General features: G+C 48.9%; 45 protein-coding genes and 1 tRNA gene (1 of these 46 running past the window's edge). 25 read left to right on the forward strand and 21 right to left on the reverse strand.

The genetic code is table 11. From position 1 onward, the window contains the following. Positions 1–573: 573 nt before the first annotated feature. The 4 genes from H7F15_RS09145 (at position 574) to H7F15_RS09160 (ending at position 6478) form a co-directional block, all read left to right on the forward strand. Positions 574–1806, forward strand: coding sequence for a pitrilysin family protein (locus H7F15_RS09145; protein ID WP_185196678.1), 1233 nt, complete (start codon positions 574–576; stop codon positions 1804–1806). 88 nt (positions 1807–1894) lie between these two features. Further along, positions 1895–2539, forward strand: a complete 645-nt coding sequence (locus tag H7F15_RS09150; RefSeq protein ID WP_185196679.1) for an O-methyltransferase — start codon at positions 1895–1897, stop codon at positions 2537–2539. A gap of 30 nt (positions 2540–2569) precedes the next feature. Continuing rightward, a complete protein-coding gene (locus tag H7F15_RS09155; protein WP_185196680.1) occupies positions 2570–3847 on the forward strand; it encodes a hypothetical protein in 1278 nt (425 codons plus the stop codon). Positions 3848–4108: 261 nt separating this feature from the next. After that, on the forward strand, positions 4109–6478 hold the full coding sequence (locus H7F15_RS09160) for a LysM peptidoglycan-binding domain-containing protein (RefSeq protein WP_185196681.1): 2370 nt from the start codon (positions 4109–4111) through the stop codon (positions 6476–6478). 107 nt (positions 6479–6585) lie between these two features. Here H7F15_RS09160 and H7F15_RS09165 read toward each other — a convergent pair whose 3' ends face one another. Then, a complete protein-coding gene (locus H7F15_RS09165) occupies positions 6586–7986 on the reverse strand; it encodes an MFS transporter (RefSeq protein ID WP_370523551.1) in 1401 nt (466 codons plus the stop codon). A 124-nt stretch (positions 7987–8110) separates the two neighbouring features. Between H7F15_RS09165 and H7F15_RS09170 the strand changes: the two genes are divergently transcribed. The 3 genes from H7F15_RS09170 to trxA all read left to right on the forward strand — a co-directional run bounded on the left by H7F15_RS09170 (position 8111) and on the right by trxA (position 13882). Next, entirely contained in the window at positions 8111–9193 is a 1083-nt protein-coding gene (locus H7F15_RS09170) for a mechanosensitive ion channel family protein (protein ID WP_185196682.1), read from the forward strand. Between the two features lie 325 nt (positions 9194–9518). After that, a complete protein-coding gene (gene dnaE, locus H7F15_RS09175; RefSeq protein ID WP_185196683.1) occupies positions 9519–13142 on the forward strand; it encodes a DNA polymerase III subunit alpha in 3624 nt (1207 codons plus the stop codon). A gap of 377 nt (positions 13143–13519) precedes the next feature. Then, positions 13520–13882, forward strand: coding sequence for a thioredoxin (gene trxA, locus H7F15_RS09180; RefSeq protein ID WP_350410446.1), 363 nt, complete (start codon positions 13520–13522; stop codon positions 13880–13882). A 61-nt stretch (positions 13883–13943) separates the two neighbouring features. Here the strand turns inward: trxA and H7F15_RS09185 are convergent, their stop codons facing one another. Together H7F15_RS09185 and H7F15_RS09190 are read right to left on the reverse strand one after the other, a co-directional pair. Continuing rightward, on the reverse strand, positions 13944–14465 hold the full coding sequence (locus H7F15_RS09185) for a DUF421 domain-containing protein (RefSeq protein ID WP_255481162.1): 522 nt from the start codon (positions 14463–14465) through the stop codon (positions 13944–13946). A 19-nt stretch (positions 14466–14484) separates the two neighbouring features. Then, positions 14485–16410 carry a hypothetical protein gene (locus tag H7F15_RS09190; RefSeq protein ID WP_185196684.1) on the reverse strand — a complete coding sequence of 642 codons (1926 nt, stop codon included), beginning with the start codon at positions 16408–16410 and terminating at the stop codon, positions 14485–14487. A gap of 163 nt (positions 16411–16573) precedes the next feature. Between H7F15_RS09190 and H7F15_RS09195 the strand changes: the two genes are divergently transcribed. Both H7F15_RS09195 and H7F15_RS09200 read left to right on the forward strand, forming a co-directional pair. Further along, positions 16574–16972 (forward strand): DUF5329 family protein, encoded by a 399-nt coding sequence (locus H7F15_RS09195; RefSeq protein ID WP_185196685.1) that lies wholly within the window; start codon positions 16574–16576, stop codon positions 16970–16972. An 86-nt stretch (positions 16973–17058) separates the two neighbouring features. Further along, positions 17059–17424 carry an STAS/SEC14 domain-containing protein gene (locus H7F15_RS09200; RefSeq protein WP_185196686.1) on the forward strand — a complete coding sequence of 122 codons (366 nt, stop codon included), beginning with the start codon at positions 17059–17061 and terminating at the stop codon, positions 17422–17424. A gap of 95 nt (positions 17425–17519) precedes the next feature. Here the strand turns inward: H7F15_RS09200 and mscL are convergent, their stop codons facing one another. Then, the gene (mscL, locus tag H7F15_RS09205; RefSeq protein WP_304608255.1) at positions 17520–17957 is read right to left on the reverse strand and encodes a large conductance mechanosensitive channel protein MscL; all 438 of its coding nucleotides are present in this window, start codon (positions 17955–17957) and stop codon (positions 17520–17522) included. 184 nt (positions 17958–18141) lie between these two features. Then, positions 18142–19182, reverse strand: coding sequence for an isoaspartyl peptidase/L-asparaginase (locus H7F15_RS09210; RefSeq protein WP_185196688.1), 1041 nt, complete (start codon positions 19180–19182; stop codon positions 18142–18144). Positions 19183–19505: 323 nt separating this feature from the next. On the opposite strand from H7F15_RS09210, the gene H7F15_RS09215 reads away from it, so the two are divergent. Continuing rightward, complete coding sequence (locus tag H7F15_RS09215; protein WP_185196689.1) at positions 19506–20228, forward strand: OmpA family protein; 723 nt, start codon at positions 19506–19508, stop codon at positions 20226–20228. Positions 20229–21087: 859 nt separating this feature from the next. Here H7F15_RS09215 and H7F15_RS09220 read toward each other — a convergent pair. Further along, on the reverse strand, positions 21088–22227 hold the full coding sequence (locus H7F15_RS09220; RefSeq protein WP_185196690.1) for a cystathionine gamma-synthase: 1140 nt from the start codon (positions 22225–22227) through the stop codon (positions 21088–21090). A gap of 214 nt (positions 22228–22441) precedes the next feature. Here H7F15_RS09220 and H7F15_RS09225 point away from each other — a divergent pair, with 214 nt between their 5' ends. Next, complete coding sequence (locus tag H7F15_RS09225; RefSeq protein WP_185196691.1) at positions 22442–23161, forward strand: TVP38/TMEM64 family protein; 720 nt, start codon at positions 22442–22444, stop codon at positions 23159–23161. A gap of 70 nt (positions 23162–23231) precedes the next feature. Then, positions 23232–23308: transfer RNA gene (locus H7F15_RS09230), tRNA-Arg, on the forward strand. Positions 23309–24350: 1042 nt separating this feature from the next. Here H7F15_RS09230 and H7F15_RS09235 read toward each other — a convergent pair. The 3 genes from H7F15_RS09235 to H7F15_RS09245 all read right to left on the reverse strand — a co-directional run bounded on the left by H7F15_RS09235 (position 24351) and on the right by H7F15_RS09245 (position 27694). Beyond that, complete coding sequence (locus tag H7F15_RS09235) at positions 24351–24695, reverse strand: hypothetical protein (protein WP_185196692.1); 345 nt, start codon at positions 24693–24695, stop codon at positions 24351–24353. A 940-nt stretch (positions 24696–25635) separates the two neighbouring features. Further along, entirely contained in the window at positions 25636–26712 is a 1077-nt protein-coding gene (locus H7F15_RS09240) for a mannose-1-phosphate guanylyltransferase (protein WP_185196693.1), read from the reverse strand. A gap of 10 nt (positions 26713–26722) precedes the next feature. Further along, positions 26723–27694 (reverse strand): SIS domain-containing protein, encoded by a 972-nt coding sequence (locus H7F15_RS09245; protein ID WP_185196694.1) that lies wholly within the window; start codon positions 27692–27694, stop codon positions 26723–26725. Positions 27695–27762: 68 nt separating this feature from the next. Here H7F15_RS09245 and recQ point away from each other — a divergent pair, with 68 nt between their 5' ends. Both recQ and purD read left to right on the forward strand, forming a co-directional pair. After that, the gene (gene recQ, locus H7F15_RS09250; protein WP_185196695.1) at positions 27763–29940 is read left to right on the forward strand and encodes a DNA helicase RecQ; all 2178 of its coding nucleotides are present in this window, start codon (positions 27763–27765) and stop codon (positions 29938–29940) included. A 199-nt stretch (positions 29941–30139) separates the two neighbouring features. Next, the gene (gene purD / locus H7F15_RS09255) at positions 30140–31429 is read left to right on the forward strand and encodes a phosphoribosylamine--glycine ligase (protein WP_185196696.1); all 1290 of its coding nucleotides are present in this window, start codon (positions 30140–30142) and stop codon (positions 31427–31429) included. Between the two features lie 80 nt (positions 31430–31509). Here purD and H7F15_RS09260 read toward each other — a convergent pair whose 3' ends face one another. The 5 genes from H7F15_RS09260 to H7F15_RS09280 form a co-directional block, all read right to left on the reverse strand. Next, complete coding sequence (locus H7F15_RS09260; protein WP_304608256.1) at positions 31510–31926, reverse strand: BrxA/BrxB family bacilliredoxin; 417 nt, start codon at positions 31924–31926, stop codon at positions 31510–31512. A gap of 273 nt (positions 31927–32199) precedes the next feature. Then, a complete protein-coding gene (rlmB, locus tag H7F15_RS09265) occupies positions 32200–33015 on the reverse strand; it encodes a 23S rRNA (guanosine(2251)-2'-O)-methyltransferase RlmB (protein ID WP_185196698.1) in 816 nt (271 codons plus the stop codon). After that, on the reverse strand, positions 32988–34247 hold the full coding sequence (locus H7F15_RS09270; RefSeq protein WP_255481164.1) for a GWxTD domain-containing protein: 1260 nt from the start codon (positions 34245–34247) through the stop codon (positions 32988–32990). Before H7F15_RS09270 ends, rlmB begins: the two co-directional genes overlap by 28 nt. Before the next feature lie 84 nt (positions 34248–34331). Next, on the reverse strand, positions 34332–37304 hold the full coding sequence (locus tag H7F15_RS09275) for a DUF2723 domain-containing protein (protein WP_185196699.1): 2973 nt from the start codon (positions 37302–37304) through the stop codon (positions 34332–34334). 270 nt (positions 37305–37574) lie between these two features. Further along, on the reverse strand, positions 37575–38192 hold the full coding sequence (locus tag H7F15_RS09280; protein WP_185196700.1) for a T9SS type A sorting domain-containing protein: 618 nt from the start codon (positions 38190–38192) through the stop codon (positions 37575–37577). Between the two features lie 491 nt (positions 38193–38683). On the opposite strand from H7F15_RS09280, the gene H7F15_RS09285 reads away from it, so the two are divergent. Continuing rightward, entirely contained in the window at positions 38684–40180 is a 1497-nt protein-coding gene (locus H7F15_RS09285; RefSeq protein ID WP_185196701.1) for a T9SS type A sorting domain-containing protein, read from the forward strand. A gap of 76 nt (positions 40181–40256) precedes the next feature. On the opposite strand, the gene H7F15_RS09290 is transcribed toward H7F15_RS09285, so the two are convergent. Next, positions 40257–41006, reverse strand: coding sequence for a biotin--[acetyl-CoA-carboxylase] ligase (locus H7F15_RS09290; RefSeq protein ID WP_185196702.1), 750 nt, complete (start codon positions 41004–41006; stop codon positions 40257–40259). A 49-nt stretch (positions 41007–41055) separates the two neighbouring features. On the opposite strand from H7F15_RS09290, the gene rsfS reads away from it, so the two are divergent. The 5 genes from rsfS (at position 41056) to H7F15_RS09315 (ending at position 45834) form a co-directional block, all read left to right on the forward strand. Further along, positions 41056–41433, forward strand: coding sequence for a ribosome silencing factor (rsfS, locus tag H7F15_RS09295; protein WP_185196703.1), 378 nt, complete (start codon positions 41056–41058; stop codon positions 41431–41433). A 61-nt stretch (positions 41434–41494) separates the two neighbouring features. Then, on the forward strand, positions 41495–43609 hold the full coding sequence (gene ftsH / locus H7F15_RS09300) for an ATP-dependent zinc metalloprotease FtsH (protein ID WP_185196704.1): 2115 nt from the start codon (positions 41495–41497) through the stop codon (positions 43607–43609). A gap of 12 nt (positions 43610–43621) precedes the next feature. Further along, the gene (locus H7F15_RS09305) at positions 43622–44272 is read left to right on the forward strand and encodes an LUD domain-containing protein (RefSeq protein ID WP_185196705.1); all 651 of its coding nucleotides are present in this window, start codon (positions 43622–43624) and stop codon (positions 44270–44272) included. Beyond that, entirely contained in the window at positions 44256–45026 is a 771-nt protein-coding gene (locus H7F15_RS09310) for a UDP-2,3-diacylglucosamine diphosphatase (protein ID WP_185196706.1), read from the forward strand. The genes H7F15_RS09305 and H7F15_RS09310 overlap by 17 nt, the downstream gene beginning before the upstream one ends. Continuing rightward, positions 45016–45834 (forward strand): hypothetical protein, encoded by an 819-nt coding sequence (locus H7F15_RS09315; protein ID WP_221627033.1) that lies wholly within the window; start codon positions 45016–45018, stop codon positions 45832–45834. The genes H7F15_RS09310 and H7F15_RS09315 overlap by 11 nt, the downstream gene beginning before the upstream one ends. Here H7F15_RS09315 and H7F15_RS09320 read toward each other — a convergent pair whose 3' ends face one another. From H7F15_RS09320 to H7F15_RS09330, 3 genes are all read right to left on the reverse strand, one after another. Further along, positions 45835–46161, reverse strand: a complete 327-nt coding sequence (locus H7F15_RS09320; protein ID WP_185196707.1) for a multidrug efflux SMR transporter — start codon at positions 46159–46161, stop codon at positions 45835–45837. A gap of 728 nt (positions 46162–46889) precedes the next feature. Further along, on the reverse strand, positions 46890–47765 hold the full coding sequence (locus tag H7F15_RS09325; RefSeq protein WP_185196708.1) for a GNAT family N-acetyltransferase: 876 nt from the start codon (positions 47763–47765) through the stop codon (positions 46890–46892). Between the two features lie 25 nt (positions 47766–47790). Then, positions 47791–49209 (reverse strand): lipopolysaccharide biosynthesis protein, encoded by a 1419-nt coding sequence (locus tag H7F15_RS09330; RefSeq protein WP_185196709.1) that lies wholly within the window; start codon positions 49207–49209, stop codon positions 47791–47793. A 326-nt stretch (positions 49210–49535) separates the two neighbouring features. Here H7F15_RS09330 and ricT point away from each other — a divergent pair, with 326 nt between their 5' ends. The 3 genes from ricT to H7F15_RS09345 all read left to right on the forward strand — a co-directional run bounded on the left by ricT (position 49536) and on the right by H7F15_RS09345 (position 52690). Further along, positions 49536–50981 carry a regulatory iron-sulfur-containing complex subunit RicT gene (ricT, locus tag H7F15_RS09335; protein ID WP_185196710.1) on the forward strand — a complete coding sequence of 482 codons (1446 nt, stop codon included), beginning with the start codon at positions 49536–49538 and terminating at the stop codon, positions 50979–50981. Then, complete coding sequence (locus H7F15_RS09340) at positions 50974–51444, forward strand: gliding motility lipoprotein GldH (protein ID WP_185196711.1); 471 nt, start codon at positions 50974–50976, stop codon at positions 51442–51444. Before ricT ends, H7F15_RS09340 begins: the two co-directional genes overlap by 8 nt. Before the next feature lie 169 nt (positions 51445–51613). After that, positions 51614–52690, forward strand: a complete 1077-nt coding sequence (locus H7F15_RS09345; protein WP_185196712.1) for an endonuclease/exonuclease/phosphatase family protein — start codon at positions 51614–51616, stop codon at positions 52688–52690. 84 nt (positions 52691–52774) lie between these two features. Here the strand turns inward: H7F15_RS09345 and H7F15_RS09350 are convergent, their stop codons facing one another. Further along, complete coding sequence (locus tag H7F15_RS09350) at positions 52775–52966, reverse strand: cold-shock protein (RefSeq protein ID WP_185196713.1); 192 nt, start codon at positions 52964–52966, stop codon at positions 52775–52777. A 355-nt stretch (positions 52967–53321) separates the two neighbouring features. Here H7F15_RS09350 and H7F15_RS09355 point away from each other — a divergent pair, with 355 nt between their 5' ends. Further along, complete coding sequence (locus H7F15_RS09355) at positions 53322–55202, forward strand: hypothetical protein (RefSeq protein ID WP_255481165.1); 1881 nt, start codon at positions 53322–53324, stop codon at positions 55200–55202. A 74-nt stretch (positions 55203–55276) separates the two neighbouring features. On the opposite strand, the gene H7F15_RS09360 is transcribed toward H7F15_RS09355, so the two are convergent. Both H7F15_RS09360 and H7F15_RS09365 read right to left on the reverse strand, forming a co-directional pair. Further along, positions 55277–56149, reverse strand: a complete 873-nt coding sequence (locus tag H7F15_RS09360) for an SDR family oxidoreductase (RefSeq protein WP_185196714.1) — start codon at positions 56147–56149, stop codon at positions 55277–55279. Positions 56150–56218: 69 nt separating this feature from the next. Further along, on the reverse strand, positions 56219–57094 hold the full coding sequence (locus H7F15_RS09365) for a hypothetical protein (RefSeq protein ID WP_185196715.1): 876 nt from the start codon (positions 57092–57094) through the stop codon (positions 56219–56221). 123 nt (positions 57095–57217) lie between these two features. Between H7F15_RS09365 and H7F15_RS09370 the strand changes: the two genes are divergently transcribed. Continuing rightward, positions 57218–57671, forward strand: partial view of a toxin-antitoxin system YwqK family antitoxin gene (locus H7F15_RS09370; RefSeq protein WP_185196716.1) — the start only. It continues 665 nt past the right edge of the window; only the first 454 of its 1119 coding nucleotides appear in the window; its start codon is at positions 57218–57220; its stop codon lies off the right edge, out of view.

Here is a 57671-nt window from a genome sequence, read left to right on the forward strand (position 1 = left end):
TACAGCCCACGAACAGGACAGGTTTACCTGTCCCTACTGAACTATAGCCACGAGAAAGTAATCGGTCTGCTATAGCAAAGAGCAAGCACAACAACTATAGCTAAGGCAGAAGCTATCGAATTGTTATCAGTCTTTGGGTTGAGCGCCTTTGACTTGTTGCGGTGCCGTTAGGCAATCCGACGCAGGAGGATAGCAAGAAGGCAGCAGCGCGATGCCCGAAGACGGGGCCTCCCGGCCCGGGAGGGAGCCAAAGAAACTATAAAACTATGGGCTCTTAGAGCTCCCAGGGCTAGAAGCAACTATAGAACAATGGCTTGTTTCAAGTAGTAGGCCAAGCAAACTATAGAAGGATAGCCTTCGAGCCTCAACTATAGTCTGAGATAGATTTCTCACTTTGTTCGAAATGACAATAGAACTCATAAGATGTCTCGGCTGCGCTCGATATGACAATGGATCAACATAACAAGACAACCTAAACACCAGTAACTATAAGCCTGATTAGTAGAGCAATAGAAATTGTCATTTTCAAGTCACCTCTCTTTCCCGTACCTTTGCAGGCTAATTCAGAACTGAATGCTTGATTACCAAATTCATACATTACCGAACGGCATCCGTGTCATCCATAAGCAGGTAAACCATACCAAAATAGCCCACAGCGGCTTTATTATGGATATTGGCAGCCGCGACGAACTCCCGCTGGAACAGGGGCTGGCGCACTTCTGGGAGCACATGGCCTTTAAGGGCACAGCCAAACGTAAATCCTTCCACATTATTAACAGCCTGGAGTCGGTGGGCGGCGAGCTGAATGCCTATACTACCAAGGAAAAGATCTGTTTCTATAGTTCGGTGCTGGACAAACACTTCGAGCGCTCCTTTGAGCTGCTGACAGACATTACGTTCCGCTCGGTTTTCCCGGAGAAGGAAATAGAAAAAGAGCGCGGCGTGATCCTGGAAGAAATGTCAATGTACCTCGATACGCCCGAAGAAGCTATAGTTGACGAATTTGACAACGTCGTGTTCAGTGGCCATCCGCTGGGCAACAACATTCTGGGCTCTAAAGAAAGCGTTTCCGGTTTTATGAAGCAGGACTTCCTGAGCTTTATCGACCGCAACCTGAGCACCGATACCATGGCGTTCTGTTCGGTAAGTAACTGGCCTTTCGAAAAGGTGGTGAAACTGGCCGAAAAGTACCTAGCGGGCATACCAACTATAAGCCGCAAACGCGAGCGCGTGCCTTTCCTGCATTACGAGCCAAAGGCCATAACTATAGAAAAATCTATTTCGCAGGCACACTGCGTAATTGGCTGCCCGGCCTATGCCCTGGCCGACGAGCGGCGTATCCCGTTCTTTATGCTGGTTAACATTTTGGGTGGCCCCGGCATGAACTCGCGCCTGAACCTGGCCGTGCGCGAAAAACATGGCCTGGTGTATACAATTGATGCCAACTACGCCACCTACATCGACACCGGTTTATTTTCGATCTATTTCGGCACAGAGAAAAAACAGCTGAAACGCACTACTTCGCTGGTGATGAAGGAGCTGAAAAAACTACGCGAAAAACCATTGGGCTCTATGCAGTTACACACGGCCAAAGAGCAGCTGATGGGGCAACTGGCCATGGCCGAGGAAAGCAACATGGGCCTGATGATGATGTTAGGCAAAAGCATACTGGACCAGAACAAAGTAGAGCCGCTGAACGAGATCTTCGCCAAAATAAAAAGCGTAACCGCCAACGACCTGGTAGCCATCGCCAACGACGCCCTGCGCGAAGACCAGCTCAGCTTCCTGAATTATGTACCTGCGTAGCGTAGCTACAATTATGAATTAGAAATTATAAATTATGAATGTGGGAAATCTTCAAATCTCCACATCTCCAAATTTTCAAATCTAAACTATGGAATTCATTGACGAGGAACTACAGCAGTATGCCGAGGAACATACATCGCCGGAGAGCGAGCTGCTGCGCAAAGTAAACCGCCAGACACACCTGAACGTGATGAAACCGCGCATGCTGTCGGGGCATTTGCAGGGGCGTTTGCTGGCTATGTTCTCGCAGATGATACAACCTAAACAGATACTGGAAATAGGCACCTATACCGGCTACTCTGCCCTTTGCCTGGCCGAAGGGCTGCAACCGGGCGGCACCCTGCATACCATCGACATAAACGAAGAGCTGGAAGACCGTGTGCGTGGCTATTTTGAAGAGGCCGGCCTTACTGAAAGCATAAAATACTACATCGGCAATGCCCTGCAGATCATCCCAACGATTGATGCTACTTTGGACCTGGTGTTTATAGATGCCGACAAGATAAACAATGCCGCTTATTACGACCTGGTAATCGATAAAGTGCGCCCCGGCGGTTACATCATTGCCGACAATGTGCTCTGGAGCGGTAAAGTACTGGAGAAGTACCGCAAGAAGCTCGATGAAGATACGGCTGCCCTGCTGGCCTTTAACAAAAAAGTGCACGACGACGAACGCGTAGAAAACATTTTACTGCCCGTGCGCGATGGCCTGCTGATTGCCCGGAAGAAGTAAGCCATAGCCTTTAAAGCCACCACCGCCTCTATGAAAACACTTACTTTTAGCCACATTCAACAAATACAGGATTTCCAGTTTATTACAGACTCGTCAGGAGTATTGCTGGATGATAAGGGCCAACTGTATAAGTTTAAAGGAGGAGAAACAGAACTAATCAAAACTCCTGAAAATTTCCACATTTCTCATTTCCATTTTATAAATGAAAACCAAGGGGCTATAGTTGGAAGCAGTGTTGTGCCGGAACATACACCGAAGGAAGGAACTTTGGGATCTTATAGTCTACTTTTATTGCCAATACTCCTGTTACTGTGGCTGGGTACTAAAGCCCTGCGTACCGGGAAAACAACTATAGCATCGGCTGTCTTGCTTTTCATAGTTTCAGGCCTGGTTATTTCGTGTAGCGGCAACTGGCAGTCCTACAAATCTCCGGACCCAGGTTCTCGTTTCTCAACTATAATAACAAGCAACCAATTACGACGTGCAACCTTTCATGCTTACCCTGTTAATAAAGAAAATAAATCGTTTATATCCATTACCCACAACCAGGGGCAAAACTGGACAACGCATCAGCTTCCTACTCACTTCTACCCTACTGCTATAGCTGCTGTTGGTAATAACTTTATTGTAGGCACTTACGCAAATCAAACTGAAGGTAATATTCCATTGCATGCAGATGGGGACCTATACTTTTACGGCAACGACTCTACCTATAACAAACGCTTTGCCTCTAACAACACCACTAACCCTTATACCATTGCAGTTAACAGGGGCGTTAACGGTATCAGGTACTTTGAAGAAGATTCTGTCTTATTTGTGTTCGGGAGCGAAAGAATGCCCACATTTCCAAAAAATGAGGTAAGCTCAACCAACGGGAATATCTATCAGATACACACGAGTCTGCTGCCAGACTACAAAATAATTGATGTTCCTGACACAGTATTTGTGACATCGCTCTCAATATCAAAGAACGGGTTATGGGTGACACTCGATAATAAAACAACAAGCATAACAGATGGCAAGCAGGTTTATATCAAACTGGATTCAAAGAAGTTACTGCATTTTCGTAATGGCACCTGGGCCGATATTTCAATTAAAAATCTTACCAGTTTCAGGCAGGTTGAATTTATTAGAGGCACCGCCAGAGGCTATGTTTTATCTGAGGATGGTGAAGTTTTTGAAACGCTGAATAACGGAACCGATTGGCAAACAACCGGCATAAGCGGCATAAGCTACATGCGACTTTATAAAAATACCATGGTGTTGTGCAAGGGTGGCAACCAACTTGTATTTTTACAGAATTCTTAAAAGGGTAACTCACAACTATAGCTCCTTCAATTCCTGATTTACCAAAGTACCTTAGCTTATATCCAAAAAACATTATATTACACCCGGCAATTATTTTATAGTAAAAACTTAGCAAAGGGCTTTATAATGCGGGGCTTTTTGCTTTATTTTTGCAAATGGGTTTTTCTATATAGAACAAACTATAACTTAGCCCCTTACTCCCGGTTGCCTCAACAGCAACTATAGCCTGATTACCATTAGCCAAAGTATAATTACCTTTTTATGAGACAACTCTCTACCCTTCTTATTTTACTGTTCCTGCCCCTACTGGTGTGGGCGCAACAGACCGTAACGGTTCCTAAAAACGTGTATTTCGCTGATATACACCTGACCATTTCGGATGGCGCGCAACAGGTGATCCAGAAAAAAGTGGACGCCCTGCACAAGCACCCGGCATATTTTAAGGCAAAAGTGGAGCTGGCCGACGCCTATTTCCCGCTGATCGACCAGATTTTCAGAGAAGAAGGTGTACCGGCTGACCTTAAATTCCTGTCGTTACAGGAAAGCGGGCTGATCGGTGATGCTGTTTCAACGTCTAATGCGGTGGGTTACTGGCAGTTTAAGCGCGAGGCCGCCTCAGACTTTAACCTGCGCGTGGATAACGTGATAGACGAGCGCAAGCATATTCTGGAAGCCAGCCGTGGTGCTGCCATGTACTTTAAGCGCAGCAACAACTATTACAACAACTGGTTCAATTCCATCCTGTCGTATTACTTGGGCTACAGCGGCGCCAAAGCCGAGACCAAACAGTCGGATATCGGAGCCAAGAAAATGGAAGTAACCGAGAAGACGCACGAATACCTGCTCACCTTCCTGGCACACAAAATTGCATACGAGAACTTTGTAGGTAAAACCACCAAGCCAACTATAGCATTGCAGCCACTGCGCGCTACGCCTGGCAAGAGCCTTGCCGAGATTGCCCTGGACCACGAAGCTGATTTTGCTGAGCTGGAGAAATACAACAAATGGCTGCTGGGTAGCACCATCCCATCAGATAAGGATTATTACGTAATGCTGCCTGTGCGCGGCACAGAGCGCGTGGTGCTGGCATCAACCGAAAATACTTCCAAGCTACCGGCATCCGGCAACAAGCAAAGCACAAGCGCCGCAGCAGCTGCCATGGTTACCCGCAACGGACTTAACGCCCTGGTAGCCCGTCCCGGCGACACCAAAGACAAACTGGCGTTGCAGGCAGGCATCTCTACACGCAAATTCCTGAAGTACAACGACCTGCGCAGCTTCGACAAGATTGAGGCCGGAACGGCTTATTATATAGAGCCAAAAGGTAGCAGCGCTACATCGGCAGAGTTCCACGTGGTGCAGCCCGGCGAAACCATGCAGATGATAGCCCAGCACTATAGCATGCAGCTGAAGCACCTGGTATTTAAAAACCGTATGAAGCGCAATGAAGTACCTGTTCCGGGCCGTGTATTATGGCTACAGAACCGCAGACCGTTTAACAAGCCTGCCGAAGTACGTGAACTGAACAAGCAGACTGCCGCCCGCCAGGAAATGGCTGCCAGCGAAGTAAAACCGGTTACTAAACCAGCCACTACTGCTGCCAGACCAGACAACGGCAAGAAAGAGAATGTATTTACCCGCTTTATCAACAGCTTTAAGAAAAACAAAAAACAGGCTGCACCTGCTAAAACAGAGAAAGCGGTAGCAAAAGAAGAGACGGTGATAGTGGAAGACCTGGCTCAGGAAGAAGTTGCAGTGGAGGAAGTTTCTGTAGAAGAAGCCCCGTTAGTAGAAGAGAAGCCGGCACAGCCTGTTGCCCGCGAAGCCATTTACCCGGGCCAAAGAACCAGCAAGCCTGTTGCTACCAAACCGGCTGCCACAACTCCTGCCAAACCGGAAGCAGCGCCAGCTAAAACAGCCCCGGCTACTACAACCGCAAAACAGGAACCGGCTAAAACTACGCCGGCTGCTACGCCAAAAGCAACGCCAGCCAAAGCTACCGAACCAGCCAAAGCAACCGAGCCTGTAAAAGCTACTGAACCAGCAGAAGCAGTGCCGGCAACCAAAGCGGCCAGCCACGTAGTAAAACAGGGTGAAACGCTGTATGGCATCTCTAAGCAGTATAACGTAACCGTAGCCGACCTTACCAAGTGGAACAACCTGAGCGATGGCCCGCTGAAGCTTGGCCAGGAACTGATTATTGCCGAGCCGCTTACTCCAAACCAGCTGAATGAACCGGCAGAAGAGGCAGAGGTTCAGGAGATGAAAGCCGTTGGTGGCAAGCACATCGTAGTTGCCGGCGAAACGCTTTACCAGATCTCGAAGAAATATAACGTAACGCTGGATGAGCTGAAGCAGTGGAACAACCTGGCTGACAACGCTATTAAATTAGGTCAGGAACTATGGGTAGTTACGCCACCGGCGGGCACCCCGGCAAAAACAGAAACCACTACCGAAGAGACACCTGTACAAACTATAGTTGCCGACACCTACCACACCGTAGAAGCCGGCGAAAGCATGTATAAGATCTCGCGCCAGTATGGTGTAACTATAAAAGACATCATGGAGTGGAACAAGAAAGAAGACTTTAACGTGAAGCCAGGCGAAAAACTGCTGATCAAAAAGAAATAGTTACTGGTTGTTCGTTAATAGAGACCACGAGCAACTATAGCTAAGTAAAAGCCGGCCTGACAGCCGGCTTTTACTTTTACCAGCTACCAATAACCAACAACTATAGCCTATCTTTCTTCGGGTGGGGCGGTCAGGGTGGAGGCGTTTTGCAGGCCGGTGGCAATTTCAGGCAGTATGCCGAGGCGCATGTAAATGGGTTGTACCATTTGCCGCAGGCGCGGTAACCTCAGCGCAAACGGAATTACGCTTATGGCACACAAAAACCCGCAGCCGGCCAATGTATAAGTAACACCTATCGTTTCAGCTACCGAGCTCGCCAGCATACTCCCGATCGGCGCCATTCCCATAAAAGCAGTGGCGTACATGCTCATCACCCGGCCACGTTTATCGTCATCCACTAAGGTTTGCAGCAAGGTGTTGCACGATGCCATCGTCACGATCATGCCAAAACCGGTAAAGAGCATCAGCAGCAACGACAGCACCAGCAGTTTGGAGAAAGAAAAGGCGATCAGGGCCATCCCGAACAGCGACATGGTGAAAATAATGACCCTGCCCAGCCCCACCACCGATTTGCGCTGCGCCAGAAACAAAGCCCCGCTAAGAGCACCAACGCCCGAAGCACCCATCAAAAAGCCAAGCGTGTTGGCCCCGCCATGCAGAATATCGCGGGCAAATACCGGGAGGAATACACTGAACGGCATTCCAAACAAACTGATCAGGCCAACAATGATTATCAGCGTGCGGATAGGTGGAAAACTGAAGGCATACTTAAACCCTTCCTGCAACGATTGCCACACCTTGTGTTCTGTTTTTACGCGCTCAAAAGGCTCCAGGCGCATAAGCAGCAACGAGGATATCACGGCAATATAGCTCAGCGCGTTTATCAGTATGCACATGCCCTCTCCTACGGCCGCTATCAGCAAACCAGCTATAGAGGGGCCAACCAGCCGCGCCATATTGAACATAGAGGAGTTGAGCGCAATGGCATTGCTCAGATCTTCGCGCTGGTCTACCATCTGCACCACAAAAGCCTGGCGGGTGGCCATGTCAAACGCATTTATAGTTCCGAGCAGCACGCTCAGGCTTAATACCTGCCATATTTCTATAGTTTCGGTCAGCACCAGTGCCGCCAGCGTAGAGGCCTGCACCATTGATAGTGCCTGCGTAGTGACCAACACCTTCCGACGGTTGAATTTATCTGCAATTACACCGGCAAACGGCCCCAGTAAAAACGAAGGGATCTGGCTCGAAAACGTAACAGCCCCCAGCAGGAAAACAGAATCGGTAAGGCGGTAAACCAGCCAGCTCAGCGCGATCTGCTGCATCCAGGTCCCGATCAGCGAGATGCCCTGCCCTATAAAAAAGAGCCTGTAGTTGCGGTACCGCAAGGCCCTGAACATTCCTCCTATTTTGCTTTCCTGCACTACTTCTGACATATAAAACAAGCTTACCCTGTGGCTGAACTTACTGCTTACGAACGATAGCCTATCCAGAGTTTTAAGTTTCACAACTATAGGCTATAGTTACTATTAATGGCAGAACTCCGTACTAAAATACCCGGTAATCATAATAACATGCCGCGTCGCTACAGGTTATAAACTATAGCAACTTACCATAAAAGAAACTATATACATGCAGGACTTCCTAAACAGAGTATATTTACACAACACCATACAGGATTATCTTATCGCAGCCGGCATCATCCTGATCGGCTCCTTACTTATTACCATTTTCAGAAAATCGGTGCTTAGCCGCCTCCGCGCCTGGACAGAGAACACCCATACCCGGTTCGACAATTTTGTGGTCAGCAGTTTTTCGCGGTTCGGTATTCCGGCACTGCACATCATTGTTATCTACATCGGCCTTAACTACCTGAAATTTACAGCCCTGGCCAACCGCATCCTGATCATCGCCACCACGGTGGCCATCACGTTCCTGGTTATCCGGTTCATCACGTCTTCGCTGGTCCTTCTTATCCGCTCCTATTTCAGGCGCCGGTACCCGGACACCAACTATACCAACGAGGTAAGTGCCATCAGCCTGATCATTAATATTATTGTATGGATGATAGGCCTTGGTTTTCTGTTTGATAACATGGGCTACGACCTTACCGCTATTATTGCAGGTCTGGGGATAGGTGGTATTGCGGTGGCGCTGGCTGCCCAAAACATTTTAGGTGACCTTTTTAACTACTTCGTTATTTTCCTGGACAGGCCTTTTGAGGTTGGCGATTCTATTGCCGTTGGTGATAAGAACGGGACCATCGAGCATATAGGTGTAAAAACTACGCGCCTCCGGAGCCTTACCGGCGAGCAACTCATCATTGCCAACAGCGACCTGACCAGTTCCCGCATCCACAACTATAAGCGCCAGGAGCGCCGCAGGGTAGATTTCACGCTTGGCGTAGCTTACGAAACATCCACCGAGAACCTGAAGGCCATACCTGGCTTGCTGAGAGACATTATTTCGGAACACGAGCTGGTAGCGTTCGACCGAGCCCATTTTGCCTCCTATGGCGAGTCGGCACTTAACTTTACAGTGGTGTACAATGTGCTGACATCGGATTTTAACCAGCACATGGACCTGAAGCAAACTATAAACCTGCGCATTTTTGAAGCTTTTGCAGCACGCGGAATTGAATTTGCTTACCCTACACGCAAACTATACGTGGTAAGCGAGCAGCAACAGGAAAACCAACCCCAGCGCTACAATTAACCGATAAATAAATTCAGGAAAGAATAAAGGAGCAGCGGATACTTTTTCGCTGCTTTTTTGTTAGTAAGTCTGTTAGTAAATGAGCCGCCTATAGTTTGGGCAGCAGCCCGTTTTTCCGTAATTTTAACATCCTGAAAATGGCTTGTGCCAAGCCGAATTAAAAATTAGAAATTAAAAATTATGGATGTAGAGCAAAGCCGTTATTGCGTTGTTTACAATCATAATTTGCTTCTGAAAATAGTTCGGTTTGAGTATAAATATAGCTTATAATGTAGCTTTAAAGTCATTTCTAATTCATAATTTTTAATTTCTAATTTCCACAGTCTTGCCTGTTTTTTCGCATTTACATACCCACACCCAGTATTCGCTGCTCGACGGCCAGGCCAGCATTGGCGCGCTCATGAAAAAGGCGCAGGCCGATGGCATGCCAGCCGTAGCCATGACCGACCACGGCAACATGTTCGGTGCTTTTAACTTTGTGGCCGAAGCAAACAAGTACAATGTAAAGCCTATAGTTGGTTGTGAGTTTTACCTGACCTTAGACCGCCACCAGAAAAACTTCAGCAAAGAGCAGAAAGATGTGCGCCACCACCAACTGCTGCTGGCCAAAGACCAGGAAGGCTACAAAAACCTCTCGAAGCTTTGCTCGCTGTCTTACATAGAAGGCGTGTACAGCAAATGGCCGCGTATTGATAAAGAACTGCTGGTGAAATACCACAAAGGCCTGATTGCGACCAGCTGCTGTATTGGTGCCGAAGTGCCACAGGCTATCCTTTGGAAATCCGAAGAAGAAGCAGAAGAGATATTTAAGTGGTGGCTCGACCTGTTTGGCGAAGACTACTACATTGAGATACAGCGCCACGGTCTTCAGAACATCGATGGCACCGGTAAAAGCCAGGAAGACATAAATCAGGTGCTGCTTAAATGGGCGAAGAAGTATAATGTAAAAGTTATTTGCACCAACGACTCGCACTATGTGGAGCAGGACGACTGGAATGCCCACGACATTTTGCTGTGCGTGAACACCGGCGAAGACCAGAGCACCCCAGTGGGTGATTTCCAGACGCGCTACTATAGATTTTTGTCGGATGACCAGAAGGTGATCTATGACACGGTAGATAACGTGCGCAATAAGTATGGCAACCAGGCTGGTATCCGCCAGATGCTTCAGCGCATTGAAGAAGCCGGGCCAAGAACACGTTTCGGTTTCCCGAACGACCAGTTCTACTTTAAGTCTCAGGCCGAAATGAACGAGCTGTTCAAGGATGTACCGGAGGCTGTGGACAATACCAACGAGATTGTAGACAAGATAACGCCGCCAGTTCTAAAGCGAGACATCCTGCTACCTAACTTTCCGCTGCCACCGCAATTCGCCAACGCCGACGAATACCTGCGCCACTTAACCTATGAAGGTGCCGCTAAACGTTATTCCGAAATCACGCCGGAAGTAGAAGAGCGCTTAGATTACGAACTGCGCATCATCCAGACGATGGGTTTTGCCGGTTACTTCCTGATTGTGCAGGACTTTATAAACCGTGGCCGCGACATGGGCGTGTTTGTGGGGCCGGGCCGTGGTTCTGCGGCTGGTTCTGCAGTGGCGTACTGCGTGGGTATCACCAACATCGACCCCATAAAATATAGTCTGCTGTTCGAGCGATTCCTGAACCCGGAGCGTGTATCCATGCCCGATATTGATATTGACTTCGACGACGTGAACCGCCAGCGCGTGATCGATTATGTGGTAGATAAGTACGGTAAAAACCAGGTAGCCCAGATCATTACGTTTGGTACCATGGCTGCTAAATCGTCTATCAAAGATGTGGCCCGCTCTACCAGTTTACCACTTGCCGAAGCCAACGAACTGGCCAAGATGGTACCGGATGCCCCGGGCACTACGCTGGCAAAAGCCTTTATCGAGAACCTGGAACTGGCCGCCATCCGCGAAGGAAATGACGCCCGCGCTGCCGTACTGAAACTGGCTGAAAAGCTGGAAGGCTCGGTGCGTAACACCGGTATCCACGCGGCTGGCGTGATCATTGCCCCAGACGATTTAACAGACTATATCCCAGTTTCCACATCCAAAGACTCCGACCTGCTCATTACTCAGTTTGATGGCAAGGTAGTAGAGAGCGCCGGTATGTTGAAGATGGACTTTCTGGGTCTGAAGACGCTGACCATCATCAAAGATGCTATGGAGCTTATTAAGAAGAACCATGGCGTGGAGATCGATATTGATAACATACCGCTGGATGATGAGAAGACCTATGCCCTTTACCAGCGCGGCGATACGATAGGCACGTTCCAGTTCGAGTCGGAGGGTATGCGCATGTACTTGAAAGACCTGCAGCCTACCAACATTGAAGACCTTATTGCCATGAACGCCCTATACCGTCCGGGTCCGATGCAGTTCATCCCGAACTTCATTAACCGGAAGCATGGCCGCGAAGAAGTGGAATACCCGCACGAGCTGCTGGAGCCGATCCTGAACTACTCTTATGGTATCATGGTGTACCAGGAGCAGATCATGCAGACGGCCCAGATACTTGCCGGTTACTCGCTTGGTGGTGCCGACCTGCTGCGCCGCGCCATGGGTAAGAAGGACATGAAAAAGATGGCCGAAGAGCGCGAGAAGTTCATTAAAGGGGCTGGCGAATTACACAAGATACCTGCTAAAAAGGCTTCGGAAGTGTTCGACGTGATGGAGAAGTTTGCCCAGTACGGCTTTAACCGCTCCCACTCTGCTGCTTATTCGGTTGTGGCTTACCAAACCGGCTACCTGAAGGCCCACTACCCTGCCGAGTACATGGCGGCTGTGCTGACCAACAACATGAACGACATCAAAAAGGTGACGTTCTTTATTGAAGAAGCCCGCAAACAAGGTGTACCGGTTCTAGGTCCGGACGTAAACGAATCGTTGCTGAAGTTTAACGTAAACGAGCAAGGTCACATTCGTTTTGGTTTAGGTGCGATTAAAGGGACTGGCGAAGCAGCCGTAGAGGCTATTATTACCGAGCGTGAACAGAACGGACACTACCAGGATATTTTCGATTTCTCGAAGCGCGTGAATCTGCGTGCAGTAAACAAAAAGACCTTTGAAAGTATGGCCATGGCCGGTGCTTTCGATTCGTTTGGCCTGTACCACAGAGCGCAATTGCTGGAAGTACCCGAAGGCGAGAACATCAGCTTGCTGGAGAAGGCTGTGCGTTACGGCAACAACTACCAGGCCGAGCAACAGGCAGCACAGCAGTCGTTGTTTGGGGGCAGCGCTGCCGTAGCATCGCCGTTGCCTAAAATACCGGAAGTAACACCATGGAGCCAGGCTGAAATGCTCCGCCGCGAAAAAGACGTAGTAGGTTTCTATATTTCAGGTCACCCGCTCGATCAGTTTAAGCTGGAAATTGACTCGTATTGTACCTGCGGTTTAGATAAAATTGAAGAGTATAAAAACCGCGACATTAACGTGGCCGGCATGGTAACCGAAGTAGTGATTCGCACCGGTCGCAACGGCAATCCGTTTGCACTGTTTACGATCGAAGACTACGACACCAGCATGCAGATGGCCTTGTTCGGGGAAGATTACGTGAAGTTCTCCCCTTACTTGAAAAGCGGCCTGTACCTGTTCATCCGGGGTAAAGTGCAGCTGCGCTACAAAACCGAAGACCAGTGGGAGCTCAAACCAATCAACATTCAGCTGTTGGGCGATGTGATGGATAAAATGGCGCAAGGCGTACAGGTAAACATCAACCTGCAACTTTTCACACCAAATATTGCCGATGCCCTGGAAGAAGCTATAGTTGCCAGCGCCGGACAGAAACGCCTGGAGATAAACCTGCAGGTACCAGACGAAAAACTAGCTCTCCCAACTTATTCGCGTAAATACAGAGTCGACCCGAAGGTATTTTTAGAGTCGATCAAAGAACTGGGGCTGGGTGAGTGTAAGTTAATATAGTTGATTTGCAAATTTGGAGATGAGCAGATTTGAAAATGAATCTGCTCATGCTACAAACTATAGAAGGTGCGCTGCTTTGAGTAGCGCACTTTTTTTGTTTTATAACTCTATACTTTAGATTGCTCATCCAGACATTATTATGCTCTTTTGGACTTCCTAGTCCGAAAGAGCACAAGATATCAACTTACAGTTATCTACCTTGAGCCCACCTTAACACAAATCTATTCCCCGAAAACAAATCCACTACACCACCTGTTATAGTTTACAATTTATACTTTCGGGCAATTCGGCCGTACTACTATAGATAAACCAGCCACCTTGTCAGGTAGCTATAGTTTGGGCTTATATTTGTCGAAGCTATATTTGTTACTATATTTATAACACAGAATTTAACCAACAAAAACGCTAAAGTTATGGCTAACAAAGCAATAGAAATCACAGACGCGAACTTTAATGAGATAATCAATTCAGATAAGCCGGTGCTGGTAGACTTTTGGGCAGAGTGGTGCGGACCGTGCCGCATGGTAGGCCCGATCGTGGAAGAACTGGCTGGCGACTACGAAGGCAAGGCTGTTATCGGTAAAGTAGACGTGGATGCAAACCCACAAACTTCTGCTAAATTCGGTATCCGCAGCATTCCTACGCTGCTTGTTTTCAAGAACGGCGAAGTAGTAGATAAGCAGGTGGGTGCAGTGCCTAAAAATGTACTGGCTCAGAAGCTGGATGCACAGATGGCGTAAGCTGTACAAACATTAAACTATAAAAATCCCCTTTTGCAAAATAGCAGAAGGGGATTTTTTGTTATTGTACCTTTTTACGAATGACGCTGATGTCGCCATCGCGCTCGAGGTAAGCCGTTTCGATAGTGGAAATATCGGTAGTGCCGCCCATGGTCCGAGCTGCTTCCTGCAGGTCGTTTTCGGTAACGCTGAATTTTTGCAGGGCTTCGTGTTGCAGTTGCCCGTCTTTTACCAGTTGCACAGACTTGCCCTTCAGGAAATCGCCAAACCTGCCGGATACATGATAAGCTATGGTGGCCAGCCCCCGATGCAGCAGTACCAACACCAATGCGGCTGCCAGTGTAGGCCAGAACGGTGAGTTGCCGGTTATGGCCCGGCTCAGGATAGAGCCGAAAACTACGCCCAGAATAATATCGAAGGCTGTGTTTTTACCGAACACGCGCTGATTGCCTACCCTAACTATAAGCAGGGCCGCAATAAATACCCCGATAGCCCGCAGCGACATTTGCCACCAGGTCAGGGTATCTTCTCCTATCCCGAATAAATAATTAAAATCGAAGGCCATGTGCTCCTGCCAACGCAAAGAGCAACTATAAAGTTATTTACGCAGGGCACTCGCACAGCTTTTTATCGATGCTGCAGAGCGTGTTATAGTTCTGTTCGGTTTCCTGCAACAGGCGCTGTAGTTGTTTGGTGTAATCCAGCACTTTCTGGAGCTGCACAATTTCGGGTTCCTGTTTTACGTGGGCGTCCAGCGTTTTTACAGAGGCAGCAAAAGCCTCGCTCTTTTCACTGATGCGCGCATAGTAGGCATCCATGCCAACCTCTGATGTAGCCACGGCTATAGTTTGCAGGTTATTGCTGAAGCACAGTTGCCAGCGCAGGTACGTAAACACCTGCTGCTCGGCCTGCTGGCGTAGCTTTGTCATTTCGTGCACGGCTTCGCGCAGGCGGTAGCTGTCGTAGCGTTTGTTGTAGGCTGTTACGGCATCGCGTACCTTATCGCGGCAGCTTATACAGTTGCTGGCATTGGCTTTATCCTGCAGGGCGTTGCGCACAACTATAGTTTCATCCGATGCCGGGGTATCCGCCAGTTTCTTAATATCCTTTTCAAATACGGCATTGTATTGCAGCTCTTCCAACTTGGATTTTAAACGAACAATGGCTTCGCCTTCCACAGAGGCTGATAGCAGATCCGGGCGCGGCAATTCTACGGCGTATAGTTTAGCCAGGGCTTTCTCGCGTTTTTCGGGGGTGCTGTAGCTGGCCGGGTCGTTTTCGAGCTCGCGCAGTGTGTTTACCAGCAGCTTCCCGCTTTTCAGGTTATGGTCGGCATCCAGGTAAAGGTCAGCGTTGCCAAGTATCGATTCGTACTCCGGCTTAAAGATGTTCTTATACGTGCTGTTGGTCTTAAACTCTGTTTCACGGGCATCCATAGTTGCTTTCAGGCGCTTGTATTCCTGTATAATGGCAAACAGGTTGCGGGCATTTATCTCAGGGCTGTTGTTGCGGTAATTCAGGCGGTAAATGTTCAGCTGCTGCTTCATCTCAGCAAACACGCGCAGGTACTCCACAAACAGTTTTTCCTGGCGGTAGGTCTCGTCGTTTACCAGTTGCTGCTCGTAGGCGCTCTGTATCTTTTGTTTTCGCTTTTCTATCAAATCCAGCGTTACCTCGTCGCCGGTCAGCACATCCATTTTGTACAACGACTTATAGTTGGCCACCACCATGTAAGGGTAATCCTTGTAGTTGGTCATCTCTTCCAGCATGCGGCGCTCCAGCTTGTTCGGGTTTTTGCTCAGGTAGTCGGCCAGGCGGGCTGGTTTTATAGTTACCGTTTTCACATCGCCGGGCACAAACACATACACTTTTACCGAGTGCAGGCGCGTGTCAAAATCCTGGCCTTCGTATAGTCTTATAGTTGAACTGAAGCGGTATTCGCGCTTGTGGGTGCGGGTGCTGAGCAAATTACCAAACTCCCCTACCAACGACAGCACCGCCCCTGTTGGCGTAGTCAGTTTGGAAAGGTTTACCAGTTGGTTTGCCACCAGGTTAAATACCTGATCGCCCTGGTCGTTGGTGATGGCTTTGGCGTTTATAGTAGCGTCGATGTTGTTCTGGGTGGATGACAGCGGCATTTTATCGATGATGCGCACCACTTCGAGGTTATCGCTTACCTGTGTTTTATAGTCGTCCTTGTCCTGATCAACATAAAAGTTATAGAGCGGGTACACGATCTCGTCGTTGCCGAAGAGTTTCATGTTTTTGAGCTGCGCTGTAATAAACAGGTACTCCAGTTGGTTGCGGTAACGTTTTTTAGGTCGTTTTACGCCGCGCTCCAGTTCGTTGAGCACGCGGGTAAACTTGCTTCCGTTAAAAAGGTAGATATCGGTGCTCAGGTATTGCCACTCATCCGAGAACTCGAATGGGTCGGTGTAACTATAGCCAAGACGGGTTTCGATGTTCTTCTGGGCGAATAATTGCTGGCTGATCAGCAGAAAAAATAAAGAAAGTATAATTTTTCTCATGTATCTGTACTTGTCGGCAGCGCGGCATCTGCGTATAGGTAACTATAAGCGCATAGCATAAATCCTATCTGCCTAACGCCGATGCCTGTGCTATAGTGCTTTAAAGTTGCTAATAAATTTTTAAGCATCACAGTTCCAACTTATAAACAAATTATAAGAACCTATGAAAACGATCGCATCAATTGCCTTATTTATACTTTACCTTGTAGCAGTGCAATCGGCAGCTGCACAGCATGGTAACGGCAACGCTACAGCCGAAGCTACTACCACCAAAAGTTTATCCGAAGCAGAGAAGATAACCCAGCTGATAGCGCAGATCAGAAACATGAAAGGGGCCACTTTTGTGCGGAACGGCAGCGAGCATAGTTGCCAGGAAGCAGCCGACCACCTGCAGGCCAAATGGGAGAAGCATGGCAGCAAAATAAAATCGGCAGAGGACTTTATCACGTACCTGGCTACCAAATCATCGGCAAGCGGCGAGGTGTACCTGATACGCTTTACCGATGGCCGGGAGGCCCCGACCGCCGACGTACTGCACGAAGCCCTGAGGCAATTAAAGTAGCCATATAGCGTTCATCTATATAGTTAGCTTTTATTGAACGAGCGTCCTGCGGACTGCGTAAACCCATTACAACAATGTCAACATCCATGCTACAGCTGTTAGAAGAATCAAAAGGCGACCTGGTGGCTTTCCGCATTTCGGGCCACGTAGACAAAAATGATTACGACGTAATGCTTCCGGTGCTGAAGGAAAAAATAAAGCAGTATGGAAAAATAAATGTGTATGCCGAGATGCAGGAAGTAGAGGATTTTACCCTGAAAGCGCTTTGGGAAGACCTTAAATTCGATTTCAGGCATGCCGGTGATTTTAAGAAAGCCGCCCTGGTTGGCGAACAGAAATGGCTCGACTGGCTTACAATAGCCGCATCGCCGTTTACATCGGCCAAAGTAAAGCACTTTACCTTAGACCAGCGCCAGCAAGCCCTCGATTGGGTACAGTCCCCCGAACTATAGCAATACCTGCGCCGCATAAAAAAGCCGTGGCTATACGCATAAAAGTATGGCCACGGCTTTTTTGTTATGGTTCTGCTGTAACTGTAAACGCCTTTTTACGGACGGGACGCGATCTGGCGCAGGGCATCGCGCATTTCGGTCAGCAGTACTTCCTCTTTGGTAGGGGCTGGCGGTACTTCCGGGGCAGCAGCTTTTTTACGCATCAGGCGGTTCATGGCTTTTACCAGCATAAAAATGATGAAGGCCAGGATGATAAAATTAATCAGCACGGTAATAAAGTTACCCCATGCAAATACGGCCCCCAGTTTACGAGCTTCCTCCAGGGCAAGGCCGGTGGGCACATCCTCCGAGAGCGGCAGGTACAGGTTCGAAAAATCGATATCGCCGACCACTTTGCCTACCAGCGGCATGATCAGGTCATTCACAACAGAGTCTACAATGCGGCTGAACGCGGCGCCGATGATAACACCTATCGCCAGATCCATTACGTTGCCACGCATGGCAAACTCCTTAAATTCTTTCATCATTCCCATAGAGGTGCAGCTTATAGTTTAGATTGCAGTATGATAATATTGGGATACGTTAATATTTATAGTTTGTTTTTTCTTATTTATCGGATTTAGAACAGCACCAACTATAGCTGCTGCCTGTTAAAAGAAAGTGCCATACACTACCGGCGCAATGCATGGCACACATCCTGTAATAAAACTATAGTTGCTATTCTTTGTAAATAGCTACTTCTGCTTTTCCTTTTTTAATATAGCCACGGTACATACCCGCCGAGTTGAAAGGCATGGCTACGTTTCCGTTCTTATCAATGGCAATTACACCGCCTTCGCCGCCGCGTTTTACCAGTTTGTTCATTACTACTTCGTCGGCTGCTTTCTTTAAACTATAGCCTTTGTACTCCATCAGGGCGGCAATATCGTGGGCTACTACCGAGCGTATAAAGTACTCGCCGTGGCCTGTGGCTGATACCGCGCATGTGTTGTTATCGGCATAGGTTCCGGCTCCTATAATCGGCACATCGCCTACGCGGCCGTAGCGTTTGTTGGTCATGCCGCCTGTGGAGGTAGCTGCTGCCAGGTTTCCGTACGCATCCAGGGCTACAGCGCCAACCGTTCCGAACTTCTCTCCTTCCACAAAAATATTCTCGTTGCTGCTGGTTCCGGTGCTGTCGTGGTCAAGCTTCGTTTTGTCGCCTTCTTTTTCTTTCAGTTTCTGCAGCTGCTGGTAACGAGTTTCGGTACGGAAGTACGACGGATCTACTATTTCAAGTCCTTTTTCTTTGGCAAACTGCTCAGCCCCCTTCCCTATCAGCATCACATGCTCCGATTTCTCCATCACGGCGCGCGCAGCACTTATCGGGTTTTTAACGGTTGTAAGGCTGGCTACCGCACCGGCTTTGCCTGTTTTGCCATCCATAATGGCCGCATCCAGTTCGTTTTTGCCTTCGTTGGTAAATACAGCGCCTTTGCCGGCATTAAACAGCGGCGAGTCTTCCATTACGCGCACGGTAGCTTCCACAGCATCCAGGCTGGTGCCGCCTTTTTCCAGTATGGCGTAGCCTGTCTTCAGGGCTTGGTTCAGCACTTCTTTATAAGCTTTCTCTTTTTCAGGGGTCATGTTGGCTTTGGTGATGGTGCCGGCGCCACCATGTATCACTAAGGTAATTTTGCTATAGTCTGGTTTGGTTTGCGCCACGCTCACAACGGCCATCAGCAGGAACAGGCACAGAAAGTATAGTTGTCTTTTCATGATTGAGTTAAGGTGAAAGTATAGTTGCTAATTTATTCTTTTTTTACGGAACACGAAACGCTGCCCCCTGCCCGACCCAAGCTCTGCACTATAAAAATCCGGCAACTATAGCCAGAGCTTTACTTTATCTATTTTAGTTTGTTTTAAACTTAAAAATCAGATGATTACATTAAATATTCAATTCTCACAATATTTATTGGGCATTATAGTTTAAATATAGTGTTTTGGCCATCTGCTTTGGTTTGGCACCTGTTTTTTTACATCTTTGCAGGTATACAGTTTTATTTTTTTACGATCTATAAACCATAATTAAAGTAAAACCCATGAAATTTAATTTTGTAAAAGCATCCCTTTCTGTACTGGTTTGCACTACTATGCTGGCTTCCTGCGTGTCTTCAAAAAAATACGAAGACCTGAAAGCAAGCAAAGAAGCTCTGGAAGCAGAGCAGGCTGCATCTAAGCAAAAAGTTGATGAGCTGACCGCTTCTTTGAAAGAGCGTGAGCAATCGCTGGCTGACATGGAGCGCAAGATGAACGAGCAGCAACAAGCTTTAAATACGCTTAAAAACGACGTAAACACGGCACTGCAGGGCTTTAACCAGGGCGACCTGAGCGTTGAAGTACGTGACGGCAAAGTATATGTATCGCTGTCTGATAAGCTGTTGTTTAACACTGGTAGCACCAAAGTAAACCCAGGCGGCCAGAAGGCGCTGGACCAGCTGGTAGGCGTACTGAAGCAGAACCAGGAAGTTGATGTGATGGTAGAAGGCCACACTGACGATGTGGAAGTACTGCCAGGCACTAAGAAAATTGCTGACAACTGGGACCTGAGCGTGCTGCGTGCTACTGAGATCACGCGTATGCTGACAAACAAAGGCCTGTCTCCGGACAGAATTACGCCAGCCGGTCGTGCTTACTTCCAGCCAGCTGATACTGGTCGTACGGCTGCTGCCAAAGCAAAGAACCGTCGTACGGAGATCGTTCTGATCCCGGACCTGACTGAAGTTTACAAAGTATTGGGCGTTGACGCTCAGGCTAAAAAATAGTTATCAGACAAAAGACTTTTGTTCTGAAACAGAAAGGCCGCCAGCTGCTATAGTTGGCGGCCTTTTTATTTTCATGGGTAAGCAGGTTTGATAAGAGTTGTTCCGGTTAATGTGTTGCCTAACCTGATTGCTTCCTCAACCCCTACCAGTAATTGTTTATAGTTGTCGTCCTTGAGCGTTAGCCACGGGTCTCATTATTGTCATTTCGAACACAGTGAGAAATCTATCTCAGACTATAGTTTAAAAGACCTAGCAGCGTGCGCAGCTCCTGATAGCGTCTGCTGCTATAGTTTGCTTTATCTACTAACCGAAACAAGCCGTTGTTCCATAGCTTCTTTTATTCTTGGGAGCTCTAAGAGCCTACTGTTCTATAGTTTATTTGGCTCCCTCCCGGGCCGGGAGGCCCCGTCTTCGGGCATCGCGCGGTGTACATTCCCTTTGCTCGTGCCTCGCAATGCCTTGCAGGCACCGGAAATCTACAAGGCGCTCAACCCAAAGACTGATAACACATTCGATAGGTTATGATCTGGCTATAGTTTCTTTATTTGCTCTTGGTTGAAGCAGATCGGTTTTTCTCGTGGTTGTATTTCTTTGGGGCAGTCTGCGCCTGCCTGTTCGTGGACTGTAACTATAGAACTATAATTTCCAACTATAACTATAGCAGAAATTCCCCTCTTGGGAGGGGTAGGGGTGGGTATTTCTCAACTACCGAACTATAGGGCCAACTATAGCCCAATCCTGAAAATTCTCTAATCCTGTAAATCCTGATTCAGACAAAATAAAAAAACCGCCAACTATAAAAGCTGGCGGCTCTTCAAACTATAAACAGGTCTAGCGTCTAAAATCTAATATCTAACGTCTACCCTATCGCCTGCTCTAAGTCTGCGATCAGGTCTTCGGCATCTTCTACGCCAACACTCAGCCTGATCAGCGAATCGCTTAGGCCAGCTTTTAAACGCTCTTCGCGTGGTATGCTGGCGTGCGTCATGGTGGCCGGGTGTCCGCAAAGCGACTCTACACCTCCTAAAGATTCTGCCAGCGCAAAGAATTTCAGTTTCTCCAGTACGCGGGTAGCATCTTCCACTCTGTCGCCTTTCAGCACAAACGAGATCATACCGCCAAAATCACGCATCTGCTCTTTGGCTACGTTGTGGTTGTTATGGTCTTCAAAGCCTGGCCAGAATACCTTCTCTACCTTGGCGTGGTTACGCAGGTATTCCGCAATTTTGCGGCCGTTCTGGCAATGGCGCTCCATGCGCAGGTGCAGCGTTTTTAAGCCGCGCAGCAACAGGAAGCAGTCCTGTGGGCCCGGCGTACCGCCGCACGCATTTTGTATAAACGCTAAACGCTCGTGCAGGTCATCGTTGTTAACTATAAGCGCACCCATTACCACATCCGAGTGGCCACCCATGTATTTTGTCAGCGAGTGCATCACAATGTCAGCACCTAAATCCAGTGGTGTTTGCAGGTATGGCGTGGCAAACGTGTTATCAGCTACCAGTAGCAGATTATGCTTTTTAGCGATAGCAGCGCAGCCTTTAATATCGATGATGTTAAGTAATGGGTTGGTTGGCGTTTCTACCCAGATCATTTTGGTATTCTCGTTTACCAGCGCTTCCACCTTGCTCAGGTCAGCCATGTTGGTAAAATGGAACTTGATGCCATAGTTCTGGAAGATCTTGGTAAAAATGCGGTAGCTGCCACCGTACAAGTCATTTGTGGAGATTACCTCGTCACCTGGAGCCAGCATTTTTATAACCGCATCAATCGCAGCCATACCTGAGGCAAAGCAAAGACCGTGTTTACCGTTCTCCAGCGCTGCCAGTGCGTTCTGTAGCTGCGTGCGGGTTGGGTTGTGTGTACGCGAGTACTCGTAGCCCTTATGGTCGCCCGGCGAGCGCTGCACGTAAGTTGATGTCTGGTAAATCGGCGTCATGATGGCGCCTGTAGTTGGGTCTGGTTCCACACCAGCATGTATAGCTTTTGTTCCGAATTTCATATCTATAGTTTAATTATAAACGATACTCCGCAAGTTAATAAAAATAAGAAGGATTGGTAAAGGCAGTCCCTCACTATAACTATAGCAGTGGCTTTATTATTCATCATGTCGAAAAACTAAATACGAAACACCATACACTTCCCTTTGTTGTCAGCTAAAATCTTTTCTCCTTTGTCCTTCGTCTAATGCTAACATTACCAAACTCCGTAAGCTGATGAAGCTGATACCACTGCTGAGAAACCTTGTACGCGAAAATGCATCTACGTTTGTATCGATGCTGTTGTTGGTAGTGGTACCGGTTACAGTAAGCTCTACGCTGGCGGTTTACCTGTACCAGTACCAGGATCTTTTCCGGGATCTTACCATCTGGCAGCTGCTTTTATACTTCCTGGTGATATCTGTAACCATGGCGCTGGCGCTTACGCCTACTACCTTTGTGGCGCTGGTAAGCGGCTTTTACTTAGGCTGGACTGCTTTTCCGGGCGTGGTGGTGGCGTATGGCGTAGCAGCGCTGGTAGGTTATAGTTTGGGTAAACTAATAGATCATGGCAAAATGATGAGCTTCCTGAACCGTTTCGAGAATGCCCGCAACCTGATGCAGGAACTGCGCGCTGAAAGCTGGCCGCTTATCTTTTTAACCCGCATTTCGCCGGTGCTGCCTTTTGCCCTGATGAATTTTGTGCTGTCGTTGTTGCAGATAAACCGTAAGAAATTTTTCCTGGCAAGTATAGTAGGTATGCTGCCGCGCACTCTTTTCTTTTACTGGATAGGCACGCAGGCAAAAGATATTATTTCGTTGTTGCAGGACCCGGACAGCGGCACTACCGGAAAACTGCTAATGATCGCGCTGATTATCATTTCGATAGGCGGTTTGTACGTTGTTTTTGACCGCGCCCTGAAGAAAGCCTTAAAGAAAGCGAGTGCTAAAAATTAAAAATTTGTGTGTTTAGGGCTTGCATCGAAAGAAAAAATGCCGTTACTTTGCATCACCAAAACGGAAAAATGGTCACGTAGCTCAACTGGATAGAGCATCTGACTACGAATCAGAAGGTTAGGGGTTCGACTCCCTTCGCGACCACCAAAAAAGCCTGTTTACGAAAGTAGACAGGCTTTTTTGTTTTATATCTTTAACTGCCCTGAGATAAGTTGACTTATATGGAAGAAATGAACAAGAAGGGGCTTTTGCGAAAGAGTCAAAAGGGCTACAGTTTGGTCTTCAAACTGCAGGTCATAGACCTGGTAGAAAAAGGGCTCTTAACCTACAAGCAGGCTCAGATCAGATACGGCATCTAAGGGTGTGACGGTTTTGGTGTAGCTGCGTAAACACGGTAGGTTAGACTGGAAAAGCAGCCTATGAAAGATAGACGAGCTAGAAGCCAGGATCAAACGCTTAGAGCAAGAGAAGATAATATTGAACCGAGCCATTGACATTGCTGATGCGCAGTTTGGCACTAACATCCGAGAAAAGTATTTGCCACTCTCGCAACTAGCTTTCAAGCCAAAGGGGCAACAAGAACCACTCGAAAGCAAGTAGCCCAGAGCCTGGTTACAGCCGCCAATACCTCTACAAGTTGCATAAACAACAAGCCAAGGCGACTCTGTTGAAGCAGCAGGTCAGGCAACTGATAAATAAGCAGCATAAGCTGTTGTCCCGACTAGGTACGCGCAAGCTCTACTATAAGATGCAGCCCGCCTTCTGGCGCCTAGGCATCAAGCTGGGCAGAGAGACAAGCTCTTTGCCTACATCAGGGAGTTTGATCTACTTATAAAACCAAAGAAGCGTTATGTGCAGACCACTCTGGCGTGCTTTTACCTGCGCAAATATCCAAATCTGGTCAAAGGATTGCTACTCACAGTTCCTGAGCAGGTTTAGGCCAGTGACATCACCTATGTCAAACCCGGCAAGGCACCTGCTATGCGAACCTGCTCACCGACGCCTACAGCCGCAAAATCGTGGGCTATGCGGTGGCAGCCAACATGGAAGCTGCCAACATGGGGAAGGCCCTGGAGATGGCCCTAAAAGGACACCATAGCAGGTACATCAAAAAAATCCCGGCCTGCCTAAACAAACCGGGATCTTATTAAATCTGTCAACCTGTTTCAGGACGATTCATACTCTGTAATCAGGCTACCGCGTACTGTTCTTCCAGCGGCTTACCAGTTCTGCAGTCCAGCAGCAATTCCATCACAGCGGGGTTTACTTTGTATTTCTGATGATCTGATGCCAGCTCTGCCCACGAATTGAAGATGCGCCACACTGGTTTGTCGCCAAAGCGCCTGGTTTCGGCTCCGGTTATACTTCTCTGGAAAAAAGCGTGCAATTCCACATCTTCTTCAGGTACCGGAATATAGATAACATCGGAGGTGCAATTCAGGACCGCTATTACTTCGGCGGGCTTACCGTTTTGGGAGGGCAGGTAGAAGTAATGCACCTGTGGGAGGCTGGTATAAGGGTGATGTGACAACATAACAAAGAAGTATAAATGGCACATGTATTAGGGAGGCAAGTGACAGGTAATTCTTATACTTCCAAGCAAAAAACTATAACCTGGGCACAGGCTTTATTCCCATGCTACCATATACTTACATCATTGAAAAGAGTTTTAAGCAGCTTAGCAATTCAACAAACAATGCAATTTTTTATAGTTCACACAATAAAGTTGTCATTTCGAGGGTAGCAAGAAATATACTTCAACCTATTGTTCCTCTTTTGTCATCCTGAGCATTCTTGAGACGCGAGTCGAAAAGAGTCAGCGTAGCTGCGAGGGATCTTATTTGTCCTATAGTTCATTTTAACTATTGTCATTTAATTTATCTCAGACCATGGCTGCTTTTTTGTCATCCCGAGCGAAGTCGAGAGATCTTATACAGCCTATCTATAGTTACTGTAGTCGCAACTTGAAACAAGCCTTCTGTTTTATAGCTACTCTTCATCCTGGGAACTCTATGAACCTATCGTTCTATAGTTGGCTTTGGTGCGCTCACGGCCGCGGGGCCCCGTCTTCGGGCATCGCGCTGCTGCCTTCTTGCTACCCTCGCTGCGCTCGTGTTGCCTAACGGCACCGCAACAAGTCAAAGGCGCTCAACCCAAAGACTGATAGCAATTCGATAGCTGCTGCTCTAACTATAGTTGCTGTACTTGCTCTTGGTTAATGCAGATTTGCTTTCCTTGTGGTTGTAATTCCTTAGGGACAGGTAAACCTGTCCTGTTCTCAGGTTGTAACTAGAACTATAGTTGAAACTATAAAAAAGGCGCAGACTGTCCCCTTGAGGGGACTATAGGGGTGTTAAAACATTAACTATAAAACTATACCCAAAGCCCAAATCCTGCAAATCCTGATTCAGACAAAAACAAAAGAGCTGAAACGGTGATCGGTTCAGCTCTTTTACAGGATGGTAAACTATCGTTTAAATATAGTTCTGCCCTTTTTTAGACTTCGCATCTGCTGTAAAGTCTTTTACTTTCTGTTCTTCTTCTAATTTGCAGATCATCAGCACATTATCGTGTTCTGCGATAATGTACCCTTCCAGGCCCTGTAATACTACCAGTCGGTCTTTAGGTGTTTTGATGATGCAGTTTTTCGTGTCGTACAGCATGGCCATGCCGTCAACTACGTTGGCGTTCTCGTCTTTGTCGCTGATAGTATAGAGCGAGTTCCAGGTGCCAAGGTCGGACCAGCCGATATCGCTTAACACCACATACACATTGTCCACCTTCTCCATAATGCCATAGTCAATAGAGATGTTGCGGCAGTGCGAGTAGGCTTTCACGATAAAATTTGCCTCTTCAGAGGTATTGTAAGCAGCGCTGCCCTCCTCAAATATCTCCGAAACTTCGGGCAGGAACTGGCGGAACGCGCGCAGGATGCTTTGCACATTCCAGATAAAGATACCGGAGTTCCACACAAAGTCGCCACTGTTCAGGAACATCTGTGCAAGCTCCAGGTTAGGCTTTTCGGTAAAGGTCTTTACTTTTTTAATAGGCTGGTCGCCATCGGCAATAAACTGAATGTAGCCATAACCCGTATCCGGGCGGCTTGGCGTAATGCCTAACGTAATCAGTACATCGTCCTGCGAGGCAGCTTCTAAAGCGGTGTTAATTACCTGGTTAAAGGCCTCCTGCTTCAGCACCACGTGGTCAGATGGGGTAACTATAAGGTTAGCATCCGGGTTTAGCTGGGCAATTTTATAAGAGGCGTAAGCAATGCAAGGCGCGGTGTTGCGCCCTATAGGCTCAAGCAGAATCTGGTTATCAGCAAGTTGTGGGAGCTGCTCTTTTACCAGGTGCTCATAGTCGCGGTTGGTAACTATAAAAATGTGCTCAGTCGGACAAATCTGCTCAAAACGCTTCATCGTCATCTGGAGCATGGTTTCGCCGGTACCCAGCACATCGTGGAACTGCTTCGGGTAGTTGGTACGGCTAAATGGCCAGAAACGGCTTCCAATGCCGCCTGCCATTATCACCACGTAGGTGTTGTCGTTCATGGGTGTTGCTTTATACAAGTCCTTCTTTCAGGAGGTCGTGCAGGTGCACAAAACCTTCAAATTTTCCGGAGTCGGTTACGATTAATTGCGTTATGTTTTTATCCTGCATAATGGCCATCGCTTCGGCCGCATACTGGTCCGGCTCTATCGTTAGTGGCGAGGCCGTCATAATATCGGTAGCTTTAATACCTTCTGTTGATTGATATTTGTCCAACATACGACGTAAGTCGCCATCGGTTATAATGCCAACCAGTTCATCGGTGTTTTCTTTTACTACAGCGGTGGCACCCAGTCTTTTAGAAGATATTTCGATAATGATTTCGCGCAGGCTGGCTGTTTCGTTAACCTTAGGGGCCTGGTTTTGTTTATAAATATCCTCTACCTTTAAATAAAGGCGTTTGCCCAGCGAGCCACCCGGGTGTAGGCGGGCAAAATCGGCACTGCTGAAACCGCGTGCCTCTAAAAGGCATACCGCCAGGGCATCGCCAAGGGCAAGGGCAGCGGTGGTGCTGGTGGTTGGGGCCAGGTTATTGGGGCAGGCTTCGCGCTCTACGTTGGCATTCAGTACATAATCAGCGCTTTCGGCCAGGTACGAGTCCGTGCTGGATACCATGGCCGCCAGTTTGGAACCTTTACGTTTTAAAAGCGGAACCAATACCTTTATTTCAGGTGTATTACCGCTTTTAGAGATGCAGATCACAAAGTCTTCGGGTTGGATCATGCCCAGATCGCCGTGGATGGCATCGGCAGCGTGCATAAACAAGGCAGGGGTGCCGGTAGAGTTTAAGGTTGCTACGATTTTTTGGGCTATATTAGCACTTTTACCGATGCCGGTCACAACTACGCGGCCTTTTATAGTTAGAATGGCTTCGACGCAATTTTTAAAATCCTCGTCGATAAAATCTGCCAGTCTGGCGATAGCTTCGGCCTCAGATAGTAAGACTTTTTTTGCTATTTGAGTTATATTATTAATCAGATTCAAGTTAAATTTGTGTTAATGTACGCTTATTTGAGTACGTTGCAACCTTACTTATTTTTTGCAGGAATTACATGTCACTTACAGAGGTAAATCTCAAGAACAAATTAAAGGAAGTTTTTGGGTATAATCAATTCAGGGGAAATCAGGAGCTGATAATAAACAACATTATTAACGGCAAAAACACCTTTGTGATTATGCCTACAGGCGCCGGCAAGTCGTTGTGCTATCAACTGCCTGCTTTATCGTTACCGGGTACGGCCATCGTTATCTCGCCGCTCATCGCCCTGATGAAAAACCAGGTAGATCAGCTGAACGCGTTTGGCGTGAATGCCCAGTTTCTTAACTCTACGCTTTCTAAGTCTGAGATAAACAAGGTAAAGAAAGAAACGCTGGCCGGCGAGGTAAAGCTGTTGTATGTGGCGCCGGAGTCGCTTACCAAAGAAGAAACGATCGAATTTCTGCGCAGCTCCAACATCTCGTTTGTAGCCATAGATGAGGCACACTGTATTTCGGAGTGGGGCCACGACTTCCGTCCGGAGTACCGTCGCATACGAGGCATTATAGACCAGATAGGCAACCTGCCCATCATTGCCCTTACGGCTACAGCTACGCCAAAAGTACAGCTGGATATTCAGCGAAACCTGCAGATGGATGAAGCTTCTGTTTTCAAGTCGTCGTTTAACCGTACTAACCTGTACTACGAGGTACGCCCTAAGCACAAGACCAAAAAACAGCTGATACAGTACGTTAAGAAGAACAAAGGCAAAAGTGGTGTGGTGTATTGCCTGAGCCGCAAAAAAGTAGAAGAAATTGCCGAGCTGCTGCGCGTGAATGACGTGAAGGCGCTGCCTTACCACGCCGGACTGGATGCCAATATACGCATGGCCAACCAGGATGCCTTCCTGAACGAGGAAGTAGACGTGATCGTAGCAACTATAGCTTTTGGCATGGGCATCGATAAGCCGGATGTGCGTTTTGTGATCCACTACGATACCCCTAAATCGATAGAAGGCTATTACCAGGAAACAGGCCGCGCCGGGCGTGATGGGCTGGAAGGCAACTGCCTGATGTTCTATAGTTACGATGACATCATAAAGCTTGAGAAATTTAACAAAGACAAGCCGGTAACCGAACGCGACAATTCGAAACTGTTGCTGCAGGAAATGGCCGCTTACGCCGACTCTGCGGTTTGCCGCCGTAAACAATTGCTGCATTACTTCGGCGAAGCATACGAAAAGGACTGTGGTTTCTGCGACAACTGCCTGCACCCGAAAGAGCGCTTCGAAGCGCAGAACGAAGTGGTAAACGCCCTAAAAGCAGTAGAGCAGACCGGAGAGCGTTTTGGCATCGACCATATTACGGCTGTACTTACCGGCCTGCGCAACCAGCATGTAACCAGCTACGAACACGACAAACTGGAAGTATTTGCTGTTGGCAAAGAGCAGGATGTACAGTTCTGGAGTTCGGTGCTGCGCCAGGTGTTGTTGTCTGAGTTTCTGGAAAAAGACATAGAGAACTTTGGCGTTGTGAAGCTAACCGAGAAAGGAAGAGCTTTTATAGCCAACCCGCACCCGATAGAACTGACCAAAGACCATAACTTTGAGCAGGAAGTAAAAGAAGACGAGGAAAAAGAAGAAACGCAGGCCGCCGCCGGTCACGACGAAGTTCTTTTCGATTTACTGAAGAACCTGCGCAAGAAGCTGGCCAAGGAAAAAGGCCTGCCGCCATACGTGCTGTTCCAGGATCCGTCTTTAAAAGAGATGGCTACTGTTTACCCTACTACCAAAGAGGACCTGGCGCATATTGCCGGTGTAGGAATGGGTAAGGTACAGAAGTTCGGAAAGCCGTTCCTGGACATGATCAGCAAGTATGTAGAGGAGAACGATATTGTAACTGCTGCTGATGTGGTGGTGAAAACAACGGTCAACAAATCCAAGATCAAGATCTACATTATTCAGCAGATAGATAAAAAAGTAGACCTGGACGAGATTGCAGCCTCTAAAGACCTGACCATGCAGGAACTGATAGAAGAGATAGAGCACATCTGCTACTCGGGTACTAAGCTTAACCTGAACTACTACATCAATAATGTGCTGGATGAAGAGCGCCAGGAGGAGATCTACGATTACTTTATGAGCGCCAGCACCGATAACATTGCCGTGGCACTGAAAGAACTGGGCACCGACGACTATACCGAAGAAGACCTGCGCCTGATGCGTATCAAGTTCCTGTCAGAGTATGCCAATTAATTGCTAGTTGTTGGTGGCCGATTATTAACCAGCATAAGTATAAGAGAAGACCGTTGCAGGAATGCAGCGGTCTTTTTGTTTAAAAAGTCTGCCCGGCTATAGTTGCACGACTATAAAACTATAGTTTGTGCTGCGCGGGCAACTATAAATCTTTAACTTCGCAACACGGAGTACAGCAATCAACATTAGCAACAAAACTATGAACGTATTGATAATTGGGTCCGGAGCCCGTGAGCATACCATTGCCTGGAAACTGAAGCAGAGCGAATATTGCGAGGAAGTGTTTGTTGCCCCTGGCAATGCCGGAACTATGGCGTACGGGACACATGCCAGTGTAGACATCCATAACTTTGAAGAAGTAGCCAAGTTTGCTACCGATTTTAATATTATGATGCTGGTAGTAGGGCAGGAAAACTCGCTGGTAGAAGGTATTCACGATTACTTCCAGGAAAAAGAGTACCTGAAGCACATTCTGGTGATCGGCCCGAAAAAGGCGGGTGCCATGCTGGAAGGCAGCAAAGATTTCTGTAAAGCTTTTCTGCAGAAATACAACATCCCGACGGCCCGCTACCAGACCTTTACCGAAAATACCTACCGTGAAGCAGTAGAATATCTGCGCAACCATACTTACCCGGTTGTGCTGAAAGCCGATGGACTGGCTGCCGGAAAAGGCGTTATCATCTCCCCGGATTTCGAACATGCCCTGGATGCCCTGGAAGATATGCTGCGCAACAAGCGTTTCGGCAATGCCGGCACCAAAGTCGTGATCGAAGAGTTTCTGGAAGGTATTGAGGTATCGGTGTTCATTCTGACGGATGGAAAAGAATATGTGCTGCTGCCGGAAGCGAAAGACTACAAGCGCATAGGCGAAGGCGATGCCGGTCTGAACACAGGTGGTATGGGCGCTATTTCGCCGGTGCCGTTTGCCGATGAGGTGTTCATGCAGAAGGTGAAGGAACGCGTAATTGAGCCAACTATAGCCGGTATGCAGCAGGAAGGCCTGGAGTACAGCGGCTTCCTGTTCATTGGCCTGATAAAGGTAAATAACGAGCCTTACGTAATTGAGTACAACGTGCGCCTCGGCGACCCTGAAACCGAAGCCATACTGCCACGCATTAAGTCAGATTTGTTTGAGCTGTTTAAGTCGCTGCACGACCATACGCTGGGCAGCTATAAACTGGAAGTAGACCCGCGCACGGCTGCTACGGTGTTCCTGGTATCAGGTGGCTACCCCGAAGGGTTTGAGAAAGGCAAAGAGATATCTGGCCTGGATAAAGTAAGCCCGGAGGTGCTGGTGTTCCATGCCGGTACCAAAAAAGTAGATGATAAACTGGTGAATAACGGTGGTCGTGTAATAGCTGTAACTGCCCTCGGCAATACCCTGGACGAAGCACTGGCCAAAGCCAACCAGGCTGCCGAAACGATAACCTGGCAGGGCCGCTACTACCGCCGCGATATCGGGTTTGACCTGAGACAGGAGAAAGTATAGCCAACTATAGGTTAACTATAAAAACAGGAAAGGCCGGTTGCATTAACCGGCCTTTCCTGTTTTAAAATGCTGTGCTATAGTTAGCAGTAAGCTTCAAAAGCGCCTTTCAGGTTGTCAACAATGCGGTTAAGCTCGTTGCCTTCAATGTGGTAACGCTCAATCATGTGCACCAGCTCGCCATCTTTAAACAGTGCGATTGATGGTGATGAAGGAGGATAAGGCAACATGTACTCGCGGGCTTTGGCAACAGCATCTGCTTCCATACCTGCAAATACAGTTATTAGTTTGTCAGGTTTCTGATCAGCAGCAGCCACAGCCATTTTTAGGGCAGGGCGTGCCTTAGAGGCTGCACAACCGCATACAGAGTTAATGGCTACCAGTACAGTTCCTTCTTTTGTAGAAAGCACCTGCTCTACTTCTTCTGGTGTCATTAATTGCTCAAAACCCGCCGACGTAAGATCCTCGCGGATAGGGGCAACCATATATTCAGGATACATTCCCATAATCGTTCTTATTTAAGATTAAAACTACGAGCTGCAAATTTACAAAATATTTAGGACATCAGAAGATGATGTATATCACCTCCTTGTCGGGGGACAGGATTTAACTATAGCCAATCTATAGGACACATAAAACTCCTAAAATAACAGCAGAAACAACTATAAAGAACTATAGTTCAGACAGCAACATCAACTATAGAGCTACCCTATTAAACAAAAATGACTGCCTTGGAGGCAGTCATTTTATAGTTCAGTTACTTAATGTTTCTATTACTTAACCTCCCGCAAACGCTGGCTCATAGCTTCGTAAAGAATGATTCCGGTTGCGACAGACACGTTCAGGGAGCCGATCTGGCCTAAGAGCGGGATACGCACCTTGGCGTCGGCGCGCTTCAGGTACTCCGGCGAGATACCGTCTTCTTCACTACCCATCAGGATGGCCGTCGGACCTACCATATCCAGGGAGCCGTCTGTCAGGTTAGTGTCTGTTTTCTCGGTACAGGCTACGATCTGTACGCCGTAATCTTTCAGGTAATCAATTGTGTCCTTCAGGTTAGGTTCGCGGCACACTGGTACCAGGTTCAGGGCACCGGCTGATGTTTTCATGGCATCCGCATTTATCTGGGCACCGCCACGGCTTGGGATCACGATCGCATCCACGCCCATACATTCGGCATTACGGGCAATGGAGCCAAAGTTGCGCACATCGGTAATACGGTCAAGTACCAGCAGTAAAGGGCTTTTGCCTTGCTCAAACAGCGAGGTCACGATCTCGTGCAGGGGCTGATAGCTGATCGGGGAAATAAAAGCAACGGCGCCCTGGTGGTTTTTGCGTGTCAGGTTGTTCAGTTTCTCAATCGGAACGGTAGCAACCGGCACATCAAAACGCTTGGCTTCCGCTATGATCTCGTCGGTGGTAGGGTTTTTGGCGCCACGCTGCAGAAATATTTTTTCCAGTGTTTTGCCTGCCAGCATTGCTTCCAATATTGGCCGGGAGCCGAATATCATTTCTAACTTGTCTTCTTTCGGAGCTCTGGGCCTGCCGTAGCTGCCGCCGCTCACATATCTGTTATTCCTGCTCTCCATTTTGCAACTGCGCTGTACCAGCTTTCTTCGTACTCACGACGCCGTACCAGCTCATAGTGATTTTCGGTAAAGTTATTCTCTTTTTTGGTAAAAACGAACTTAACGTAGGGCTGCATCTCAGTCTGGCGGTAAATCCAGGTCTCGGTGCTACCTACACGGCTGATGTCGCTGGGCGGCCCGTAAATAAGGTAGATCATGCCGCGGTCGGTGGCCCAGCCGGGTTTGTAAGAGGTGTAAAGCTTGTTGGCCTGCTCTACACGGCCATAATAGGTGCGAATAAGCTCGCGGGCAAGGTGCTTTTCGCCGGCCACGCTCAGCCAGAAATCATCAATAGCCTTTTTAGGATCAGGTGCTTTAAACAGGCGCTCCCGCTCGGTGGAAGTGGTCAGGTAAATAAGGGGCTGCAGCATTTCGCGGGCCATCGTTACCTGCGGAAAATGCCAGGGCTCAACCAGCAGACCGCGGGCAAAGGCTGTATTAGGCCAGAGCAGGTATAAGCCCTGCTGCGGAAACACAAACGTATCGGTAGCGGCTACTGTAAGCGAGTCGAGGGGCTGAAATGTTTGCGGCTGTGGCTCCTGGCGCGTGGACATGGGTGGCAGGGCCGGTACAAACTCCGGCTCGAAACGGTAGAGGACCATACGACCTGTTGTGTCGGCATCCTGTAACAGCAGCGTATCTGTAGTGGTAGTATAACTTTGTATAAGTGGTTGCCCGGTGTGCTGCCGCACCAGCAGGGCCGACTTGCCGAGCATTGCGGGCTGCAATGGCACTCTGAAGGATGTGTTCTTTCTGGATTGTCCGGCAAACTCCTGCCATAGTTTAAGGTTAAGCACATTGCCGGCCGCAACCTGCGTGCGTGGTATAGTTACCCGCACCGAAACAGCATCATTACTCTCTGGGTTGGGGATTGCAACTATAGCTATGGTATCGCGCAGCAGAACGGCTCTGGAGTTGTTGTCTTTTACTTCGTAGGTCAGGCTTGTGGCTGAGCGCTGTAGTTCCAGCAGGCGGCTTACATCATAAAACAGGAAATGTAGTTTCAGGCTGTCGGGGGTGGCCTGGTACACGTAAGCCATTGCTACTTCGGGCTTTGCCTGCTCGGGCGCCTGCCTGGCTTGTGCTGACGTTACCCGCACCGGCACTGTGCCCGGCGATGTCTGGCTGCAGGCAACTATAGTTACACTTATAAGCAGCATCAGCAAACGATGTATTGCAACTTCTGGCGCCATTACCCGATCATGAAATGTGTTTAAATAAACAGGCCGGACTGCATATCAGCCCGGCCTATTCTACTGTTTAAATACTTATTTTGTTTAGCGGCGCATGCGCTGCAGGTACTGCATAAACTGTTGCTCCAGTTCGGCAGCGCGCTCCGGCATACCAATCTCCTGCGCTGCATATACTAACTGCTGCATCATCAGCATATTGGTCTGTATCTCCATCTCGAACAGGGCACCTTTTGACAGGTAATAGTTCAGGTTTTCAGACGACTGTTTTACCATACCTTCCAGCAGCTCTTTTGCCTTCTGCTCTTCGCCTAAATCCGCGTAAATTGTAATGAACTGTGGCGTATAGTAGTCGTAAGGCACTGTTGAAACCGGCAATGCGGTAAAGCAACGGTCTACCAGCGCTTTTGCACGCTCTTTGTTGCCTTCTGCCAGGTAAGCCGCTGCCAGCTTCCCGAATTTATCACGGGCATTGGCAGTAAAGCGATAGTAGTTCTCGTCGTAGAAAATGTTCGGGTCATCAAAATTACGGAACTCGAACTCCTTCATCAGGTTGTTGTACATCACTTCCTTGTTCAGGTAACCTGGGCTGTTCAGGAAGCTCTGGTTCTCGTCCTGTACTGTTTTAACCGGCACAATGCGGTACGCCAGGCCATCTAACTGGAAGTATTCCGATAAACCGATAAAGTCTGCACTGTTTACGGTGGTTGAGAAATAAACAGGGCGCTCCCAGTTATTGGTTGCCAGCAGATCCAGCATTACCAGGTGTTTCTTTTCCAGCAGCGATTTATTGATCACCCACTTCATCTGGTCCACGATCTGACCTTCTTTCTCGTCTGGTATAAAGCCCATTTGTGCCACCTTCTCTTTATCAACAGGCAATACAAAGGTTTTGGTAGGGAACGTGAGCAACGTAGTGCCCGGGCCATACTGCACCTGCAGGGCTTTGTGGTTCTGTTTTACCAGGTCAATGAATTGTTTCAGATCGATACCGCCTGCTACCTGTGGTTTCTCGTCGTACGGCAGGTAGTCGTTGGTGCCTTGTCTGTAGTTCTCGATGCCTAAGGTTAACGGCCATGGCGCTGATTTGTAAGACGGGCGCATCATCTGCTCTACATACCAGTCGGTGTTCAGGTAGCTTAGTACAGCCACCCGCACGTCGGTACGGTAACCTTCTACTTCCTGCACATACCACAGCGGGAAGGTATCGTTGTCGCCGTTGGTGAAAAGTATACCGTTAGGAGCTACAGAATCCAGCAGGTTACGGGCAGAATCGACAGACTGGTAGCGGTGCGAACGGTCATGATCGTCCCAGCCCTCGGCAGCCATTATACCCGGCACCAGCAAGCAAACTATAGTTGCTACGGCAGCACGGGTTGCCTGGTCGCGCAGCACCTTCTCCAGTAGCCCGGCCACAGCTACCACACCCAGTCCAATCCAGATACTGAAGGCGTAATACGAACCGGCAAAGGTATAATCGCGCTCGCGTGGCTCTGTTGGTGGCTGGTTCAGGTAAAGCGCAATGGCCATGCCTGTAAAGAAGAACAACAGACCAACTATAAATGCATTCTTTTCATCTTTGCGGATCTGCCAGATCAGGCCAAGTATACCTATAATAAGCGGCAGCGCGAAAAAGTTGTTGCGGGCTTTGCTGTTTTCTACCAGCGCCGGAAGACCGGCCTCGTTATCTACAAACCAGACCACGCCGGCATTCTGCACGTCGCTCTCACGGCCTACAAAGTTCCAGAGGAAGTAGCGCCAGTACATGTGCCCTAACTGGTAGTTAAGCAGGAAGCTTAGGTTCTGCCCGAATGTCGGCATCTGCCCTTCCCGTATATCTACCCACTTTTTGTATTCATCTATGTGTTGCGGCGCATCACTGTAAATACGAGGCAGCAAGGTCAGGTCCTTCTCATCGTACACAGGCTCTACTTTTGGCTGCGTAGGCAGGTACTTATCCTTGCCTTTAATGTAACGCATGGCACCTTCTTCCTGGCCTATCGGCTGGGCATTGTACTGCGGCCCGTACAACAACGGACGGTCGCCGTACTGCTCACGCTTCAGGTAAGCCACCACGCTCATAATATCATCCGGGTCGTTCTCGTCTATAGTTGGCTCATAAGAGGAACGGATCGGGATCATCATGTAAGAAGAGTAGCCGATCAGCACAAACACGAGGCTCAGCAGCGCAGTGTTCAGCACGCGCATGTTGCGCCTGATGGAGTACATGATGCCATAGGCAATGGCCGCCACTACCAGCAACACAAATATGATAATACCAGAGCCAAACGGCAGCCCCAGGGAGTTTACAAAGAACACCTCTACCCTACCAGCCACCGATGGCAGGCCAGGTATAATGCCCCATAATATCGACATCACGATAACAGCGCTGATACCAAAGGCAATCAGTCCGCCGGTTAAGGTTGGTTTGTAAAGTCTGTAGTAGTAGATAAAGGCAAGCGCCGGTATAGTTACCAGGTTCAGTAAGTGCACGCCTATAGATAAACCTACCAGGTACGCGATCAGAACAAGCCATTTATCGGAGTGAGGCTCGCCTACTTTTTCTTCCCAGCGCAGCATGGCCCAGAACACGATCGCCGTAAAGAACGACGACATCGCATAAACTTCGGCCTCTACTGCAGAAAACCAGGCAGAATCGGAGAAGGTATAGGCCAGGGCACCAACGACACCAGCACCCATTACCAGCAGAATATTACCTGTAGTTGGTGTTTCGCCTTCTTTTACTAAAAGCTTCTTAGCAAAGATTGTGATGGTCCAGAACAGGAACAGCACCGTGAAAGAGCTGCAAAGCGCTGACAACAGGTTAACCCACCACGCCACCTGCGACGGATCGCCTGCAAACATGGAGAACAAACGGCCTACCAACAGGTAAAACGGAGCCCCCGGCGGGTGCGGCACCAGCAATTTGTACGAACAGGCTATAAACTCACCTGCATCCCAAAAGCTGGCTGTGGGTTCAAGGGTTAGCACATACACAACGGTCGCGATCAGGAATACGACCCAGCCTACAAGGTTATTTATCTTTCGATAGTCTGTCATGGTAATTTTTAGGATTGCGCCCCGAAAATACTAAATTATGTGAGATATAATTGCGGATTGTTAATTGTTGATGACCGAAAGGTTGAATTACTGCAGGCTAAATAGTTAAATTGTCAGAGGTTGATTGTTGACTTAACTATAGTTTAAGATGCCAAGTATTACATCTCTACACCAACTCTTACCTTTCTAACCCCAGAAATTACCCTACCTTACACATAAAAAGCCGACCTGAGGCCGGCTTCTTATAGGTATATCGTTCACTAAGTAAAATTATTTCTGAAGGATCAGTCGCTTGGTTTCTACGGTTTTGTCGTTCACCAGCAAACTATAGAAATACACACCCGATGGGTATGGGCTCATATCCAGGGTCACTTCTTTGGCCTCGGTAGCGGCCAGGTTCTTTGTAAAGATCACACGACCAATGGTGTTGGAGATGCGGATCTTATAGTTGTCGCTACCAGACTGTGTAAGTGTCAGGCGGGTCGGGCCGTTAGACGGGTTAGGGTATGCGTTGATAGAAGGCACTGTTTTTACATCGCGTATGGGTGTAAACGAAGCCAGTGTTACCGAGGCATACATGCTTTTATCCGGTTTAGGCGCATCAATATGGAAAGACGGGCCTACCGCTGCCGCATAAATTTTAGAGCAGGTATGCTCTGCTTCTGAAGCTACAAAAATAGGGCGAGCATTCTGTGCCGATACCACCAGTCCACCTGACTTTTCCTGTTTCAGTTTCCAGAGGGTACTGCCGCCTTTGTATGTTGGCGCAACGCCCGAAGCCGCTTCAGCTTTCTCCGCTTTGATAACCGACGCCGCCATGGCCGTTAAGCCAAGCAGGTGCGAGCCAAGCAGGGTGGATATAAATACAAGTTTAGTAAAGTTCTTCATAAGGGTACATGGTTTAGTCAGCTATACTCATACCAGAAAATCAAATATAGTACAAATGCCTGAATATATAAGCGAAATATCTGAAAAATCTGATAATTAAGGCCCAAAACTATAGTTCAGGCCTATGCGCTTAACTTAAACAAAAATGGTGCCTAAGCTATAGTTTCCACCCTACCACCCCCGGCGTTTCTGCCACGAAACTATAGTTGAAAGAGCACTATAGAAACACTTAAATATAACTTTGCCAACAACATACAACTAAACATCATCAACTACAATGACAGCAAAATACAATAACTAATCTACCTATAGTTTACTACCTATATATACATAAAACTATAAATATACACACAAGCAAATTATAATTATATTTTACAAAGAACTTAGTTGCACCAAATCAATAACCTTACAATATAGTGCAACTACCATAAACGGGCATCGTTACAGCAAATATTAAACTTATTTTAGATTACACATGAATTGAAATTTACATGAAGCCCTATATATTTTTTATCCTGATGATCCTGCTGACCTGGCAAACAGCCAGTGCACAGACCGATCAGCAGCCCGCCGATTGCAGCAAGACGGACGGCTGCCTTACATACTCTCTTAACGGAGCCACACGCCACGACCAGGACACCTATATTTTATCTTTTACCCTTATCGTAAACTGTACCAACCGCCTGGAGTACATTGCTTTTGAACTACCCGAAGGTGCTGACGCCGACGAACCATCCAACTACTATGCCCAGCAAAAGGAGTTTATAGTGCACGATGGCAAAACCAGCGGCAAAAAAATCGAGACCACCTTTAACGCTATCCAGTATACTGCCAAGAACAATACCAACATCAGCAACGGAGGTAGTTTTACATTTGAGTTCGCAATCAACACCACCGATTACAATGCACTGAACAACATCCGCGTGCAGGCCAAAGTGGCCAACTCTGCACCCAGCCTTGTTACATTCGACCACCGCACCTGCGCACCGCTGGCCGACAGGCAAATGCCGGATTGCCGCATCGACCTGGGGCAGGCTGTAGTTGGCTTTACAGGGGCCACCACCAGTACCAGCGGCAGCACTACGCTCGGCTTTATGATACAGAACAACCTGCCTGAAGATGTACAGACGATCAGCATCGAAATACCCGGCGCACCCGAAGGCGTTACAGCAGTAAGCGACAACAACGGCAGCAGCTACCAGGCAAACTATAAATACAAAACTACTTACACCGACGGCATCCTGACCTTTGAAGCACAAAACACGAAAGGCTTTGCCAACGGCGCTACCGACCAATTCCTGTTCAGTTTACCTGCGGGCACCTACAACCCCGAAGAAAATTTTACCATTACCATGCAGGCCGGGCAAACGATGGTGGCCACAGGCTTCAACACCGTATCCTGCGAGGATTCGCCGATCACCCCGTTGCCGGTCGAACTTTTATCCTTTAAAGGAAAGGCTACGCAGAGCGGCATAGACCTGCAATGGGAAACAGCATCGGAAAAAGACAACGAACGCTTTGAAGTAGAGCGCAGCACTGATGGCCGCACGTTCGAAAAGATAGGACAGGTAGCAGGCGCAGGAAACTCCAGCATTAAGCTAAACTATAGTTATACCGACCCGGTTCTGCGCCAGGGCGTTTACCACTACCGCCTACGCCAGGTAGACTACGACGGAACCTATGCTTACAGCAAAACAGTAGCCGTACAACTAAAAGCAGTACCGGGCAGTGGCAGGTTCCAGGTGTATCCTAACCCGGCAACCGGAACAGCTATTACAGTATGGGTAGCCGGCACAGGTGCTGATGTAAATGGCGGAAGCCTGCAGATAGTGGATATGAGCGGTAAAGTAATGTTTACAGGGCCGGTAAATGCCGGCAGCCGAACTATAGATTTGCCGTTGCAGGAACTGCGGTTACCGAAAGGCATGTATGTGGTAAACCTGTTACAGGGCACCGATAAACAGACCCAGAAACTTATAGTTCAGTAGCACCGGAACACAACAGCCATAGTATATTGTAAAAGGGAAGCAACTATAGTGCTTCCCTTTTACTTGCGGCTGGCCATCAGATCACAAAAGCGATCTCTTTAAACCCAAAAAACCTGAGCTCGCCGTCTATAGTTACCCCAAGCTGACCATCTTCGTTTACGCCAACTATACTTCCGGCAAGGGTCTGTCCGTTAACCCTGAAGAGGTGCTCCTCCTGGTAGCGGTAAAGGTTTTGCAGGTACTCGTATTTCAGGCGTGCCAGCTTACCGTTGCGTAGTTCCAGGTAGCGTTTTTCGAGCAGTTCCAGCAGGCGGGCGGTCAGTTGTTCCAGGTTTATACCGGTGCCGGTTATAGTTGCCAGCGAGGTAGCCGTATCCACACCAAAGTATAACTGGTTCACATTTAAACCAATACCAACTATACTGTGTTGTAAACTATAGCTGTTAATGGTGTTTTCTATTAAAATCCCGCCCAGCTTTTTATCTTTAAAGTATACATCGTTGGGCCATTTTACCTGCGCATCGGCAGCACCCCGTTCGTGCAACAGGTCCAGCACCGCCAGCGAAACAGCCATATTCAGGTAAAACTGTTGCCTGACAGGCAGAAACACAGGTGACAAAATAACCGAAAGCGTGATGTTTTTACCGGGCTCGGCCTCCCACGAATTGCCTCGTTGCCCGCGCCCTTTCGTTTGTTCTGACGTAATAATGGTACAGCCCTCTGTGGCTTTATTTTTGATAAGAAGCTGTTGAGCCTCGGAGTTTGTAGAGTCGCAGACGGGCAGATAATATAGCTGCCGGCCTATAAACAACGTATTAGGCACCATAACTTTGGCAAAATTTAATATTTTTGTATTTCAAATTTAATCAGCACAAATGAAAGAAAGTAAGGTTGAGGCTAATTCAGACATATTGGCAGAGCTTGTAGTAAAAGGAATGCAGGAGAAGAAAGCCTCCGATATTGTTATAATGAACCTTAAATCGCTTAAAAATGCAGTCTCAGACTACTTTGTTATAGCATCCGCAACCTCAGACACGCAACTGGAAGCCATTGCCAACGCAGTGGAAGAAGAAGTATACAAAGCTACCAAACAGAACCCGTGGCAGAGCGAAGGCCGTACCAACAGAGAATGGGTACTGCTGGACTACGTAGATGTGGTGGTACACGTCTTCCTGAAAGATAAACGAGAGTTTTACGCGCTGGAAGAATTATGGGGAGATGCCCGCATACAGCATGTGGAATCTGTTAACTAACTCTGGTCTGCCTGAACAATTTGTACGGGCCGGAGTTTTTCATACATCTGATAACTAAATCATGGCAGAAAAAAATAATAAAGGCACTAACAAAAAGAAAAAGCCGATCATCCCGACTACGCCGCCGCGCCCTACCATGCAATTATGGATGCTGGCCGTGCTTATTCTGGTGATCTTTGGCCTGACCTACCTGAACAGGAGCAACTCTACTGTAGAAACATCGCAGCAGGAATTTGAAGAAATGCTGCTGAGCGGCGATGTGAGCAAGGTAACGGTCGTTAATAACAAAACTGTAGAAGTATACCTGAAAGAAGAAGCCCTGCAGAACGAGAAATACAAGCAGGAACTTTCGGAACAAGGCATGATCGCCAAAGACAAAGGCCCGCAGTATCACTTCCAGGTAATTTCGGCAGAGGTATTTAAAGAAGACCTGGACAAACTACAGGCAGACGTACCACGCGACCAGCAGGTACCGATCTATACCGAAGACCGCACCGGTTTCATGGATTTCTTCGCAACATGGGGCTTCTTGATCCTGTTGCTGTTCGGTTTCTGGTTCCTGATGCGCCGTGTAACAGCGGGTGGCTCAGGTGGTCAGATCTTTAACATTGGTAAATCCAAAGCTGCCCTGTTTGATGCTGAAAATAAGGTTAAGATCACGTTTAAGGATGTGGCCGGCCTGGAGGAAGCAAAAGAAGAGGTGCAGGAGATTGTAGAATTCCTGAAGAACCCGAGCAAGTTTACTGTGCTGGGTGGTAAAATACCGAAAGGTGCGTTGCTGGTTGGCCCTCCGGGTACTGGTAAAACCTTACTGGCAAAAGCCGTTGCCGGCGAAGCCGACGTTCCGTTCTTCTCCCTGTCAGGTTCCGACTTTGTGGAGATGTTCGTGGGTGTGGGTGCTGCCCGTGTGCGTGACCTGTTTAAACAAGCCAAAGCCAAAGCACCATGTATCATCTTTATAGATGAGATCGATGCGATCGGTCGTCACCGTAGCCGCGGCCAGGTGCCGGGTGGTAACGACGAGCGCGAAAATACCCTGAACTCCCTGCTGGTAGAGATGGACGGTTTCGCGACTGACTCCGGTGTGATTATACTGGCAGCTACCAACCGCCCTGATACTCTGGACTCTGCCCTGCTGCGCCCTGGCCGTTTCGACCGCCAGATCAGCATCGACAAGCCAGACATTAACGGCCGTACCGAGATCTTTAAAGTACACCTGGGTCCGCTTACGCTGGCGCCGGATGTGGATGCCAAGAAACTGGCTGCCCAGACACCAGGTTTTGCCGGTGCCGAGATAGCCAACGTTTGTAACGAAGCCGCTCTGATAGCTGCCCGTCGCAACAAAAAAGCGGTAGATCAGCAGGACTTTAACGATGCCATTGACCGTGTGATCGGTGGTCTGGAGAAGAAGAACAAGATCATTTCTCCGGAAGAAAAGAAAATTGTGGCTTACCACGAGGCCGGTCACGCTATTGCAGGCTGGTTCCTGGAGCATGCCGATCCGTTGGTAAAAGTAAGCATCGTTCCGCGCGGTGTAGCTGCGCTGGGTTATGCCCAGTATTTACCAAAAGAACAGTTCCTGTATACTACCGAGCAATTGATCGATGAGATGTGCATGGCATTAGGTGGCCGTGCTGCCGAAGAGATAGTATTCGGCAAGATATCGACCGGCGCCCTGAGCGACCTGGAGCGTATTACCAAAATGGCCTACAGCATTGTAACCATGTATGGTATGAACGACAAGATCGGTAACGTATCGTTCTACGATTCGAAGCAGTCCGAAATGTCGTTCAACAAACCATACTCCGAAGCTACTGCCGAGACAATTGACAACGAGGTACGGGCTATTATAGGAGAAGCGTACCAGCGCACCAAACAGTTGCTGATGGATAAGCGCCATGAGCTGGAACTGGTAGCACAGGAACTACTCGAGAAAGAGATCCTGTTCCAGAACGACCTGGAGCGTTTGGTTGGTCCGCGTCCGTTTGAGGCCCTGACTACGTACCAGGCGCACACTGCAGGTACCGACCGCAGCCAGACCAAAAGCGAAGTAGACCAGAACCACCCCGTGGAGTTTGGTAATGATGAACCTGATGAAAAGCTGCCAACGCCAGCCGGAAACGGCCAGCCGACAGCAGAGCAACAGGAAGATAACCTGAACACAAGAACAGCTTGAACCTAAACAGGCATGTACGAAGCTAAGACCAAGGAAATAGTTTTAAGAAGAGTAAGAGAGGCGCTGGCTAAGCCAGCGCCTTTTCTGCCTCCTACCCCTGATTTCACATCGCCGCTGCACCACGCCTCCACCGACGATATGTCGGTGCTGTTTGTAGAGAACTTTCTGAAGACCAGCGGGTCCTTCTTTTACTGCGAAAGCGAAGAAGATTTCTTTGACCAGCTGTTTACTTTTAAGCGGGAGCAGAACATAGAGCACCTGTTTGTATGGGAAGCTAATCTGCAGAAGGCGCTGTACCATGCCGGTATCGGCTACACCGACTCGGAGCAGGACTTCGTGAAAAACGCACACGCCAGCTTAACTACCTGCGAATCCCTGATAACCCGCACCGGTAGCATTCTGATAAGCTCTGCTACTGCCGCCGGCCGCCGCCTGAGCGTGTACCCTGAAATACACATGGTAGTAGCCAAAGCCAGCCAACTGGTGCCGGATATAAAAGATAGCCTGCAAAAGCTGCGCAACAAGTATAAAGAGAATTTTCCGTCCATGGTATCGCTGGTAAGTGGCCCGAGCCGTACCGCCGATATCGAAAAAACGCTGGTAATGGGAGCGCATGGTCCTAAGCAGCTTGTACTCTTCCTGATAGATGACCTTCCGAATTGATCAGCTTGCCCCGGGCAAGAAAGTGTATTTTGCGTCAGATTTTCATTTGGGAGTGCCGAACGCTGAAGCCAGCAGAGCCCGTGAAATGAAAATTGTGCGCTGGCTGGATGAAGTAAAGCACGATGCGGCCGCCATCCTGCTGCTGGGCGATATATTCGATTTCTGGTTCGAGTACCGCCATACCATACCCAAAGGCTTTATCAGGCTGCAGGGCAAGCTGGCAGAGATCACCGACTCCGGTATTCCTGTCCTGTTTTTCACGGGAAACCACGACATGTGGATGTTTGATTACTTCCCTCAAGAGCTCAACATCCCCATACTCCGCGAACCGATCTCTACCACTATAAACGGGCATACCTTCTACATTGGCCACGGCGATGGCTTAGGACCCGGCGACCATACCTATAAGTTCATCAAAAAAGTATTTGCCAACAAAGCCTGCCAGTGGGCATTTGCGCGTATCCACCCTAATTTAGGTATCGGTATTGCCAACATGTGGTCGCGCAAGAGCCGCATCAGCAATGTTAAAAAGGATGAGAAGTTTCTGGGCGAAGAGGAATGGCTGTTGCAGTATTGCCGCGAAGTAGAAGCCACCCAGCACCACGATTACTACATTTTCGGACACAGGCATTTACCGCTGGACCTGCCAATTGGTGACAGCAGCCGCTATGTGAATTTAGGAGAATGGGTCAATTTTTGCTCGTATGGTGTGTACGATGGACAGAACCTGACATTAGAGCATTTTGAAGCGTAACAGAACCATAGCTATAGTTTGGCTGCTATTGTGTGTAGCGATACCTGCGCTTGCCCAGCAAAAGCAACCGGAGTTTCTGCAAACTATACCGGTCAGTTCCGCCACAGCCATTGCTGCCGACCAGAAAGGCATTGTTTACCTTCTCAACCCACGCCGTAATCTGGTGCAGCTCGACTCGCTGGGCCGTCTGCTTACAGTTTACTCGCCGCAAACTATACTTGGCCGAAATACTACGATAGATGCCGGCAATCCTCTCAAGCTTTTACTTTTTAACCAGGACCGCCAGGAATTGCTTTTGCTGGACAGGTTTCTGCGCCCGATCAGCAGTGCGCTGTTACCCGAGTTTGGATTAAACGGAACCGTACGCGCTGCAGCTCTTGCCTCTGACGACGGCTTCTGGCTATTTAATGAAACAGATTTTACACTAGGAAAACTGGATATGCGGATGCGAAAAGTAGTGTTCGAAACGCCGCTGAGCCTGGTGCTGGACCATAACAGGTTTGATGTGCGGATGATACGCGAATACCAGAACCAGGTGTACCTTCTGGATTATAATGCCGGCATTTATGTATTCGACAACTTAGGCAACTATAAGCAAAAGCTCCCGCTCTCAGAAGTGGCTTACATAGGCTTTCTGGGCAATGAGCTTTACTATGTAAAAGACGGCAGCCTGCACTTTTACGACCTGTATAAGCAACAGCAGCGCACCATCTCTCTCCCGAAGGATAAGAAATACACTACTGCCCTGGCAACAGACAACCGCCTCTACCTGTTTGCCGGCAAAACCGCCGACGTGTATAGTTGGTAATTACTTCGCTTCTCCCGAAAATATTTTCAGGCCCACTACTCCGGCAATGATCATCAAAATGCAGAGAATTCGGATAAGGTCGCGCGGCTCATTCAGGAATACGATTCCCAGGATAGCAGTACCGGCCGCCCCGATACCCGTCCAGATACCATAAGCTGTACCCAACGGCAATTCTTTCATGGCCTGTGCCAGCAGCACAAAGCTCAGGATCATCACTACAACCGTAACAACACTAATCACCGGTTTAGAGAAACCCTCGCTATACTTCAGCCCAAACGCCCAGCCAATTTCACAAATACCTGCCAGAATCAAATATACCCACGCCATATCAGTTCACTTTATTGATAAACAAAGGTAGTGTTTTCATTCCGCTGGTCAACGGGTTTTTGTTTTGTGGTTTGAGAGTAGTGGTAACGTAAATGCTATAGTTTATCATTATTGTCATTTCGTGTGTAGCGATAAATCTATCTCGGATTATAGTTGTTTAAGACCTAGCAGCGTGCGCAGCTCCTGCTAGCGTCTGGTGCTATAGTTGGCTTTGCCTACTGCTGGAACCAAGCTATCCTTCCATAGCTTCTTTTATTCCTGGGAGCTCTAAAAGCCTATCGTTTTATAGTTTAGTTGGCTCCCTCTCAGGCCGGGAGGCCCCGTCTTCGGGCATCGCGCGGTGTACATTTCCTTTGCTCTTACGTCGCAATGGCTGCGCCACCGGAAATCTACAAGGCGCTCAACCCAAAGACTGATATCAATTCGATAGCTTTTGCCTTAGCTATAGTTTCCTTTTTGTCTTTTGGGTGAAGCAGATCTGCTTTTCTCATGGTTGTAATTCCGTAGGGACAGGTCGCGACCTGTCCACTCTTGGTCTGTAACTATAGAACAATAGTTGAATCCAAAGCAGAAGCAGAGTTCCCCTCCTTGGATAAGGAGGGGTAGGGGTGGTTGGACTGCACAAACTATAGAACTATAGCGTCAAACTATAGCAAAAGCCCAAATTCTGGAAATCCTCTAATCCTGCAAATCCAGATTCAGACAAACCTCCAAGCCGGGCAAACCATCTAACGCATCAGGTCTAATTCCATCTCAAACTGCCCCAGGAAACGATTGAAATAGCGGCGCTTCAGGAAAGATTTAAACGAAACGGCACCAGCATCCACGTTGATGAGCAGCAGCGCAGGGGCACTGGTCAGGGCAACGGCATTTCGCAGCAGTTCTTTTCCAATGCCCTGTTCTCTTTTGTCTTTTGCCACGGCCAGTTGCGCAATGGCACCTGTTTTCGGGAAAAGTACGAGGTAGCCTGTCAGTTCCTCTTGCTCGTCTCGGGCTTCCAGTATTATTTTCTGGTCGGGGCTGCGCGATATGGCTGAGGCTGTATGTTGCCAGGCTGGCTCCACATCCCACAGGTGACGGTAAGTTGCCCAGTCAGGCTTGGTTACTTCTGTTATCGTTATGTCGTCCGGAGGGGTTCCGGACAGTAGCAATTCCTCTTTTCGGGCCCTGAAACAATCAAGCGAGCGGGTTACCTGAAAACCAATGGCCTTATAGGAGCGCAGCGCTGGCTCATTCTCCTGAATAACCTCTAATAAGCCCCGCTCCAGGCCGCTCTCGCGCAGTTTTGGCAACAGCACTTCATACATTTTCCGGGTGAGGTGGTGGCCTCTGTGTGCAGGCAACACGCCGGTACCGGCATTATAAGCGGTAGGTTTCCCCTGGTACTCACCCAAGCCAGTCAGTATAAACCCAACCATTTTGCCACCACTGTAAGCTCCTACACAAAAGGCGGGTTCAATACCTTCACGTTTCAGTTTGGTATAAAATTGCTCCTCTGTGAGCTGTATGGGCACAATGTAATCGGCAAAGGCATTCAGAAAGATCTGGTGCAGTACGGGCATATCCTGCGCCGCCAGCAACGTAAAAGAGTATTCAGGTTCCATAGTTCTATAGTATAACGGAAGCGGGTTATAGTTGCAGTTGCTTCCGGTAAAAAAGTGCGATAACGATGGCTACTGCCCCGGTCAGTGCTGTAATAATGATCTTCACCTGGATGGATGCATCTGCCAGATAATAAACTATAAAAAGCAGCAGCACGGTAAGCGCCAGCCAGGCCATTGGGTAATACGGCACCTGCGCTGTTGCTTTATAGGCCTGCATATAAAACCCGGCATAACCCAGGTACATGAGCGAGGCAAAGGTAGTATAAGCAGCCGCCTGGTACCCAAAGATGGGCACCAGCATAAAGTTCAGCACCAGGTTAGCTACACCAGCCACCACCGATAAGTGCCAGATCCGGGTTGTTTGCTCACGGTAGATCAGTGTATTTACCACCACCATATACATCGGCCTGAAATTATAACCCATCAGGATAATGATAGCCAATGGGTACGCCTGCTGGAGCGCTTCGTTTTTGATCAGGAGGATGAATATCTCGCGCATCCAGAGGCAACCCAGGGTGGTAGCGAACAGAAACATACCCAACAGCAGAAAAGTAAACCGGCGCACCTGCAGGGCTGCCTCACGGGTGCGTTCTTGTGCCAGGTATTTCATGTAGAACGGCGACGAAGCCTGCATAATGGCCCCGGTAGCCAGCATAAAATAGGTCCCGAAGTTAGAGGCAATATTGTAGAGACCAATACGCTGTATCGGTACGCGCAGCACGTCCAGTACCAGTTTATCAGAGGCATCCAGCAAAAACATGGCAGCATTATGGGGCACCATGGGCAGGCTAAGTTTTAGCGAATGCACAATGCGGTGCCACCTGAACCGGAAAATAGGCCATAGTTTAAGCTTGAAATACAGGTAATGCCCGTTCAGCAGGAAGCCGGCCGTGTTCCCGATAAAAGTGGCATAAAACCACCCCCTGAAACCCATTTTAAGATAAGCGATGGTGAACACATTAAGTGCTACAATAAGCGCCCCCACTATAAATGAGCGTACAGCCAGTGGCACAGCCCGCTGCGACAATTGCCAGTGTATGTTACTCTGCATCTCGGTCATCTGGTAAAACATGATGGGCAGGCCACAAAGCAGCGCAATTTCCAGGCGGTAGGCAGCGCCCTCGTCAGGCACCAGATAGTATAAGGCAACTATAGCTACCAACCCGTACACCACCGACCAAAGCGTCACAAACCCGTTCAGTTGCCGCCAGATCCAGCCAAAGCGCGTTGGTTGTTTGGCAAAACTGTTTACCAGTACCACACTCAGCCCCAGGCTCTGCAACAACGTAAACACCGACATATAAGCCGTTACCACCCCGGCCACGCCATAGTCGGCAGAGGTGAGGTAACGGGTAATAATGGGCAGCGTAAGCACACCGGCCAGTTTGGGCGCCTGCGCAGCCAGCCCATAAATTACCGCATGTGTAAACAGTTTGCGAAGCATCGCTTAAAATTATAGTTTAAATTCCAGCATCGTGCACGTAGTGGTTATTTTTGTAGTGCACCCGGGCATCTGGCGTTACATTTAAGCGATCGTAACATCATAAGCGTAAAAAATTAGTATATTTGTTACTTATCAGATTAAGAAAACAAGAATTCATAGCTATATAAGGAGATCAAAAAGTGGGTTGTAATTCATGTTCCAGTGGCGGATGCGGCACCAAAAAAACCAGTGCAGATGGCACAGAGGTTGTTGGTGGCTGCAAAAGCAACGGCGGCTGCAGCACAGGAGGCTGTAACCGTTTAAACGTGTTCGACTGGCTCAGCGATATGGAATTACCCGTTTCGTTTGAGGAGTTCGACATTGTAGAAATAAGATTTAAAGGAGGCCGCAAGGACTTCTATCGTAATACAAACAGGTTAGATTTAACGACCGGCGATGCCGTGGTAGTGGATGTGCCAAACGGCCACCACATTGGTTTTGTATCGCTGAAGGGCGAACTGGTGCGCCTGCAGATGCTGAAAAAGAAAGTGGAGAACAACGAGGAGATCCGCAGCATTTACCGCATCGCCACCGAGCAGGACATGGCCAAGTTTAACGAGGTGCGCGACCTGGAAGGAGGCGCCATGTACCGCTCCCGCGAGATAATTCAGCAGCTGAACCTGCGCATGAAACTATCGGATGTAGAATACCAGGCTGACAAAAGCAAGGCTACCTTCTACTACTCTGCCGACGACCGCGTTGACTTCCGCGACCTGATCAAAAAACTGGCCGAAGAGTTTAAAGTACGCATAGAGATGCGCCAGATAAGCCTGCGCCACGAGGCAGGGCGTTTGGGCGGTATCGGCTCGTGCGGCCGCGAACTATGCTGCTCTACCTGGCTCACCGACTTTAAAAGCGTATCTACCACAGCGGCGCGTTACCAGAACCTCTCGCTTAACCCAAGCAAGCTTAGTGGCCAGTGCGGCCGCCTGAAGTGCTGCCTGAACTATGAGCTGGAAACCTACATGGAGGCGCTGAAGGATATACCAACTGTTAACCGGCCATTGCAGACCCAGCATGGCGAAGCCTTCCTGCAGAAGACCGACATCTTTAAAAAGATGATGTGGTTTGGCTTTAAAGGCGACAATAACTGGTATCCGGTGCCGGTAGAGCGTGTGCAGGAAATACTGGAGCTGAATGCAAAAGGTGTTGCCGTGGAGTCGCTGACCGTAGTGGTGGAAGAAGAGCCGAAGCAGAACGAGTTTGTAGCGCAGGTAGAAGGCAGCCTTGAACGCCTGGACGATAAGTATAAGGCCAAGAAGAAAAAGAAGAAGAAAAAGAAAGGTGGCCAGGCTGGTGATGCTGCTGTAGCAGAAACTGCCCCAGCACAGGGACCTGAAAGAAAGCCAAGATCGGAGATGGAGCCGCGCGAAGGCGAACAGCGCCGCAACCGTAACCCACGCCCCGACAACAGGAACCGTAACCGCGAAGCAGGCCCAGAAAACCGTGAGCCACGCCCTGCGCGTGATCACCGTGGCAACAGAGAGCGCGCCGAAGGCAACCGACCTGAGCAGGCAAACCGTGAACGCGGCAACCGCGAGCGGGGCGAGAACAGGCCAAAGCCTAACCGCGAGCCAAGACCGCCACGCGAAGGCAACGAAAGGCCACCGCAGCAGCCACAGGCACAGCAACCGGGACAGGAAGGCCAGCAACAGCAACCTAAAAAACAACGATCACGCAAACCGTTCCGGAACAGAAAACCGGATCAGAATAAACCGAGCACCGATGCATAACAACCTTGTTTGCTGGGCAGCAGCGTTTTTGCTTCTGCTTACATCCTGCGACCCGGCACGCGTTTACGAGCAGAATACCGATATACCCGAGAGCAACTGGACCATCGACAATGCGCCTGTTTTTGAGTTTGAGATAACAGAACCAGCTCAGAAATACGCCATTTATGTGAATGTGCGCTACAACCTGCAGTACGATTTTTATAACCTGTACCTGCAGCACCAGCTCACCGGTCCCGATGGCAAGGTTATCTCTGAAAAACTGCACGAAGTGTTGCTAATGGATGCCAAAACAGGTAAACCGCTGGGCAAGGGCTCATCTGACACGTTTGACCTGCAACAGCTTATTTTAGATGATGTCACGTTCCCGGAAGCCGGTAAATATAAGCTCAAGCTAACCCAGTACATGCGCCGCGATCCGCTGCAGCACATTGAGGCAGTTGGTATCAGGGTAGCCAAGAAGTAAGCGCTGGTGTTAGCGTAAGCAAAGCCCGCTGTGCCTGCAAAGTAGCACAGCGGGCTTTCGCATATATAGCTTGTCCAAATTTATAGTTGCTGCGTAGTATAGGTACTTTACTATCCGGTTTTACATGGGTAGTAATAACTATAAAACCTGAACAAACGCACCGCAACACATGGAGCTTACCCTTATTATACTTGGCTTTGTATTTTCACTTTTCTCTTTTCTGCCATATCTCAAAGTACCCTGGTGGTGGGTGCGCGTACTCGACTTTCCCAGACTGCACGTAGCGGTTTTGTTAGCAGCTATCCTGCTATTCTATAGTGTGCGTTATGCCACCTGGTCGCTCCCCCAGATGGCCATGATGGGACTTTGGCTGGCAGCTATTCTCAACGAAGTCTGGTTTATCTATAGTTTTACGCCCATGGCACGGATCGAGGCGCTTCGGTCTGAAAAAGCGAAACCAGCCAGCGCCTTTACCATGATGATCGCCAATGTGCGCATGGTTAACAAAAAGTACCGCGAGTTTACAAACCTGGTGCTTCGCGAGGACCCCGATATACTGGTCATGAACGAGCCGGACGAGGCATGGCACCAGAACGTGCGCCATGTATTAGACGAGCGCTACCCCTACAGCATTAAAAAACCTCTGGATAATACCTACGGCATGATGCTGTACAGCCGGCTGAAGTTAACCGAGAGCGAGATCAACTTTCTGGTAGAAGACGATATCCCCTCTTTTCATACACTGGTAGAGTTGCCGGGCGGTAAAAAGATTGAACTCTATACCCTGCACCCGCAGCCTCCGCGCCTGCTGAAAGACACCGAGACCCGCGAAGCAGAACTGCTGCTGGTAGCCAAAATGGTAAAAAAATCGAAACAGCCGAGCATAGTGGCCGGAGACCTGAACGACGTGGCGTGGTCCAGGACAACGAAGCTGTTCCGGCAGATAAGCGGTTTGCTGGACCCACGCGTGGGGCGCGGCTTTTATAATACCTACAACGCCCATATCCCGCTTTTCCGCTACCCCCTCGACCATGTTTTCTACGATCCGGCGTTCCGGTTGCTCGACCTGCGCCGCCTGGATAAATTCGGCTCCGACCACTTCCCTATCAGTATAAGTCTGAACTATGAACCTGAACGTGAGGATAAACAGGACATACCGGTAGCCGAACCCGAAGACCATAAGGAAGCAAACGAACTGATACAGGAAGGCCTGGAAAAAGGCGAAGAACGGAACAATAAAAAGTAGAGCAGGCAGCAATAAAAAACCCGCTCAGCTGGGCTGAGCGGGCTAAAATAGATGAATGAGCCCGAAGGCTTATATGTTAATAACTTAGATTTTCTCTACGTTAATAGCATTCAATCCTTTTTTACCGTCTTTAACGTCGTAAGATACGCGGTCGTTCTCACGGATCTCGTGAGTTAAACCAGTCTGGTGAACAAAGATCTCCTGGTTAGTATCGTCAGCGATAATAAAACCGAAACCTTTGGATACGTTAAAGAATTTTACTTTACCTGTTTGCATGATAATGATTTTTATTAATTGCAGTAAAGGTAGCAAACCATAAGCAATACAATTGCTATTCTTTGCATTTATTTTTTTCGGAGGCACTACTTTTTACTCCTCCTGCCGGCCTGCATCTCCCTTTTCCAAAGTTATTTTACAGGTGTCATTCACAGGGTTTTATCCTGATATAGCAATAACCATGTTACAATAGGCTCGTATAGCTAAAGCGATCTGTTTCTCTTTTTAAACCCGTTTTACACGGGCCACAAAGGATGATAACAGACCAGTGGCTGCTATGATTTTACCAGTGTATTAGCTGTGGCAGCCGGCATCGCGCTTATTTTTTAACTATATAAATCCAGGAGATTAAACTATGAAAGACAACGAGAAAAACCAGAGCTCCGGCAGTATGTCGGGTAGCACATCAGGATCTTCAAACTCATCATCGATGGGTAGCAATACAGGAATGAGTGGCAGCACAGGCAGCTCCGGATCTTCTTCAAAGTCCGGCACAACAGGCTCCAGCTCGCTATCCGCTTCTTCATCAGGAAAAAGCAGTAAATCCACAACCACCGGCAGCACTTCCGGCTCAACTACCAAAGCAAAGAGCAGCACCGGTACCAAAGCCAAAACAGGCACCTCCTCTTCCAAATCATCTAAAAGCGCTACGTCAGGTTCAAGCAGCAGCATGGGCCAGGGCAGCAGCGGCTCCCTTGATACCGGCGACTACGGTTCAATGAGCACCGGCGGTTCGTCATCATCTATGGGCGACCAGGGCAACTATAGCAACCAGGGTAACTACGGAAACTATAGCAACCAGGGCAACCAACAGAGCGGCTACGGCAGCCAGGGTGGTTACGGTTATGGTTCGCAGCACAGCAACTATGGCGGCCAGAGCGGCTATGGTTACCAGGGCGACTATGGTTCATCGCAGCGTGGCGGTGGCATGAGCAGCGGCTCTGGTATGCAGGGCGGCTACGGCAGCGGAAGCCAGGGCATGAGCAACTATGGCGGAAGCGGAAGTTCAGGCTCAGGTAACTGGGGCAGCGAAGGTGGCTATAACTATGGCAACCAGGGCGGCATGGAAGGCAACCGTACCCGATACCAGGACCAGGACTACGGCGCATCGCGCGGTGGTATGCAGGGTGGTTACCAGGACCGCGAAGGCGATAACCAGGGTGGCAACATCTATGGCGGAAGATCAGGTTCGTTTGGTATGGAAGGCAACTCATCGCAGGGTGGCTTTGGTAGCTACGACAGCGGCCGTGCCGGACATTTCAGCAACCAGAACCAGGGTAATTCAAACTATGGCTCCAGCGGTTATGGTTCTTCCGGCCAAAGCAACTATGGCAACATGAACGAACAGGGCGGATACGGCTCATCAGGCCGTTCTAACTATGGTAGCAGCTCGTCGCAGGGCAATTATGGTTCCTCTTCCGGTGGCTATGGTTCGTCTTCTAACTATGGCCAGGGCGGCTACGGATCTTCAAACTATGGCAGCAGCCAGCAGGGGTATGGTTCCGGCTCATCCAGATCAGGTATGCAGGGCGGTTATGGCAGCTCCTCATCTCAGGGTGGTTATGGCTCATCGCAGAACCGCGACAGAGACCGTTATGGCTCTATGGGCTACGGTTCATCCAGAGGCATGAGCGAGTACGACCGCGACGACATGGGTTCATCAAGAGGATATGATTCGCAGAGCTCTATGCAGGGCGGCTACGGCAGCCAGGGCGGATATGGCTCACGCGGCGGCTCTTATAACGATGAGTACCGTTCTTCACGCTACGGCTCACAGGGCAGCGATTATGGCCAGGGTGGCTATGGTTCGTCCAGAGGGTCTTACAGCAGCGATTACGACCAGGGCGGTTATGGCTCCTTAAACCGGGGCGGTGGCATGAGCGGTGGCTACGGCTATGGTTCAGGCAGTTCATCGCAGGGCAGTGGCTATGGCTCTTCCTCTGGTAGAGGTATGAGCGGCAGTGGTTATGGCTCTTCAGAGGGCAACTATAGCCGCGGCAACTATGGCCAGAGCGACTACCGCGAAGGTGGCTACAACCAGGGCGGCCGTGGCGGCGACCAGAGCCGTTACGGGTCTATGGACAGCAGCACATCGTATTACAGCGATAACCGCGGTTCCAACTCCCGTGAGAACTATGGACGTGGCAGCAGCAACCAGGGTGGCCGCCACCAGGATCATGACTCTTACCAGACACACCGCAGCGATCGTTACCGTAATCCGGAATCTGATTATTAACAGATAGCAACTATAAGCAAAAAGCCACTCCTTTTCAGGAGTGGCTTTTTGTTGCCTTTAGCTCTACTGAATAACTATACAAAGCACTCTTTGTAGTCCTGGGCATATTCCTCAAAAGTACGGGGCTTGCATCCTGTTAACTTTTCTACCTCATTGTTTGGCTGGCCAGCGTGGCCGGCACGCTGCACACCAGAGAGCTCCAGCAAGGCATTGGTCATCCAGTCGGGTATCTGTTGTTGTTGCATGGCCTGGCGGGCTGCCTCTTCAGGTACATCCACAAAAGTTACGGGTTTGCCGGTTACAGCGCTCAGGGTTTCTGCTATCTGGTTGGCTGTAATAGCTTCGGGGCCGGTCAGATCATACGCTTTGCCTTCGTGGCCTTCGCCTGTCAGGGTTTCTACGGCGGCCATGGCAATATCGCGGGCATCTATATAAGGTACTTTACCATCGCCGGCGGGCATGTATAGTTTGCCTTCCTGCTTTATACTATGCGCGTTATAGTTCTCGATGTTCTGCATAAAGCTTGATGGCCGCAGGAAGGTATAGGCAATGCCGCTGTCTTTAATGTAGTCTTCTATTTCGCGGTGCCAGCGACCCAGTTGTATGCCCGGCTCCGCATTTGCCCCCATGGCCGATAATTTTACAATGTGTTTTACGCCGGTGCGTTTCGCTTCATCTACCAGCTTTTTGGCCATCTCTACCTGCCCGTCGGTAAACGGTGTGATGAGGAAAACTTTATCGGCGTGTGTGAAAGCGGCGTGCAGCGAGTCGGGGTCTGTAAACTCCATTTCCACGATCTCTACATCAGGCAGGCGGCGCAGGTTCTCTCCTTTTATAAGCGAGTGTACGCCGGCTCTTACCCGTACATCATCCAGCATAGCGAGCAGCTTTACCACTTCACGCCCTACCGTGCCGGTAGCTCCTGTAACTAATATGGTCTGTTGCATTTCTTGTTCTGCGTTAGGTTTGTAGCTATAGGTACGGTATAGTGCCTTATCAGGATGAGTACCGGTAGGCTATAGTTTCCTTTTTGCAGTTGGTTTGGGCCGGAGTGTTACCAGGTATAGTTTGCCTTTTTCGTTGGTAATAAGCAGCTGCTCCGGCGACAGGAAAAGTACGGCCTCTGCCTGCCCCGTTCTGCCAACCGGTAAGCAATATCTTTTTCCGGTAAAGCTTACGGTTTCTGAGTCGGGCTGAAACAGGTACAAGCGGCCATAACCCAGCAACGCAAACAGGTTTGTATCGGGATTGATATCTGCCGCCGTTATCGGAGATTTTACCCTCAGTTTTTCGGAAGGAACTATAGTTTGTGCCGCTCCTGAAACCGGGAGCTTGTAGAGTTGCGTGATGGGTTTAAGAGCGCGGCTTTTCGTGAAAAGGCACAGCGAGTCGTCGGCGTAGAAAAAGGCTTCGAGGTCGTAATGCTGGCGGCTGCGTGGCGGCGGAAACTCGGTTTGGTCTGCAAAATTGAATGCTAATGTATCGGTTACCTGCCCGGTAGCTTTACTTAAACTATAGATTTTCAGGTCGTGGCGCTGGTTGGCGTTATTCCCGAAATCCCCGATATACAAGTTGCCCTTTTCATCCTGAGCCATATCTTCCCAATCCTGATTCGGGATGGGCAAAGCTATCTTTTGCAGCAGTTCGCCCTGCAGGTTAGTCAGGTATAGTTCTGGTGCAGATCCGCCATCAGGGTGGGTGTAAAAAGTAGAGTCGGTGGCACGGGCAAGGCCGGAGCTTTCTTTGATCCGGGTGTCCAGTTTCCCGATCTTCTTTACGCTTACCTTATAGTCTTTCCGGAGCCGTTCGAAGTCGCTGTTTCGCTTATCGGAGCTGCAGCCACAGAGCGCAGCTTGCAGGTAAACATAGAGCGTGAAAAGTTTGATGAGCATAGCCGAAGATTAAACTATAGCCGTTTGGCTGGCGAACCGAAATGCAAAACAATCATTTAAAAAGTATAACACAAGCTGAATATTTCTTTTATTTGTATATCCGAAACTATAAACGCTACTCATTTGAAAACAACTTTACTCACCACACTCTTTGTAATCGGCCTATGCCTATCAGTTTCTGCACAGGAAACGATTCCGCGCAATATCCAGGTCAAGCACTTTTACCCCGACAGCGTGCACCTGCCGCTAAACGCCGACTACATGCTGATAGAGGATGCCTGCGCAAAGATGATACGGCGGACACGTTTCAACGATCAGCACCGCTATTTTATGGGCAGCTTTACTGATGTGAACCCCCAAAACCCGGAACAGGTACTGGGGCAGGGCACCTATACCGAGGACGGCAAAAAAACAGGCCTGTTTACGCTCTACTTCCCCAACGGTAAACTACGGGCGCAGGGCCACTTCAGCAACAACCAGTTTGCCGGCGACTGGAGCACGTATTACGAGGATGGCAGCCCCAAAGCAAAATTTACGGTTACCGATGGGCTCATAACTGTGCAGCAGGCCTGGAGCG

The organism is Pontibacter sp. Tf4 (assembly GCF_014212495.1).
Lineage (GTDB): Bacteria > Bacteroidota > Bacteroidia > Cytophagales > Hymenobacteraceae > Pontibacter.

Excerpts from the sequence above, each read along its gene's own strand:
- H7F15_RS09145 (WP_185196678.1), top strand. The coding sequence starts at position 574 with ATGCTTGATTACCAAATTCATACATTACCGAACGGCATCCGTGTCATC.
- H7F15_RS09150 (WP_185196679.1), top strand. The coding sequence starts at position 1,895 with ATGGAATTCATTGACGAGGAACTACAGCAGTATGCCGAGGAACATACA.
- H7F15_RS09155 (WP_185196680.1), top strand. The coding sequence starts at position 2,570 with ATGAAAACACTTACTTTTAGCCACATTCAACAAATACAGGATTTCCAG.
- H7F15_RS09160 (WP_185196681.1), top strand. The coding sequence starts at position 4,109 with ATGAGACAACTCTCTACCCTTCTTATTTTACTGTTCCTGCCCCTACTG.
- H7F15_RS09170 (WP_185196682.1), top strand. The coding sequence starts at position 8,111 with ATGCAGGACTTCCTAAACAGAGTATATTTACACAACACCATACAGGAT.
- H7F15_RS09190 (WP_185196684.1), bottom strand. The coding sequence starts at position 16,410 with ATGAGAAAAATTATACTTTCTTTATTTTTTCTGCTGATCAGCCAGCAA.
- H7F15_RS09195 (WP_185196685.1), top strand. The coding sequence starts at position 16,574 with ATGAAAACGATCGCATCAATTGCCTTATTTATACTTTACCTTGTAGCA.
- H7F15_RS09200 (WP_185196686.1), top strand. The coding sequence starts at position 17,059 with ATGCTACAGCTGTTAGAAGAATCAAAAGGCGACCTGGTGGCTTTCCGC.
- mscL (WP_304608255.1), bottom strand. The coding sequence starts at position 17,957 with ATGGGAATGATGAAAGAATTTAAGGAGTTTGCCATGCGTGGCAACGTA.
- H7F15_RS09210 (WP_185196688.1), bottom strand. The coding sequence starts at position 19,182 with ATGAAAAGACAACTATACTTTCTGTGCCTGTTCCTGCTGATGGCCGTT.
- H7F15_RS09215 (WP_185196689.1), top strand. The coding sequence starts at position 19,506 with ATGAAATTTAATTTTGTAAAAGCATCCCTTTCTGTACTGGTTTGCACT.
- H7F15_RS09220 (WP_185196690.1), bottom strand. The coding sequence starts at position 22,227 with ATGAAATTCGGAACAAAAGCTATACATGCTGGTGTGGAACCAGACCCA.
- H7F15_RS09225 (WP_185196691.1), top strand. The coding sequence starts at position 22,442 with ATGAAGCTGATACCACTGCTGAGAAACCTTGTACGCGAAAATGCATCT.
- H7F15_RS09235 (WP_185196692.1), bottom strand. The coding sequence starts at position 24,695 with ATGTTGTCACATCACCCTTATACCAGCCTCCCACAGGTGCATTACTTC.
- H7F15_RS09240 (WP_185196693.1), bottom strand. The coding sequence starts at position 26,712 with ATGAACGACAACACCTACGTGGTGATAATGGCAGGCGGCATTGGAAGC.
- recQ (WP_185196695.1), top strand. The coding sequence starts at position 27,763 with ATGTCACTTACAGAGGTAAATCTCAAGAACAAATTAAAGGAAGTTTTT.
- purD (WP_185196696.1), top strand. The coding sequence starts at position 30,140 with ATGAACGTATTGATAATTGGGTCCGGAGCCCGTGAGCATACCATTGCC.
- H7F15_RS09260 (WP_304608256.1), bottom strand. The coding sequence starts at position 31,926 with ATGTATCCTGAATATATGGTTGCCCCTATCCGCGAGGATCTTACGTCG.
- rlmB (WP_185196698.1), bottom strand. The coding sequence starts at position 33,015 with ATGGAGAGCAGGAATAACAGATATGTGAGCGGCGGCAGCTACGGCAGG.
- H7F15_RS09270 (WP_255481164.1), bottom strand. The coding sequence starts at position 34,247 with ATGGCGCCAGAAGTTGCAATACATCGTTTGCTGATGCTGCTTATAAGT.
- H7F15_RS09275 (WP_185196699.1), bottom strand. The coding sequence starts at position 37,304 with ATGACAGACTATCGAAAGATAAATAACCTTGTAGGCTGGGTCGTATTC.
- H7F15_RS09280 (WP_185196700.1), bottom strand. The coding sequence starts at position 38,192 with ATGAAGAACTTTACTAAACTTGTATTTATATCCACCCTGCTTGGCTCG.
- H7F15_RS09285 (WP_185196701.1), top strand. The coding sequence starts at position 38,684 with ATGAAGCCCTATATATTTTTTATCCTGATGATCCTGCTGACCTGGCAA.
- H7F15_RS09290 (WP_185196702.1), bottom strand. The coding sequence starts at position 41,006 with ATGGTGCCTAATACGTTGTTTATAGGCCGGCAGCTATATTATCTGCCC.
- rsfS (WP_185196703.1), top strand. The coding sequence starts at position 41,056 with ATGAAAGAAAGTAAGGTTGAGGCTAATTCAGACATATTGGCAGAGCTT.
- ftsH (WP_185196704.1), top strand. The coding sequence starts at position 41,495 with ATGGCAGAAAAAAATAATAAAGGCACTAACAAAAAGAAAAAGCCGATC.
- H7F15_RS09305 (WP_185196705.1), top strand. The coding sequence starts at position 43,622 with ATGTACGAAGCTAAGACCAAGGAAATAGTTTTAAGAAGAGTAAGAGAG.
- H7F15_RS09310 (WP_185196706.1), top strand. The coding sequence starts at position 44,256 with ATGACCTTCCGAATTGATCAGCTTGCCCCGGGCAAGAAAGTGTATTTT.
- H7F15_RS09320 (WP_185196707.1), bottom strand. The coding sequence starts at position 46,161 with ATGGCGTGGGTATATTTGATTCTGGCAGGTATTTGTGAAATTGGCTGG.
- H7F15_RS09325 (WP_185196708.1), bottom strand. The coding sequence starts at position 47,765 with ATGGAACCTGAATACTCTTTTACGTTGCTGGCGGCGCAGGATATGCCC.
- H7F15_RS09330 (WP_185196709.1), bottom strand. The coding sequence starts at position 49,209 with ATGCTTCGCAAACTGTTTACACATGCGGTAATTTATGGGCTGGCTGCG.
- ricT (WP_185196710.1), top strand. The coding sequence starts at position 49,536 with ATGGAATTACCCGTTTCGTTTGAGGAGTTCGACATTGTAGAAATAAGA.
- H7F15_RS09340 (WP_185196711.1), top strand. The coding sequence starts at position 50,974 with ATGCATAACAACCTTGTTTGCTGGGCAGCAGCGTTTTTGCTTCTGCTT.
- H7F15_RS09345 (WP_185196712.1), top strand. The coding sequence starts at position 51,614 with ATGGAGCTTACCCTTATTATACTTGGCTTTGTATTTTCACTTTTCTCT.
- H7F15_RS09350 (WP_185196713.1), bottom strand. The coding sequence starts at position 52,966 with ATGCAAACAGGTAAAGTAAAATTCTTTAACGTATCCAAAGGTTTCGGT.
- H7F15_RS09355 (WP_255481165.1), top strand. The coding sequence starts at position 53,322 with ATGAAAGACAACGAGAAAAACCAGAGCTCCGGCAGTATGTCGGGTAGC.
- H7F15_RS09360 (WP_185196714.1), bottom strand. The coding sequence starts at position 56,149 with ATGCAACAGACCATATTAGTTACAGGAGCTACCGGCACGGTAGGGCGT.
- H7F15_RS09365 (WP_185196715.1), bottom strand. The coding sequence starts at position 57,094 with ATGCTCATCAAACTTTTCACGCTCTATGTTTACCTGCAAGCTGCGCTC.